Annotated in this window: 48 protein-coding genes, 1 tRNA gene and 1 pseudogene (1 of these 50 only partly in view); 31 read left to right on the top strand and 19 right to left on the bottom strand. The window is 60.8% G+C overall.

The window, feature by feature from the left end; genetic code table 11:
* Positions 1–148 precede the first annotated feature (148 nt).
* Positions 149–514 (bottom strand): GIY-YIG nuclease family protein, encoded by a 366-nt coding sequence (locus HKD24_RS15530; protein WP_322783278.1) that lies wholly within the window; start codon positions 512–514, stop codon positions 149–151.
* Between the two features lie 170 nt (positions 515–684).
* On the opposite strand from HKD24_RS15530, the gene HKD24_RS05090 reads away from it, so the two are divergent.
* Both HKD24_RS05090 and fliP read left to right on the top strand, forming a co-directional pair.
* On the top strand, positions 685–990 hold the full coding sequence (locus tag HKD24_RS05090) for a flagellar biosynthetic protein FliO (RefSeq protein WP_194259293.1): 306 nt from the start codon (positions 685–687) through the stop codon (positions 988–990).
* A gap of 5 nt (positions 991–995) precedes the next feature.
* Entirely contained in the window at positions 996–1,754 is a 759-nt protein-coding gene (gene fliP, locus HKD24_RS05085; RefSeq protein ID WP_194259292.1) for a flagellar type III secretion system pore protein FliP, read from the top strand.
* Positions 1,755–1,809: 55 nt separating this feature from the next.
* Here the strand turns inward: fliP and HKD24_RS05080 are convergent, their stop codons facing one another.
* A complete protein-coding gene (locus HKD24_RS05080) occupies positions 1,810–3,228 on the bottom strand; it encodes a gamma-glutamyltransferase (RefSeq protein WP_194259291.1) in 1,419 nt (472 codons plus the stop codon).
* A 232-nt stretch (positions 3,229–3,460) separates the two neighbouring features.
* On the opposite strand from HKD24_RS05080, the gene HKD24_RS05075 reads away from it, so the two are divergent.
* Positions 3,461–4,219 carry a DsbA family protein gene (locus HKD24_RS05075; protein WP_194259290.1) on the top strand — a complete coding sequence of 253 codons (759 nt, stop codon included), beginning with the start codon at positions 3,461–3,463 and terminating at the stop codon, positions 4,217–4,219.
* Between the two features lie 20 nt (positions 4,220–4,239).
* On the opposite strand, the gene HKD24_RS05070 is transcribed toward HKD24_RS05075, so the two are convergent.
* Positions 4,240–4,590, bottom strand: a complete 351-nt coding sequence (locus HKD24_RS05070; protein WP_194259289.1) for a hypothetical protein — start codon at positions 4,588–4,590, stop codon at positions 4,240–4,242.
* Positions 4,591–4,952: 362 nt separating this feature from the next.
* Here HKD24_RS05070 and HKD24_RS15525 point away from each other — a divergent pair, with 362 nt between their 5' ends.
* Genes HKD24_RS15525 through folE form a run of 4 tightly spaced genes read left to right on the top strand, consistent with a single transcriptional unit; the run spans position 4,953 to position 9,743 of the window.
* Positions 4,953–7,352, top strand: a complete 2,400-nt coding sequence (locus HKD24_RS15525) for an EAL domain-containing protein (RefSeq protein WP_194259288.1) — start codon at positions 4,953–4,955, stop codon at positions 7,350–7,352.
* Positions 7,353–7,411: 59 nt separating this feature from the next.
* Positions 7,412–8,176, top strand: a complete 765-nt coding sequence (gene folP / locus HKD24_RS05060) for a dihydropteroate synthase (protein WP_228124183.1) — start codon at positions 7,412–7,414, stop codon at positions 8,174–8,176.
* Positions 8,173–9,072, top strand: a complete 900-nt coding sequence (gene folK, locus HKD24_RS05055) for a 2-amino-4-hydroxy-6-hydroxymethyldihydropteridine diphosphokinase (protein ID WP_194259286.1) — start codon at positions 8,173–8,175, stop codon at positions 9,070–9,072. The genes folP and folK overlap by 4 nt, the downstream gene beginning before the upstream one ends.
* Complete coding sequence (folE, locus tag HKD24_RS05050) at positions 9,069–9,743, top strand: GTP cyclohydrolase I FolE (RefSeq protein ID WP_194259285.1); 675 nt, start codon at positions 9,069–9,071, stop codon at positions 9,741–9,743. Before folK ends, folE begins: the two co-directional genes overlap by 4 nt.
* Before the next feature lie 16 nt (positions 9,744–9,759).
* Here the strand turns inward: folE and HKD24_RS05045 are convergent, their stop codons facing one another.
* On the bottom strand, positions 9,760–10,602 hold the full coding sequence (locus HKD24_RS05045) for an SDR family oxidoreductase (protein ID WP_194259284.1): 843 nt from the start codon (positions 10,600–10,602) through the stop codon (positions 9,760–9,762).
* A 125-nt stretch (positions 10,603–10,727) separates the two neighbouring features.
* Here HKD24_RS05045 and HKD24_RS05040 point away from each other — a divergent pair, with 125 nt between their 5' ends.
* Entirely contained in the window at positions 10,728–11,333 is a 606-nt protein-coding gene (locus tag HKD24_RS05040; RefSeq protein WP_194259283.1) for a CatB-related O-acetyltransferase, read from the top strand.
* A 155-nt stretch (positions 11,334–11,488) separates the two neighbouring features.
* Positions 11,489–12,388 carry a fructose bisphosphate aldolase gene (locus tag HKD24_RS05035; protein ID WP_194259282.1) on the top strand — a complete coding sequence of 300 codons (900 nt, stop codon included), beginning with the start codon at positions 11,489–11,491 and terminating at the stop codon, positions 12,386–12,388.
* Between the two features lie 20 nt (positions 12,389–12,408).
* On the opposite strand, the gene HKD24_RS05030 is transcribed toward HKD24_RS05035, so the two are convergent.
* The 3 genes from HKD24_RS05030 to queE are packed head-to-tail and all read right to left on the bottom strand — an operon-like array spanning position 12,409 to position 14,302.
* The gene (locus HKD24_RS05030) at positions 12,409–12,936 is read right to left on the bottom strand and encodes a 6-carboxytetrahydropterin synthase (RefSeq protein WP_194259281.1); all 528 of its coding nucleotides are present in this window, start codon (positions 12,934–12,936) and stop codon (positions 12,409–12,411) included.
* The gene (gene queC, locus HKD24_RS05025) at positions 12,933–13,658 is read right to left on the bottom strand and encodes a 7-cyano-7-deazaguanine synthase QueC (RefSeq protein ID WP_194259280.1); all 726 of its coding nucleotides are present in this window, start codon (positions 13,656–13,658) and stop codon (positions 12,933–12,935) included. The genes HKD24_RS05030 and queC overlap by 4 nt, the downstream gene beginning before the upstream one ends.
* A 2-nt stretch (positions 13,659–13,660) precedes the next feature.
* Positions 13,661–14,302, bottom strand: a complete 642-nt coding sequence (gene queE / locus HKD24_RS05020; RefSeq protein ID WP_194259279.1) for a 7-carboxy-7-deazaguanine synthase — start codon at positions 14,300–14,302, stop codon at positions 13,661–13,663.
* Positions 14,303–14,434: 132 nt separating this feature from the next.
* Between queE and HKD24_RS05015 the strand changes: the two genes are divergently transcribed.
* Positions 14,435–15,274: an ABC transporter permease gene (locus tag HKD24_RS05015; RefSeq protein WP_194259278.1), complete on the top strand. Its 840-nt coding sequence runs from the start codon at positions 14,435–14,437 to the stop codon at positions 15,272–15,274.
* A 4-nt stretch (positions 15,275–15,278) separates the two neighbouring features.
* Complete coding sequence (locus tag HKD24_RS05010) at positions 15,279–16,049, top strand: ABC transporter ATP-binding protein (RefSeq protein WP_194259277.1); 771 nt, start codon at positions 15,279–15,281, stop codon at positions 16,047–16,049.
* A gap of 10 nt (positions 16,050–16,059) precedes the next feature.
* Here the strand turns inward: HKD24_RS05010 and HKD24_RS05005 are convergent, their stop codons facing one another.
* Complete coding sequence (locus HKD24_RS05005) at positions 16,060–16,410, bottom strand: DUF3147 family protein (RefSeq protein WP_194259276.1); 351 nt, start codon at positions 16,408–16,410, stop codon at positions 16,060–16,062.
* 73 nt (positions 16,411–16,483) lie between these two features.
* Positions 16,484–16,560: transfer RNA gene (locus tag HKD24_RS05000), tRNA-Asp, on the bottom strand.
* Between the two features lie 198 nt (positions 16,561–16,758).
* Here HKD24_RS05000 and HKD24_RS04995 point away from each other — a divergent pair.
* The 11 genes and pseudogenes from HKD24_RS04995 (at position 16,759) to HKD24_RS04950 (ending at position 25,010) form a co-directional block, all read left to right on the top strand.
* Positions 16,759–17,688 carry a retroviral-like aspartic protease family protein gene (locus HKD24_RS04995; RefSeq protein WP_194259275.1) on the top strand — a complete coding sequence of 310 codons (930 nt, stop codon included), beginning with the start codon at positions 16,759–16,761 and terminating at the stop codon, positions 17,686–17,688.
* A 116-nt stretch (positions 17,689–17,804) separates the two neighbouring features.
* Positions 17,805–19,280: a methyl-accepting chemotaxis protein gene (locus HKD24_RS04990; RefSeq protein WP_194259274.1), complete on the top strand. Its 1,476-nt coding sequence runs from the start codon at positions 17,805–17,807 to the stop codon at positions 19,278–19,280.
* Positions 19,280–19,549: an STAS domain-containing protein gene (locus tag HKD24_RS04985; RefSeq protein WP_194259273.1), complete on the top strand. Its 270-nt coding sequence runs from the start codon at positions 19,280–19,282 to the stop codon at positions 19,547–19,549. The genes HKD24_RS04990 and HKD24_RS04985 overlap by 1 nt, the downstream gene beginning before the upstream one ends.
* Positions 19,546–19,905, top strand: a complete 360-nt coding sequence (locus tag HKD24_RS04980; protein WP_194259272.1) for a response regulator — start codon at positions 19,546–19,548, stop codon at positions 19,903–19,905. Before HKD24_RS04985 ends, HKD24_RS04980 begins: the two co-directional genes overlap by 4 nt.
* On the top strand, positions 19,902–21,953 hold the full coding sequence (locus HKD24_RS04975) for a chemotaxis protein CheA (protein ID WP_194259271.1): 2,052 nt from the start codon (positions 19,902–19,904) through the stop codon (positions 21,951–21,953). Before HKD24_RS04980 ends, HKD24_RS04975 begins: the two co-directional genes overlap by 4 nt.
* Before the next feature lie 2 nt (positions 21,954–21,955).
* A complete protein-coding gene (locus tag HKD24_RS04970; protein ID WP_194259270.1) occupies positions 21,956–22,378 on the top strand; it encodes a chemotaxis protein CheW in 423 nt (140 codons plus the stop codon).
* Positions 22,375–22,560, top strand: a pseudogene (locus HKD24_RS15555) (CheR family methyltransferase); the annotation flags it as partial. The gene HKD24_RS04970 and the pseudogene HKD24_RS15555, both read left to right, overlap by 4 nt.
* A gap of 3 nt (positions 22,561–22,563) precedes the next feature.
* Positions 22,564–23,232: a CheR family methyltransferase gene (locus HKD24_RS04965; RefSeq protein WP_322783277.1), complete on the top strand. Its 669-nt coding sequence runs from the start codon at positions 22,564–22,566 to the stop codon at positions 23,230–23,232.
* A gap of 5 nt (positions 23,233–23,237) precedes the next feature.
* Positions 23,238–24,287, top strand: a complete 1,050-nt coding sequence (locus HKD24_RS04960; protein ID WP_194259309.1) for a protein-glutamate methylesterase/protein-glutamine glutaminase — start codon at positions 23,238–23,240, stop codon at positions 24,285–24,287.
* Complete coding sequence (locus tag HKD24_RS04955) at positions 24,284–24,679, top strand: response regulator (RefSeq protein ID WP_194259268.1); 396 nt, start codon at positions 24,284–24,286, stop codon at positions 24,677–24,679. The genes HKD24_RS04960 and HKD24_RS04955 overlap by 4 nt, the downstream gene beginning before the upstream one ends.
* 40 nt (positions 24,680–24,719) lie before the next feature.
* Positions 24,720–25,010, top strand: coding sequence for a hypothetical protein (locus HKD24_RS04950; RefSeq protein ID WP_194259267.1), 291 nt, complete (start codon positions 24,720–24,722; stop codon positions 25,008–25,010).
* Positions 25,011–25,028: 18 nt separating this feature from the next.
* Here HKD24_RS04950 and HKD24_RS04945 read toward each other — a convergent pair whose 3' ends face one another.
* The 3 genes from HKD24_RS04945 to HKD24_RS04935 are packed head-to-tail and all read right to left on the bottom strand — an operon-like array spanning position 25,029 to position 28,173.
* Positions 25,029–25,409, bottom strand: coding sequence for a hypothetical protein (locus HKD24_RS04945; protein WP_194259308.1), 381 nt, complete (start codon positions 25,407–25,409; stop codon positions 25,029–25,031).
* Positions 25,410–25,447: 38 nt separating this feature from the next.
* A complete protein-coding gene (locus HKD24_RS04940) occupies positions 25,448–26,383 on the bottom strand; it encodes a 4-(cytidine 5'-diphospho)-2-C-methyl-D-erythritol kinase (protein ID WP_407646351.1) in 936 nt (311 codons plus the stop codon).
* Between the two features lie 14 nt (positions 26,384–26,397).
* Positions 26,398–28,173 carry a tetratricopeptide repeat protein gene (locus tag HKD24_RS04935; RefSeq protein WP_194259265.1) on the bottom strand — a complete coding sequence of 592 codons (1,776 nt, stop codon included), beginning with the start codon at positions 28,171–28,173 and terminating at the stop codon, positions 26,398–26,400.
* Positions 28,174–28,272: 99 nt separating this feature from the next.
* Here HKD24_RS04935 and HKD24_RS04930 point away from each other — a divergent pair, with 99 nt between their 5' ends.
* Positions 28,273–29,115, top strand: a complete 843-nt coding sequence (locus HKD24_RS04930; RefSeq protein WP_194259264.1) for a uracil-DNA glycosylase — start codon at positions 28,273–28,275, stop codon at positions 29,113–29,115.
* 181 nt (positions 29,116–29,296) lie between these two features.
* Complete coding sequence (locus HKD24_RS04925; protein ID WP_194259263.1) at positions 29,297–31,261, top strand: transglycosylase SLT domain-containing protein; 1,965 nt, start codon at positions 29,297–29,299, stop codon at positions 31,259–31,261.
* Positions 31,262–31,329: 68 nt separating this feature from the next.
* On the opposite strand, the gene HKD24_RS04920 is transcribed toward HKD24_RS04925, so the two are convergent.
* Positions 31,330–31,908: a YqaA family protein gene (locus HKD24_RS04920; RefSeq protein ID WP_194259262.1), complete on the bottom strand. Its 579-nt coding sequence runs from the start codon at positions 31,906–31,908 to the stop codon at positions 31,330–31,332.
* A gap of 144 nt (positions 31,909–32,052) precedes the next feature.
* Between HKD24_RS04920 and HKD24_RS04915 the strand changes: the two genes are divergently transcribed.
* Positions 32,053–32,601, top strand: a complete 549-nt coding sequence (locus HKD24_RS04915; protein ID WP_194259261.1) for a cytochrome b — start codon at positions 32,053–32,055, stop codon at positions 32,599–32,601.
* A gap of 352 nt (positions 32,602–32,953) precedes the next feature.
* On the opposite strand, the gene HKD24_RS04910 is transcribed toward HKD24_RS04915, so the two are convergent.
* The 3 genes from HKD24_RS04910 to ccmA all read right to left on the bottom strand — a co-directional run bounded on the left by HKD24_RS04910 (position 32,954) and on the right by ccmA (position 37,675).
* Positions 32,954–36,274: a S41 family peptidase gene (locus tag HKD24_RS04910; protein WP_228124169.1), complete on the bottom strand. Its 3,321-nt coding sequence runs from the start codon at positions 36,272–36,274 to the stop codon at positions 32,954–32,956.
* Positions 36,275–36,377: 103 nt separating this feature from the next.
* Positions 36,378–37,043, bottom strand: coding sequence for a heme exporter protein CcmB (gene ccmB / locus HKD24_RS04905; protein WP_011253095.1), 666 nt, complete (start codon positions 37,041–37,043; stop codon positions 36,378–36,380).
* Positions 37,040–37,675, bottom strand: coding sequence for a heme ABC exporter ATP-binding protein CcmA (ccmA, locus tag HKD24_RS04900; RefSeq protein ID WP_062269228.1), 636 nt, complete (start codon positions 37,673–37,675; stop codon positions 37,040–37,042). The genes ccmB and ccmA overlap by 4 nt, the downstream gene beginning before the upstream one ends.
* 189 nt (positions 37,676–37,864) lie before the next feature.
* On the opposite strand from ccmA, the gene HKD24_RS04895 reads away from it, so the two are divergent.
* A complete protein-coding gene (locus HKD24_RS04895) occupies positions 37,865–38,659 on the top strand; it encodes an amino acid ABC transporter ATP-binding protein (protein ID WP_407646350.1) in 795 nt (264 codons plus the stop codon).
* Positions 38,659–40,185 (top strand): ABC transporter substrate-binding protein/permease, encoded by a 1,527-nt coding sequence (locus HKD24_RS04890; RefSeq protein WP_194259260.1) that lies wholly within the window; start codon positions 38,659–38,661, stop codon positions 40,183–40,185. The genes HKD24_RS04895 and HKD24_RS04890 overlap by 1 nt, the downstream gene beginning before the upstream one ends.
* Positions 40,186–40,204: 19 nt before the next feature.
* Here the strand turns inward: HKD24_RS04890 and HKD24_RS04885 are convergent, their stop codons facing one another.
* Genes HKD24_RS04885 through HKD24_RS04875 form a run of 3 tightly spaced genes read right to left on the bottom strand, consistent with a single transcriptional unit; the run spans position 40,205 to position 43,036 of the window.
* Entirely contained in the window at positions 40,205–41,134 is a 930-nt protein-coding gene (locus tag HKD24_RS04885; protein ID WP_194259259.1) for a hypothetical protein, read from the bottom strand.
* A 3-nt stretch (positions 41,135–41,137) separates the two neighbouring features.
* Complete coding sequence (locus HKD24_RS04880; RefSeq protein WP_194259305.1) at positions 41,138–42,391, bottom strand: AAA family ATPase; 1,254 nt, start codon at positions 42,389–42,391, stop codon at positions 41,138–41,140.
* Between the two features lie 33 nt (positions 42,392–42,424).
* On the bottom strand, positions 42,425–43,036 hold the full coding sequence (locus HKD24_RS04875) for a hypothetical protein (protein ID WP_194259258.1): 612 nt from the start codon (positions 43,034–43,036) through the stop codon (positions 42,425–42,427).
* 216 nt (positions 43,037–43,252) lie between these two features.
* On the opposite strand from HKD24_RS04875, the gene rimP reads away from it, so the two are divergent.
* The 4 genes in view from rimP to infB are tightly spaced (at most 34 nt apart) and all read left to right on the top strand, a layout consistent with a single transcriptional unit that may run on beyond the window.
* Positions 43,253–43,864 (top strand): ribosome maturation factor RimP, encoded by a 612-nt coding sequence (rimP, locus tag HKD24_RS04870; RefSeq protein WP_194259257.1) that lies wholly within the window; start codon positions 43,253–43,255, stop codon positions 43,862–43,864.
* Between the two features lie 34 nt (positions 43,865–43,898).
* The gene (gene nusA / locus HKD24_RS04865; RefSeq protein WP_194259256.1) at positions 43,899–45,452 is read left to right on the top strand and encodes a transcription termination factor NusA; all 1,554 of its coding nucleotides are present in this window, start codon (positions 43,899–43,901) and stop codon (positions 45,450–45,452) included.
* Positions 45,391–46,104, top strand: coding sequence for an RNA-binding protein (locus HKD24_RS04860; protein WP_407646352.1), 714 nt, complete (start codon positions 45,391–45,393; stop codon positions 46,102–46,104). The genes nusA and HKD24_RS04860 overlap by 62 nt, the downstream gene beginning before the upstream one ends.
* Positions 46,101–48,673: the 5' portion of a translation initiation factor IF-2 gene (gene infB, locus HKD24_RS04855; protein ID WP_194259255.1), read on the top strand. Its footprint extends 184 nt past the window's final position; only the first 2,573 of its 2,757 coding nucleotides appear in the window; its start codon is at positions 46,101–46,103; its stop codon lies off the right edge, out of view. Before HKD24_RS04860 ends, infB begins: the two co-directional genes overlap by 4 nt.

Genomic DNA, 48,673 nt, shown 5'->3' with positions numbered 1-48,673 from the left:
TCGCTGCTATCGTGCGCCGCAGATCATGGGGCGGCGTCTTGCCTCGTGGGCGAACCGCTTCAATCAGAGGCTCCCAGATCGCCCATGTCTCGTCCGTAAAGGTGCCTGTTCCGTCTCCTTCTTCCATCCCTATAATATGGGAAGTGTTTCAAGTGCTAACAGGCCCTAGCCATTCCAGATAGTGCGCGTGTGTGACGGTCAGGCTTTGGGTGAGCGAGAAGGCGACGACGGCCCGGTTCCACCAGAGGCCTTTTTTCTCGTTGTGCTGCTTCAGGCGGTTTCCGAAATTTCCGGTCTGTCCGACATAGGCTTTCGGCCGTTCCGTTTCGTCGTTTTCACCGAACAGGATGTAGATGCCGACCGAACTGGCTTCAGGCCGTTCCAGAAATTCCTCCAGTCGCAGGCGGGGGATTTCGACAACCTGCACGATCCGGGTGGTGATGGAGGCGATCCGGATTCCCTGTGGATCGCCGGAGGGAAGGAAAATCTGGATCGTCTGGGGGTGGGCGTTCACGACGTCTGGTCCTGCGCAGAAACATTGAGAAAAATATCTGTGACAGGGACAGGGCGCTCAGGACAGGGGGTTTCTGCTTTTTGAGCGACATCTTTGGCAAAACTGATGGGCAATTAAGCGGTCATTAACCGGTCTTAGGCATCATGCCGGGGAATGAGGATGACTGACCTATGACCCTGCATGAGTGCGTGAATGCGATTGCCGCTCTGATTTTCATTATCGTGCTGATTTTCTGTGCGCGGCCACTCCTCCGTTTGCTGGAGCAGAAAAAGAGTGGGACGTGGGACGGACAGGCGGGGCTGTCGCTGGTGGGACAGATGGCTCTGGACCGGACGCGGCGTCTTTCAGTCGTGCGGTATGGTGCGCGGGAAGTGCTGGTTCTGACGGGCGGCAATCAGGACATCCTGATGGACTGGACGGAGCGCGAGACGTTTGCTTCGGCTCTGGATGCGTCGGACGCGGAGGACGTGGCGTGAGGAAGATGGCCTGCGTTCTTCGGATTCTGCTGCCGGTTCTGGTTCTGCTGGCGTGTCTGGGGATGCCGCATCTGGCGTATGCCCAGGCTGTGAGCATTGATCTGGGGCAGAATGGTGCTTCCGGTGGTGCGGGGACGACCAGTCGGCTGGTGCAGCTGACGGCTCTGATCACTGTTCTGTCGCTGGCGCCGAGCCTGCTGGTGATGATTACGGCGTTTACGCGGATCGTAATTGTGCTGTCGCTGCTGCGCAGTGCGCTGGGCGCGCAGGGGACGCCGCCCAATACGGTTCTGATCGGGCTGGCGCTGTTTCTGACGCTGTTTGTGATGCAGCCGACGCTTCAGAAATCCTGGGATGCCGGGATCGAGCCGATGATGGCGGGGCGTGTCGGGGAAATGGAAGGTCTGACGGCCGCGGCCCAGCCGTTTCATGGTTTCATGGCTGTGACGGCGCGGCCTGCGGATGTGGCGACGTTCCTGAACATTGCGCATGAAAAGCCGCCCGCGAAGGTCAGTGATACGCCCTGGCGGGTGCTGGTGCCTGCGTTCATGATTGGCGAACTTCGCCGCGGGTTCGAGATGGGATTTCTGCTTTATCTGCCGTTTCTGGTCATCGATCTGGTGGTGTCCAGCGTGCTGATGAGCCTTGGCATGATGATGCTGCCGCCGAGTACGGTGTCCCTGCCGTTCAAGCTGATCTTTTTCGTCGTGGTCGACGGGTGGTCGCTTGTAGCGGGAAGTCTGGTGCGAAGTTTTACCGGGTAAGAACCCGAATCAGGGGAAAGCCCCGCCAGTCCGTAAGGCTGGCGGGGCTTTTTTGTCAGTTCCGGCTGTCGTTCGTGGTGCCTGCGGCGAGGCCGGCGGCGCGGGGGTCTGTGGAACCGCGGCACGAATCGTTGCCATGGCAGAGGATGGCGTTGATGCGGCCTGCGCCTTCATGCGGGATCGGGGTTTCATGCGCGGCGGCGCGGGCAGCGTCTCCAACGGCATCGGCGGCTTCGTTCTGGCCGGAGGCTGCAATGACGGCGCGCAGGTTGCGCTGGTCACGCAGGACAGCGGCGGAAAGCAGGGGCTGCGGTGTGCGGGCGGGGGACGCGCCGAGGACAACGCCTGTGCTGCCAGCGATGCGGCCTGTTCCGAACAGGTTGTTTTCGCTCAGGGCGCAGGCGACGGCCATGCCGGAATGATCCGTCACGACGAAGGACGTCGAGGCCGGAAGAGCCGGGAGGGTGCCGTTGCCGGAATGGCCGCTGTCGAGGGCGGCCTGTGCGGCGGCCAGTGTGGTGTTGCCGGAGGCGCGCCAAGCGGCGACAGCCCCCTGGGCTGAAGCGCCGGTCGTGTAGCGCAGGGCCGCGCCGAGACCGCCATCGGCGGGCGGCGCCAGGAAGGAGGCGTCCACATCGCCCTGACGGGTTGTGAGGGCAGCCGTCTGGACCGGCAGGGTCTGGCGCATGTCTTCGTCGTTCAGGCCGCCGCCGGCCTTCTGGGCAGCGGTGACGTAAACATCGGCGAGGGCACCGTTATAGAGATCGCCGACACCTGCGACGCGGATGCGTTCGAGGAAGCCCGCGAGACGGGGCTGGGCCAGACTGTCACCTGCGGCCACGGTCGTGGTCTCGCCACGTCCGAAGATGGTACGGGCGTTGTCGTCGGCCAGAAGTGCCGGGCGGACGGCGGCCAGATCGGCTGCGAGCGTGCGGCTGACGGTGATGCCGGTGCTGGCGAGGTTCAGGGCCGGGGCGATCAGGTCGTTGAAATCGACGGTGCCGTAATGGAGCTGCATCAGGTACAGGCCGCGGAACTCGGCGGCTGTTCCGGCCGGCCGGTCACCGCCTTTGCTGGTGCCGGGGCGGGGCAGGAAGGTGATGGCCTGGGCAGGTTCGCCGGGGCGGCTGACCAGACAGGCGCCACCGCCGCCGAAAGAGGCACGGGACGGTAGGGTCACGCCGAGGGCAAGGGCCGTGGCGGTTGCGGCGTCGGCGGCATTGCCACCGCGGGCGAGGACGTCATGACCGACAAGCGCAGCCTGTGGCTCGTCTGCGACCACCGTCCCGATGCTGCCACCGGCGGGAGCGGAGGTTTCGTTGTTGCTGATGAGCTGGACGCCGGGCATCCATGAGCAGGCGCCCAGCAGGAGGCCCGAGGCAGCCGTGGCCATCAGCGCGGCCGGAAAGCGGGAAGACACGCGACGGCCCTGTGGGGCGTCCGGGGTGGAAATCTGGTGCTGACGATGCGCCACCTGGCGTTTCTCCGTTGTCTGGTCACGACTGTCCGGCCTCGTGGCCTTTGCGGGTGACGGGCGCGGGCAGACGGGTCTGCGCCGTGGGTCCGGTCCGGCTGTTGTTCCCTCATAACGGTAATCTGTAGTTTGTGGGAGGGGCGAGTTGGTGTCTTCTCTTTGCCTCGTGCGTTCTTTATGGCGTATGGACCTGAAGTCGTCTTTTCCACCCAGCTGAACCGGAGCGTCCTCCTTGAGACACCATCTTCTTGCCACGGCCTGCGCCGTTGTTGCCGGAATGGCCTTTTTCGTGGGCGGTCAGGCTCTGGCGGCGCCGGCAGAATCCTTCACGCCAGCCCAGCGGGCGGAGATCGTCGGCATCATGCGTGAGGCCCTGCAGAACGACCCGACCATTCTCACGGATGCCATCCGTTCGATCCGTGAAAAGGCCGAAGAACAGAAGCAGGATTCGACGCTTGCAGCCGTGCGGGCGCATCAGAGCGAGTTGCAGAGCGCACCGGCTTTTGCGATCCGGGGCAATCCGCATGGCAAGATCACGGTTGTGGAATTCTATGATCCGCGCTGCTCGTATTGCCGGTCCATGATGGGTGAGGTGGATAGCTTCCTTAACCGTCACCCGGATGTGCGGCTGGTCGAGAAGGTCGTGCCGGTTCTGGGTAACAACAGTGTGCTGGATACGCGGGCCATTTTCGCGGCCAGCATGCAGGGCAAGTATGAAGCCATGCGCAAGGCGCTGATGGAAGATACCACCAAGCCGAGCATGGAGCGGATTACCGAACTGGCCCAGGCCAATGGCATTGATGCAAAGAAGCTGGCGGCTGACATGAACTCGCCGCAGACGATCACGCTGATCAACACCAACCTGGATCAGGGGCGGTCTGTCGGTCTGGACGGAACGCCGACCTTCATTTTCGGTACGGCCGCTGTGGCGCCCGGTGCGCTTGAGCCGGACCAGATGGACGCGTTTCTGGATCGCGCCCGGAAGGCCTGAGGCCTGCGGACGCGGCGGTTTCAGCGCTTTTCGCTGTCTGCGCCTGAGCCGTCCATATCCCCGTTGCCGTCAACGATTCCGGCACGGGACGGCGCATCAGCGCCCGGCTGAACCGTGCGGGTGATGGCTGCGACTTCTTCATCCGATGCCGGCGGAGGCGGTCTGTGGCCGCGCCCTGCCGGACTGTCACTGTCGCGCTGCAGGACATTGGCGAGGGCTTCAGGGTCTGTCCGTTCGGCTTCGTCCAGCAGGCGCTCGGCCAGAGCATTATCTCCGCTATCGCGGGCACGAAGGGCGGCTTCCGCCTGTTCCGTGGCGACGCGGTATTTGCGGTCTTCGCCTTCAAAGGCTGTGTCATCAATGCGGGACATGGGTCTCTCTTTTTTCTGGGACGGGGACCGTCTCTGATCTGAAAACACGGGGATGCTGCAGGGGTTCCCGGTGATCGTTCCGGCAGTGGGCAGGCTACTGGAAATTCCATTCTCCGGATTTTGGGAACAGGCTCTTTGCGGGTATGGTTCCCGACTTTCGAAGGGATGGTTTTCCGGTCCGGGAAAGCCGTTTCAGGCTTCGACGTGCTCCACTGGTATGACGGTGTATGACAGACGACAGATGTTCTGGTGCAGGGAGCAGCGCCGGGGAAAGGAAAGAACCGGAAGATCCGGCTGCGGATGGTCCGGGGGCAGGAGGTGGTTTCAGAACCTCAAGGCGGCGGTGCCTGCTGCTGCGATGGGTGGCCTTCCGGTTCCGTTATGGCAGGCACAGTGGAGCGCTGACGCCACAGGTTCCGGCGCATCTGCAGAGCACCTTCAGGTGGCGCCAGTTACGAACGCTCAAGCTGCTTCTTCCGGTGCATCTTCTGGCTCAGGCTGTCAGTGCGCCAGTGGTGGCGCTGGGCATGTGGTCTTTGGATCGCCGGCTGGCTGTCGTGCCGCTTCTGGGTGTCTGGGGGGCGTTGCTGGTCTGGATTCTTGCCATTCAGCCCAGAATCCAGAAGCTGCGGGACTATTCGTGGGCAGATGACCACTCGGTCCGGCAGGGTCTCCGATACCTGAATGGTGTTCTGGGGACTGTCTGGTTCGTCTTCATCATCCTGGCATTCCGGCTGCATGGGGAAGACGTTCATGTGCTGACGATCGGGGTGTGTGCCGGTCTCATGGCACCATTGCTGCTCTGTGCTCCCGTGACGGGTGCGGTCGAGGCCATGATGATCCCGATCGTGGCAGGCATGTATGGCGCGCTGCTGGAAGGATGCCTGCACCGTTCCGTGCTGTTTACAGCGTCTTTTATTCTTGAAGTGACGGTTTGCGGATTGTTTGTCGCCGGGGTCAGCCGACTGGTGAACGTCCTGCTGTGGCGCATGCAGATGACGCGGCTGAAAGAGCGGGAACAGGCGGAGATCCTGTCACTTCTTATGCCACGGTCAGTTTCGCAGGGCGGTGGCTGGCTGTGGGAGACGGATGAGGCGGGCAGGCTGCGCAATCCGTCTGCGGGATTGTGCCGGACGCTGGAACGGGGTGAGGCTGACATTGCGGGACAGAGCCTGCAGGGTGCTCTGGGTGTTCCGGGTACCGTTTCGGAGCCGCCGGTCCTGAGGGCAGATCTGTCTGGAGCGATGTCGCCGGAACTGCATCTGGCGCATTGTCTGAACAACCGGCTTGCATTCCGGGAGCTGGCGGTCCGGTCTGTGCCTGAGGGCAGATGGTGGATGCTCACGGGGCAGCCGGTGTTCCGGGCCGGGGTATTTCAGGGCTATCGGGGCGTGGGGACGGATGTCACGACCATGCAGGCGATGCGGGATCGGCACTTTCATCGGGTTCGGGTTGACGGGCTGACGGGGTTGCCGAACCGGCTGTCCTGTCTGGAGCACGTCCAGAGACGCCTGCTCGAAACGACCCGTGGGAAGCAGGACTTTGTCTTGGCACTGGTGTCGCTGGATGTTTCAGAGCCGAAAGGTCGGCATGACGTTAATGCCGAAGAGACGGCATATGTCCTGCAGGTTAGTGCATCGCGGCTCGGAGGTCTGTTGGAGAAATATCGTTCCAAAGATCGGAATGGTGCTGGAAACCGTTTTGTAGCGCGGCATGGCGCGATGGATCTGGCAATCGTGACGGATATGCCTGTCGAGGAAAAACATCGTTTTCCGGAAGCCCTTGCTCTGGAAATGCTGTCAGTTTTGGACGGTGGGGTGACGGTTCCCGGTGCAGGTGCCATTGAACTGGAACCGGCGATCGGGATGGCCGTCTCGGGCGTGGGGAACGGGGATGCGCTTGTGGAGGCCGCGGAAACGGCGCTGAAGGATGCACGGCGCGAGCGGGTCGGGCGCTACAGTATATTCGATCCGTGCGATGATCTGGCTGATAGTCGTCAGAAGAACATGTTTCAGGATGTGCATCAGGCGCTTCGGATGAAGGCGTTCGCACTCGTTTATCAGCCGATTGCCAGTGCCCGGACCGGTCAGACGGTTGGTTTTGAGGCGCTGTGCCGGTGGAAAGGCTCGGCGCATGGCCATCTGTCGATCGAGAAGGTCATCGACATGATCATCGAAGCCGGGAACGGGCTGGAGTTCGATTTCTGGGTTCTGGAGACGGCGTGTCGGGCGGCGCGGCGATGGCCTGTGTCCCTGTGGGTCTCGGTCAACATGACGGCGACGCATTTTTCGCTTCCTGACATTGCGGACCGCATTTTCAGTGTTCTGGAAAGGACCGGGCTGGCGCCGCAGCGCTTGCAGGTCGAAGTAACGGAAACCCGGGCGCTTGAGGCCGGGCCGCTTGCCTATCATGCGTTCCGGGAACTGGAGCACAGAGGGGTGCGGATTGCGCTGGATGATTTCGGCAAGGGCTTCTCGGCGCTGATGTATCTGCGGCAGTTTTCGTTTTCCAAGATCAAGCTGGATGCGGTTTTTATCCAGGACATGCTTCAGGATGCGCGCAGTGCGGCAGTGGTGCGCAACGTGATCGGGCTCGCGACGGATCTGGGGATTGCGGTGACGGCGGAGGGCGTGTCTTCACCGGAGCATTACCGTCATCTGCAGGAGCATGGCTGTACGGAAGTGCAGGGGTTCTTTCTGGGGCCGCCAGTGCCGGAAGAGGATGTTCCGCTGTGCCGGAGACGGAAGGTGGAGGGTCTGTGAAAGGGGTGGCAATGGGGAAGCATTGGAAGATCCCGTCTGGAAACGGGTCTGTGGCGGTGATGGGGATTGTAAACGTCACGCCGGATTCGTTTTCCGACGGGGGGCAGTTTCTGCGGCCCGAGGCTGCGCTTGAGCATGGGCGCGCCCTGCTGGCGGACGGGGCAGATCTGCTGGATCTGGGAGCGGAGTCCACGCGACCGGGTTTTGAACCGGTGACGGCAGAAGAGGAATGGGCGCGGCTTTCGCCTGTTGTGGGAACGCTGGTGGCGGAAGGGGCCGTCGTTTCGGTGGATACGACCAAGGCATTCGTCGCAAAGCGGGCGCTGGAGGCTGGGGCAGCGGTTATCAACGATGTTTGGGGGTTTCAGGCCGATCCTGAGATGGCATCCGTGGTGGCGGATTCGGATGCCGTGGCTGTGCTGATGCATAACCGGCATGAGGTGGATGCGGCGCTTGACCTGCGGGCGGACTGGCGGCGGTTTTTTGACTGCTCGCTGGAACTGGCGGAACGGGCCGGTCTGGAGCAAGAGCGGATCGTGCTCGATCCCGGTGTCGGGTTTGGCAAGACACAGGCGCAGAATGTCGAGGCCGTAGCGCGGCTTGGGGAGTTGCGGGCCGAATATGGACTGCCGGTTCTGCTGGGGGTGTCGCGCAAGTCGATGTTCGGGCATTTTCTGGGGCGCGCGGCGTCCGAGCGGTTGGCGGGAACGCTGGCGACCAATCTCTATGGAGTGGAGCAGGGGGCTGTGATCCTGCGGGTGCATGATGTGCGCGAGCATGTGGATGCGCTGAAAATGCGCCAGATTCTGAAGGATGTCCGATGATCGTTCCTGCCCTGACTTCCGTTTTCGTGCGGGATCTGTGCCTGTTTGGCTATCACGGCGTGCTGCCGGAAGAGACGCGGATCGGGCAGCGCTTTGTTGTCGATATCGAGATCCGCGCGGATCTGTCAGGCGCGATTGCGGGCGATGATTACGAGCAGGCCGTCTGTTACGGGACGCTTTGCGATATCGCTTCGGCCATTGTGACAGGGCCGCCCCTTCGGCTCATCGAGACGGTAGCGGGCCGCATCACCGAGGCCGTGCTGACGAAACTGGAGCGCGTGGAATGGGTGCGGGTCGAAGTACGCAAGCCCTCTGCGCCGGTGCCTTATGCGGTTTCAGGGACGGCGGTGTCCGTTGAGCAGGCCCGGGTGCATGAGGTTGCGTTTTCGCTGGGGAGTAATCTGGGGGAGCGCGAGGCTGTTCTGGCGGCGGCGGTGGATCGGCTGTCGCTTGTGGACGGGCTTGAGATCGCGGATGTGTCGTCATTGTATGACAGCGCGCCCTGGGGTGGCGTGGAGCAGCCGACGTTTGTGAATATCTGCGCTACCGGGCGGACAACGCTGGAGCCTCACGCGCTTCTGCGGGTCTGCAAGGCGATCGAGGCCGATCTGGGGCGTGTGCCGGGTGTGCGCTGGGGCGCGCGGGCTGTTGATATCGACATTCTTTATTATGGAGCGCGGAACATCCGGGATCGGGTGCTGACGCTGCCGCATGCCTGTCTGTTCGAGCGTGCTTTTGTGCTCGAGCCTCTTGCAGAAATTGATCCAGATCACGTCATTGGTGGACGTCGCGTGCGGGACGCGCTAGCAGTCCTGCCGCGGAGCCCGGGGGATGTGACCCGGCGCGCGCCTGACGGCACCGGCCGTTGGGGCATCAAGGAGCCTGAACCCGCATGACCAACCTGAACGCCACGATCATGACCGCCGCCTCGGCACGTCTGTCGGACAGTCAGGACAGCCTTTCTTCCGAAGAACTGCGCCCCATGGGAGCCTTGCCGCTGCCTGCGGATGCGGAAGTGCGGATTGCAGGCGCCGTGCGGGAGATCCTTGAGGCGCTGGGTGAAAACCCGGAGCGCGAAGGTCTGCTCGATACGCCGCAGCGCGTGGCGAAGATGTATCTTGAAGTGTTCAGCGGTCTGCATCAGGACCCGCGGGATCATCTGAAGACGCAGTTCTCGGCGGACCGGCATCATGGTGCGGTGATCGTCAAGGACATCCGCTTCCATTCGATGTGTGAGCATCATCTGCTGCCGGTTTATGGCAAGGCACATGTCGCCTATCTGCCTGCGGGTGGCCGTCTGACGGGGCTGAGCAAGATTGCGCGGCTGGTGGAGGGCTTTGCCCGCCGTCCGCAGCTTCAGGAACGTCTGACGGACCAGATTGCGCAGGGCATGGAAGATGTGCTTGCGCCAGAAGCCGTGCTGGTTGTGATCGAAGCCGAGCATATGTGCATGAGTATGCGCGGCGTGCGCTCGCCCGGCTCCACGACCGTGACCTCCATTGCGCGCGGCACCTGGCTGCGGGATAGCGCAGCCAGAATGGAAATCATGTCGCTTCTGCGGAGCTGAGACAGCTCTTCCGGCTTCAGACCGGCGTGGCAGGCTTGATGTCGTAAGCTTTCTGGACCAGTTCGGGGCGCTTGCCGAGGCCGTCCGTCACCTTCTGGCTCCAGACGGCATCCAGCTGTTCACGCTGCTGGGGGATGATCTCTTTCGGTTCCACGTTCCGGTAGGTGTCGATGGTACCGGTCAGGACGCCAATGGTTGTTTCAAAGACGGGTTCCGGATCGTACTGTTCGTGCGGGAAGGCAATCTTGCTGTAATCGAACAGGCGCCGGGCGGGATCATCCTGCCAGCTCTTCCAGGTTTCGAACATGCGGTCGTTGAAGCCGGTGAGGAACGGCCCCGGATTGACGGTGGCGACCTCGATTCCGAATTCCTTCACTTCCTGGCTCAGTGCGGAGGCGATGGCTTCCAGGGCGTGTTTGGACGATGAATAGGCTCCGGCGAACGGGTCCGTGGTCAGACCGGCGACGGAAGACATGAAGACAACCCGGCCTTTCTTCTTCGCGACCATTTTGCGCAGTACAAGCTGCGTGAGCATGACGGGGCCGATGATGTTGACTTCATACTGACGGCGGAGGTTTTCGGCTGGAATATCGGCGACGGAACCGCCTTCGGAAATGCCGGCATTGTTGAGCAGGATGTCCACATCCCAGTCTGCGGCTTTCTGACGATCGCCCTCGCAGGTGACGTCGAGCTTCTCGACGCGCAGGGAGACGCCGCGCTTTTTTGCGTCTTCGGTGACGGCATGGACCTGTGCGGCAATTTCCACGCCTGCGATGACGTCAAAGCCTTTTGCAGCCAGTCGCAGCGCGACTTCATGCCCGAATCCGGTACCTGCGCCTGTGATGAGGATGGTTTTCATGCTGTTCTTTCCCGACCTGAGGAGGTTACCCTCATCCCAACGCGCCGGTCAGTTCCGTCGTTCCGTTCCTTCTGCCCTGGCTGGCAGGTCCGGATGTCCGGCATCAGAATAAAGGAGTGATGCCCGTGTCCTTTGGAAACAACGTCTTCCAAGCTCTGACGCGTTATGCACTGGCGGCCCAGATTGATGAATGGGGCTGGGACATTGGTCCGCATACCTATGGTGCGCCTACGGTTCTGGAAGTGGGGGAGGCCGGGCTCAGGATGGGCGACTATTGTTCGATCGGGCCGAATGTTACGATTATTCTGGGCAACCATCGCGCCGATCTGGTCAGCACCTATCCGTTCAGGACGCTTTCAAATTTCTGGCCGCCAGCTGCGGAAGGGCAGGAGGATCATTCGTCGAAAGGCGATGTGGTCATTGGCAATGATGTCTGGCTGGGCGCGCATGCCACGATCATGTCAGGGGTGACGATCGGGGACGGGGCTGTCATTGCCGCGCAGGCGCTCGTCACGAAACCGGTGCCGCCTTATGCGATTGTCGGTGGGAATCCTGCAAAAGTGATCCGCTACCGGTTTTCTGAATCCGTTATCTCGCGACTGCTGGCGCTGGCCTGGTGGGAGTGGCCGGAAGAGGTCGTGAAAGAGCGGTCTGCGGGGTTGATGAGCGACGATATCGAGGCGTTTCTGGACCTGTATGAGACCCCGCGGGAGGACGAGGCAGAGCCCTGAGGGGCTTTGCCGTACGGTTTTTTGAAGCGGGGGCGCAGGAACCATTCCGAGTGCTGGTGCGATTGGCCCCTGTCGGGAAACGTGCCGCGACATGGGGCGATCGGTCTGGTCCTTCGGAAGTGGTGACGGTTTTCCCTGTATCGAAGGGGATCTTGATGAGCACCGCGGAAACGATGATGTCGCAGATGGCGGAAAAAGGGGGCTTCATTGCTGCTCTGGACCAGAGCGGGGGCTCCACGCCCGGTGCGTTGAAGCAGTATGGCATTCCGGAAAGCGAGTATTCCGGCGAGAGCGAAATGTTTGCGCTCATGCATGAGATGCGGGTGCGGATCATCACGGCGCCTGCGTTTACCGGAGACAAGGTGATCGGGGCCATCCTGTTTGAGCGCACGATGGATGGCGACGTGAACGGCGAGCCTGTCCCGGCCTATCTGTGGCGGGAGCGGGGTGTTGTTCCGTTCGTGAAGATTGACAAGGGACTGGAAGCAGAGGCGGACGGTGTCCAGCTGATGAAGCCGATGCCGGGGCTGGATGATCTGCTGGAGCGGGCGGTAAAGCTGGGCGTCTACGGCACAAAGGAGCGGTCCACGATCCGTCTGCCGTCCGAAAGCGGAATCCGGGCCGTTGTGCAGCAGCAGTTTGCTGTGGCGGAGCAGGTTCGCAAACATGGGTTGGTGCCCATCCTTGAACCGGAAGTGCTGATAAAGAGCCCGGACAAGAAGGCCTGCGAGCAGCTTCTGCATGACTACGTTCTGGAAGAGCTTCAGAAGCTTCCCGAAGATGCGCGGATCATGCTGAAGGTGACGATTCCGGAAGTTGCGGATCTGTATGACGATATTGCCCGTGATCCGCGCATGGTCCGGGTTGTGGCGTTGTCCGGTGGGTATCCGCTGGATCAGGCCTGCGAGAAGCTGCGGCACAATCACCGGATGATTGCGAGCTTCTCCCGTGCGTTGATTGGCGATCTGCGGCACCAGATGGATGATGCGCAGTTCGATACGACGCTCGCAGAGGCGATTGACGAAATCTACGAGGCGTCGGTCAACAAGGTCTGAGCCAGACCTTTGGCCGGATGTCAGGAAATGCTGACGTCCGGCCGGTTCCACCAGCACTGTTCTGGCGCGCGGGACACGGAGGGCAGATAATGCTGCGGGTTGCCGCCGAGGCGCACAGTGTTGGTGGGCGTTTCTTCCAGTTCGATCTCGTGCACGCGCAGAATGTCGCCCTGATCCGTAAGGATGGCGGTCAGCTTGGCGAGCATGAGGGCGGCCATAAGCTCGGTTGTCGGATCACCGGGCGTGACGACGATCCGGCTAGCGCGTTCGGGTTCATTGGCGCGGAACCATGCAAGCAGCGGATCGGTTTCCGAGAGCTGGAGCGCGTGATCGAGGCTGTTATCCACGAAATGGTGCCAGCGCGTCTTGGCTTCGGCAAAGGGCAGGATCATGTTCGCATGGCCGTCCAGCCGGGCCTGTTTGGCCGGACGAAGGGTTACGCGGACATATTCATTATGGCCGTGCGGGATGGCGCAGCGTTCGCTGGCACCCGTAATGAGTCTGTGACCCATGCAGAAGCGACGGGTGAAGACGAGTTCGGCGGTCATGCGGCGCCTCCCTCAGAGCGGCTCTGCTGATAACGGCGCCAGCCCTCGGCACGCAGATTGCAGGCCGGACAGGTGCCGCAGCCATAGCCCCAGTCATGCCGGTGCGTGCGATCGCCCATATAGCAGGAATGACTGTCGCGGTTGATGACGTCCACGAGCTTCTGGCCGCCGAGGTCTTCGGTCAGATCCCATGTCTGGGCCTTGTCGATCCACATCAGGGGTGTGTGCAGGACGAAGCGCTGGTCCATGCCGAGATTCAGGGCGACCTGAAGCGCCTTGATCGTGTCGTCCCGGCAGTCGGGATAGCCGGAATAATCGGTTTCGCAGACGCCGGTGACGATGTGCCGCGCATTGCGGCGGACGGCGAGGGCGGCTGCGAAGGTCAGGAAGATGATGTTGCGGCCCGGCACGAAAGTGTTGGGCAGACCGTTTTCGCTCAGACCGATCTCGGCTTCGCGGGTCAGGGCCGTTTCGGACAGGGCGCCGAGGGAGGCGAGATCGATCGTATGATCCTCGCCAAGACGTGCTTTCCAGTCCGGTGAAAAGGCGGCCATCTCGTTCCGCAAAGTCTCGCGGCATTCGAGTTCGATGGCGTGGCGCTGTCCATAGGCGTAGCCAACAGTCTCGACGCGATCGAAGCGGGAGAGGGCCCAGGCGAGGCAGGTCGCGGAATCCTGACCGCCGGAGAACAGGACAAGAGCAGTGTTGCTGCTGATGGTCATGGTCAGGGGATTCCGATCAGCTTGTGGGTCTGGAGCGACAGGCGCCAGCGCGGATGGCGCAGGCAGTAGGCCACGGCGGCCTGTGTGTTGGCGATGCGGTCAGGGCCGTCCATCGGCTGGAGCCAGAAATGGCGGAACGCGAACTGCTCGAAGAGTTCGGGCGGCAGTTCGGGCTGGGGATAGACCAGCTTGAGTTCCGCGCCTTCGGTCTGGACGAGTGCGCCGCCCGGCTTGGGGCTGACACAGATCCAGTCGATTCCCGCGGGGGCCGCGATGGTGCCGTTGGTTTCCACCGCAATCTCGAAGCCGCGGGCCTTTACAGCAGTGATCAGGGCGTCATCGAGCTGGAGCAGGGGTTCGCCGCCGGTGAAGACGACATAGCGCCGGCCGCTGTCATCGGCCGTACCGGTCCAGCAGGCCTCGATGGTGGAGGCCAGAGCATCGGCCGTCTCGAAACGGCCGCCACCTTCGCCGTCCGTGCCGATGAAATCGGTATCACAGAACGTGCAGGCGGCCGTGGCACGATCCTGCTCGCGGCCCGACCACAGGTTGCAGCCGGCAAAGCGGCAGAACACCGACGCGCGGCCTGTCTGTGCACCCTCGCCCTGGAGGGTCACGAACATTTCCTTCACAGCATATGACATGACCGCAGCATGTCGGCGAGGTTGGCGCCGGATGCAAGGGAAATCATCAACCCGGCTCGATGCAACACTGCAAGAGGGATGTTTCGGCGGCGGGGGGATGGGCAGGACGCGCTTTCATGGTAGGGAGAGCGCATGGAAGACATGAATGCCCGTTCTCCTGTTCTGACGCTTGAGCCCCTTCGGGGCTGGGGGCTTGTCCGCGCCGCCTGGAGTGATCTGAAGGCGGGTCTGCAACTGCTGCCGCTTGCCGTGACGCTCGGCTGGCTGGACATCAAGATGCGGTATCGCGGCTCCATTCTGGGGCCGCTGTGGCTGACGCTGTCCACGGCCGTGATGATTGGTGCGATGGGCGTGGTTTATGGCTATCTGTTTCATACGGATCTGAAAGCCTATCTGCCTTTCCTGTCGCTCTCTCTCGTGCTGTGGGGATATGGCGGGACGGTCGTCAATGATGCCGGAACGGTTTTTACGCAGAATACGTCCCTGTTTCATTCAATGCGGATTCCCGTCAGCCTGCCCGTGATGCAGGTGATCGTCAGGAATCTGCTGGTCCTGCTTCACAACATGGTCGTTGTCGTTGTGGTGTTTGCGATTTTCCGCGTCTTGCCGCATGGAATCTGGAGCCTGCTGTTCAGCCTGCCAGTCTGGATCGTGGACAGTTTCTGCGTCATCCTGCTGATCGGGATGCTGGGGGCACGCTTTCGGGACATTGCTCCAATCGTGGCGTCCCTGATGCAGATCTTCTTCTTTGTTACGCCGATCATCTGGAAGCCGGAACTGATCACGACCGGGCGGAAATATCTGCTGCTCGATCCGTTCTATCCGCTTCTCGAAATCGTCCGCGCGCCTCTTCTGGGGCAGACGGTGGACCCGGTGATCTGGGAGGCCGCTCTCGGGCACAGTGCGCTTCTGTGGCTTCTGGCGGCCATCCTGTTCTGCCGGATGCGTTCGCGTATTCCTTACTGGATCTGACGTCATGCCCGGTATTGTTGTTGACCGTCTCTGTATTGATTTTCCGCTGTATCATGGCCAGAGCCGCTCCCTGAAGCGGCAGGTCGGTAAGACGGTGGCCCGGTTTGCACCGTCTTCGCCCTCGGCCCATCTGATGCACGACATGCGGGAGCGCACGATTGTCAGTGTGCTGCGGGAGATCAGTTTCATACTGCATTCGGGCGAACGGCTGGGGCTGATCGGCAGCAATGGTGCCGGCAAGACGACACTTCTGCGGGCGCTGGCGGGAATATATGAGCCTGTCGCCGGGCAGGTCCGGCTCAGGGGAACGATGCGGACCCTGCTGGACAGCAGTCTGGGCATGAACCCGGAACTGACCGGACGTGAGAATATCCGCCTTAAGGGACGGTATGAAGGGCTGTCGCGGCAGCAGATCGACCGGATCGAGCAGGATGTGCAGGATTTTGCCGAGCTTGGGCCGTATATGGACATGCCGGTCAAGGTTTACAGTGCGGGCATGAGCGTGCGTCTGGCGTTCGGACTTGCGACGGCATCCTCTCCGCAGATCCTGCTGATGGATGAGTGGTTTCTGGCGGGCGACGGGGTCTTCATGAACAAGGCCAAGGCGCGGCTGGAGGAACTTGTCGAGCAGGCTGAAATCCTGGTGCTCTCGACTCATCAGCCCAAAATCATGCGTCAGTGGTGTACACGCGTGATCTGGCTTGAGAACGGACAGATCCGGATGGATGGCACACCGGATGAGGTTCTGGACCTCTATCTGGAAGAAGCTGGCTGATTTTCAGGTGTCAGCCGCCTGAACCAAAACGGGTCAGGGCCCAGTTCGTGCAAAGATACAGGATGATCGTCAGGGCACAGCCCGTTGTCAGGGCCAGCCAGAAAGGCAGTCCTGCACGGAGCAGGCGCGGGATCAGCAGAAACATCGGAAGGGATGGAAGCACGTACCAGAAGGTCGCTTCCGCGTGTCGGCTCATGATGAGGCGGTCAGGTTTTTCCATCCAGAGCCAGATCATACCCAGGACCGAGACCAGAGGCAGGGACGCAATCAGGGCCCCGGCTGCGGGATAGCGGCGGGCAACGCCTGAAGCTGCTGCGATCAGAAGTCCGGAAATCAGACATTTCAGAATGAAGAAAACCATATGCTTACCTAGGGTAAGCAGTCGTTTTCGGAAATTGTTTTCTGGGAAAAAGTGGCCAACTCCTCAAGGGGAGTGGCGCGAGTGACGGGGCTCGAACCCGCGACCTCCGGCGTGACAGGCCGGCGCTCTAACCAACTGAGCTACACCCGCAAGGCTGCTTTTCAGCATCCTGGGGCCTTCCGTTCAGAAGCTGTTTGGCTTCCTCTCGGTCGGTGGCGGTGATGTATCAGCCTGCCCGTGGGGTGGCAATAGGGGATTTGGAAAAAAAGCGCTGAAGGTCGAAAAAACTGCCTTGCCGGCTCTCCCGTGACCGTGTCCCTTGTAACAGAACGATACAGGGGATCTGGTATGAGACTGGGACGATTGGGGGCACTGCTGGTCATGGGCGCGCTGCTTGCCGGGTGTGAAAGCGGGCCGCGTCAGTGCAAACTGATCGTAAGTGGCGACATGCCTGTTCTGAATGACTGGGGGAGTCCGATCGTCCGGGCCTCGATCAATGGCCATCCTGTCGCGCTGATCATCGATACGGGCGCATTCTCCACGACAATTGGTCAGAGTTTCATCGAGCCCCTTGGTCTGAATGATACAGGGAGATCCCTGTTCGTGCGCGGTGTGGGAGGCGAGGACTACGGCCGTATCGTAACGATCGACACACTGGATATGGGAAGCTCCAAGGCCCTGAATATCGCTGTGGCAGGGGTTGGAAAGTTTACCGGGCGGATTGCCGGTCTTCCGATCGTGGGGCTGTTCGGACGCGATTTCCTGGGACGTTATGATACGATTGTGGACATGCCGAACCATCGGGTGCGCCTGGTCGAGACGGAAGACTGCGACACGCCGACGCCGGGATGGACAGGGCGTATTCATGCAGTTCCGATTGGCCATCCCTATAATGGAGGTCACAAGACCACCGTGGATATCCGGCTGAACGGGCATGTTACAGAAGCGGATCTGGATACGGGAGCCGCGACTACCCTGATCAGTCGTGATGCAGCCCGGGCTGCGGGCGTGACGCGTGCCATGCTGGAGAAGGATCCGGTGACGATCGGTTATGGGCTGACGCGCGATCCGGTCAAAAATTACAGGCATCCCTTCGAGACCCTTCAGTTGGGCGACATCACTTTTCAGGATGTCGTGCTGAAGGTTGGTGGCGATATTCCTGATACGGATGCCCTGCTGGGAGCGGATGTTCTGAAACACTACCGAATCTGGGTTCCACGCGAAGGCAACCGCATGTTCGTCCAGCATGATGTGGATATTCCCGCATCATCTCCCTGAAACTGTGTGAACGGGCATTAACGGAGTTTCAATCAACTGTTCTCTAGGAAGGAAAGCATCTGGCCGGCCGCATGTGGCTGCCGCGGTGTGATCTGAGTTTCTGGAGGCGGTCTGGCATGTCCGACATACGCTACGTTCCCATGCAGAGGAGTTCCTTTCTGCGCAGGCGGCTGCTGATGGCATTTGCTGTGCCTGTGCTGCTCTGTGTCTGCGGGACAGGGTGGGAACTGGCGGCGAGCGGCGTGCATGTCGAAGGCGTCCGGCATTCGGTTTTTCCTGAAATCGCGATCATGGGCCTGTTTCTTGTCGCTGTGGTCGTCGCCTATTTTCACGTGGTGACCCGTGGGGACGATCTGATCGGCGCTGTAAGGCAACTTGCTGCCGAGGGGACACTGCCGCGCAATGTTCAGGAAGCCGGGCTCATCCGGTTGCAGGTCATGCTGGGCGAAGCGCGTACGAATTCCGAGCGGAGTGAAGTGTTGGCGTCCCAGGCACAGTCTGCTCTGGCAGCCGCCCGGATCGAGGCTGAGGAAGCCCGGCAGTCGGCGCAGGATGAAGCTGCCGAGCATGAACGGGTGATTGGTGTTCTGGGAAACGCCATGACCAGTCTTCGCGATGGCGAACTGGGTTTTCGTCTCGAAGAGGCTCTCCCGGCTCGGTATGAGCGGCTGCGGGAAGATTTCAATGACACGGCCTCAACGCTGCAGAAGGTCATGGTCTCGCTGAATGACAGCATTTCGACCATTTCTTCCGGATCTGCCGAAATTGCATCTGCCGCAGATGATCTGGCGCGCCGGACGGAACTTCAGGTCGCCCGGCTCGAAGAAACCACAGTCTCGGTCGGGAATGTCACGGAGACTGTTCGCAAGACTGCAGCGGCCTCCGTTCATGCGAGCGAAGTAGCAAGCCAGACGCGCGATCGGGCCGAGCGTTCAGGGGAAGTCATGATGGCTGCCACAGCAGCCATGCAGGATATCCAGCAGTCTTCGATACATATCGCGCAGATTCTGGGACTGATCGACGATATCGCATTCCAGACCAATCTCCTCGCGCTGAATGCGGGTGTAGAGGCCGCCCGGGCGGGGGATGCAGGCAAGGGATTTGCTGTCGTGGCCGCCGAAGTCCGCGCTCTTGCCCAGCGCTCGGCGGATGCTGCCAAGGAGATCAAAGGACTGATCACCTCAAGCACGCAGCAGGTCAGCCGTGGCAGTTCCCTGGTCGAAGAGACGGGGGTGGCGATGAAATCCATTGTGGAAAACGTCAGTGAAATCAGCGTTCTGATCGGCGAAATTGCGACGGCGGCGCGCAGTCAGGCCAATGATCTGTCGGAAATCAGTGTTGCGGTCAGTCAGATGGACCAGAACACCCAGCAGAATGCGGCAATGGTGGAGGAGGCGACGGCGGCCAGTCATAATCTGAGCGCTGAAGCCAGAGAACTCGTGGGCAGCCTGCAGTGGTTCCATCTGCAGGGAAGCCAGCATGAAAGTGAGCTGTCTTTCGACAGCGAATCATCAGAGGCAGAGCCTCCGTCTTCGCAATGGGGAGACAGTTCCTTTCAGACTTCGGATGAAGGATGGGAGGAGTTTCGCTGATGAGCGTTCTGAGTTTGCCTGAAATGCTGGATACCAGTTACGCCAACACTTTTGCTGAGCTCCTCAGGAATGAGGAGAAAGATTTCTGCCTCGATGGAAGTCGTGTGGTTCGGGTGGGCGGTCTCTGCTTCCAGCTCCTGATTTCGGCCTACCGTACGGCACAACAGCAGGACGCCTGTTTTGAAATCAGAAATGTTTCCGATGCGATGAGAGAGAGTCTTCGGGTCATGGGAGGAGATTTTTTCCTGAGTGCAGGAGAAAAAGCATGAATATTCTGGTTGTTGATGATTCCCGAACCATGCGGGATCTCGTCAGTCGGGAGCTTCGCAGGGACGGTTATGACGTAGAAACGTCAGAGGACGGCATTGATGCTCTCGAAAAGATCAGCGGTTTTTTGCCGGCTGTCATCATAACAGATCTGAACATGCCGCGTATGGACGGACTGGAGCTGACAAAGGCCCTGCGTGCGCGACCAGAAACAAAATACGTTCCAATTATTTTCCTGACGACCGAATCAGGGGAACAGCTTCGTCGGGCCGCACGGGAAGCCGGCGCGACTGGATGGATTGTAAAGCCATTTGATGGCCCCAAGCTTCTTGCCGCGGTGAGGCGCGTCAGTTCATGAGCGCAGATTTCACCGATGACATGGATGCGATCCGGCAGATCTTTTTCGATGAATGTGATGAGCAGCTTGCCCTTCTCGAAGAAGAACTGACGACGCTTGGGGACGAACCGGAGAATGGAGAGAAGATCAATACGATCTTCCGATGTGTTCATTCCATCAAAGGCGGCGCCGCAGCCTTTGGAATGGAAGATCTGGTCAAATTTTCCCACCTTTTCGAAAGCGTGCTCGACCGGTTCAGATCTGGCGCATGTTCTGTCAATGCGGACAGCGTCACGACCTTCCTTAAATGCAAGGATGTGCTGTTCGATATTGTGGCCGCATTCAAAAACGGTGCTTGCAGCTACGACGTTGACCCCGAGACGACTGCCGAACTTGAGCAGTATCTTCATTCGGAAGCGCCCGTTATCCAGCCGAAATCCGAAGATGTCGAAATGGACGATATTTTCGGATTGTCATTCGCTCCGGTCAAAATCGAGATTGATGAGCCGAAAGAATGTCAATATTCGATCGTCATGACCGTATCGCCGCAGCTTTATGAGCGCGGCGATGATATCCGGAATATCCTGATCGCTCTGGAAGGGATGGGGCAAAGCCAGGTTACGGTTGATATCGACAATGTCCCTGTCATCAATGATATTTCACCCTGTCAGAGCTATCTGACATGGCAGATTCTGCTTGTAACCGCAGAACCGCGCGCGAATCTCGAAGAGATCTTTGAGTGGTCTGGTGATGATATTCATGCGGTTATTACCTCGCTGCCCGATCATGCCGAGACCGAAGTTATTGCGACGCCGTGTCCTGTGCCGGTTGAAGAGAAACCAGCCCCGCAAGTAAAAAATCCCGTTGAACGCAGGGACTCTGCAACCGTCCGGGTTGATATTCGGCGGATCGACAAACTGGTCGACCTGATTGGAGAGCTGGTAATTAACCAGGGTGCCATTCAGTCACAGATGCGGCGCAATAAAATCCTAGGCGATTCAATTCTGGGAAATGTGGTGACGGCACAGGAGCAGCTCATTCATGAACTGCAGGAAAATGTCATCACGATGCGGGCCTATCCAATCAAGACGGTATTCCAGAAGCTTGGCCGGGTCGTGCGGGAGACAGCCAGACTGACGGGAAAGCAGGTTCGGCTTGTACTGGAAGGTGAAGACACTGAAGTTGATCGCTCCATTCTCGAAAAGCTGTCTGATCCTCTGACCCATATGGTTCGTAATGCCATTGACCATGGCATCGAGAACGCAGAGATCAGGTCCCAGGCCGGAAAGGACCAGGAAGGCCTGCTGAGACTTCGGGCTTTTCAGCGTTCAGGACGGATTATTGTAGAAATCCAGGACGATGGTGCCGGTCTGGACCCTGACAGGATTTATGAAAAAGCTGTTGAAAAGAAAATCATTGAAAAAGGTCAGAGGCTGGATCGCGAGGAGATCTATTCCCTGATTTTCGAACCTGGTTTTTCGACTGTTGCGGAAGTTACGGACGTCTCGGGCCGGGGCGTGGGGATGGATGTCGTCAAACAGAGTCTCCAGCAGATCAATGGACGCGTTTTCATTATTTCCTCAAAAGGTAAAGGAACAACTTTTTCGATTTCCCTGCCTTTTACGCTATCCGTCATTGAAGGAATTATTTTCAAAGCAGAGGGGCAGGACTTTGTTGTTCCAGTAAATAATGTTTCGGAAACCATAATTTACGATACCAGGAAAGCTTTCCATATCGGAGAAGGCAAGTACGGATATCCTTATCGGGATGGCTATCTGTCCGTCATTTATGCCGCGGAAATTCTTGGTTCGGTTCCTGACGGGAAAAGTCAGAAAATTTGCTTCGTTATCGAGAACGAAAACGACGAAAAAATGGCCTTTATTGTCGACAAGATCATAGATCATTCAAGATTTGTCGTTAAAAATCTTGAAGAGAACTACAGAAAGATTGCCTGTTTTTCGACGGCAACAATTCTTGGGGACGGGAATGTGGCGTTTATTCTCGATGTCGAATTTCTCTTTGGCGAGCTTCTGAAGAAAAGAGAAAGTTTGTTGGAGGAGAAAGTATAATCATGGAAAAGGCTCTGGTTTTTTCTTTGGGTGATCAGGAATTTTCCGTTCAGATTTCTGCTGTGAAAGAAATCAAGGAATGGGCGAAGGCTACGCCTTTTCCAGCGGCGCCGTCATTTGTCGAAGGCGTGGTCAATGTCCGGGGGGCGGTGATTCCACTTGTAGACATGGCACAGATGATGGGTGTTGCTGAAGAGGCGCGCGAGAAGAAAGCCATTATCTTTCTGAAAAACGAAACCAAGATTATTGGATTTTCAGTTACGAATGTAACGGATATCTCCGATGTTGATGAGGCAGAGTTTAAATCTTTGCCAGAACTATCCAGTGACAATCTGAAATACTTTTCAAACGGAATACAGTCTCTGGGCGATCGCATGATTTTTTCCGTAAACGTCTCTTCGCTGTTTGAAGGAAGCCTGCAGTGACGGTGATCAGTGCACCGGAGGCAGATGCGATTTCAGATGAAAACTTCCAGATCATTGTAGGAATTGCGAAGAGCTACGCCGGAATTGCCCTGTCAGAAAAGAAAAAGAGCCTGGTTTACTCTCGGATTTCCCGTCGGGTCCGACAGGAGGGATTTGGCTCTTTTGACGCGTATTGTGCTTTTTTGGTGAGTGATGCGGGCGTCGATGAACGTCAGCATCTGGTTTCGGCACTGACGACGAATGTCACCAGTTTTTATCGCGAAAAACATCATTTTGCGTATCTGGAGCATCTGCTCCGTCAGAAATTCTATCGTCGCATTGAACGTGGCGAAGAACTCAGGATCTGGTCGGCAGCGTGCTCGAGTGGGGAAGAAGCCTATTCGATCGCCATGACCGTCATGAAATGTCTGTCCATTATCCCAGATCTGCGGGCGAAGATTCTGGCGACGGATATTGATGCCGATATACTGAATCAGGCCAGAGCGGGTCAGTATGCTTCCGTAGAAGCCGAGGCTCTGTTTGAGGAAGGGGGGCAGGCATTCTGTCGGCTTGAGGGAGACCGGGTCGTTATGTCTGAAAAACTTCGGAACATGATCCGTTTCCGACGGCTCAATCTGGTTGAGCCCTGGCCGTTTTCCTCCCGTTTCCATGCCATTTTCTGTCGGAACGTCGCAATCTATTTTGATCGCGAAACGCAGGACAGACTCTGGCGCAATCTTGCCGAACGGATTTTCCCAGGCGGAGAGCTTTATCTGGGGCATTCAGAGCGTATCGCGCATCCCGAGCGGTTCGGGCTGGAAAGCATCGGCTACAATGCCTATCGCAAGGCCTCGTTCGGGGAGGCTGTGTCTTGAGCGAAATGACGCCTTTTACTGTCGTTGTGGTTGATGACTCGCTGACCACACGAGCCCTGATTACGGCTGCACTCAAGCGCGATGGCAGGCTCAAGGTCGTGGGAACGGCCAGTACGCCTTTTGAGGCGCGGGATCTCATCGTACGGCTGAACCCGGATGTGCTCACGCTCGATTTCGAAATGCCATCCATGAACGGGCTTCAGTTTCTTGAGAAGATCATGAGGCTTCGTCCAATGCCGGTAGTGATGGTGTCGGGGCATCTGGCCAGCCACAAGGGGCTGGTTGAGCAGGCGCTCCGCATGGGAGCGGCCGAATGGTATTCGAAAGCGGCGCCTGAGGGTGGGGCGGATCCGTTTGCCGGACTGGGCGATGCGATCGTCCGGGCCGCAGAGACGAAAACGCTGCCTCCGGCATCAACAGTAAGCTCGGCGGATAAGACTATCGCAGCTCCGAAAACGGGTGTTGTTGTCGGGATTGGGGCGTCGACCGGAGGGGTGGAGGCTCTGACGGAGGTGCTCGAGCATTTTCCCACAGACTGCCCGGCGACGGTCATCGTGCAACATATGCCCAAACAGTTCTCGGAGAGCTTTGCCCGTCGTCTGAACCGGATCGTAAAGCCCGAAGTCAGGCTGGCTGAAGACGGTGATGTTCTGAAGCCGGGTACGGTTTATGTCGCATCAGGCGGAGAACGCCATCTGCGTGTCAGGGCTGATGCCCGGCGCGGAGAGTATGTCTGCCAGCTGATTGCCGGGCCTCCCGTCAATGGCCATCGGCCCTCAGTAGACGAACTGTTTTATTCTCTGGCCAAGACGGTCGGAAAGAATGCTGTGGGAGTGATCCTGACGGGGATGGAATGTGATGGCGCGCAGGGGCTTCTGGCCATGCGACATGCCGGTGCGTCCACGATCGGTCAGGACCGGGCCAGTTCGGTTATCTACGGCATGCCACGCGCTGCGTTCGAACTGGGTGCGGTAGAGACGCAGCTTCCCCTTTCCGCCATTGGCCAGGCCATTCTCAATCGTTGTGAACGCCGTTCTCTGGAGACGTATCCATGATTTCCGCATCTTCCATGTCTGTCCTTCTTGTCGATGATCAGACATCCATTCGCTCGATCCTGCGGAATACACTTGTCCAGATTGGCTTTGCCCAGATTGCCGGGGTCCGGAACGGGGTCGAGGCTCTGGAGCATCTCAAGAGCAACTCGGTGCATCTGATCATTTCCGATTTCAACATGCCGGATATGGATGGGCTTGAACTGCTCAAGGCGGTCAGGGGCAATCCGCGCACTGCAAAAACGGGTTTCATCATGCTGACCGGGCAGGCTAGCAAGGATCTGGTGCAGCAGGCGATCGCGGAAGGGGTAAACAATTTCCTTGCCAAGCCTTTCACGGCCAGCTCGCTCAAATCCCGCATTGAAGCCGTTTTCGGGCCTATCTGCAGTGCATGATGGATCAGACACTGTTTCTTTGCATCAGGTTCTGGACGGGATGGGTACGCAGCTTGCTGTGAGTCTTCAGGACCTGCGTCGGCTTGAGGTGGCCTGTCTGGAGGCGTTGCCGGCTGAGGGCGTATCGGATCTTCAGGATTTTGACAGGATCACGCAGGTTCTGGAGCAGCTTGCGCAGTGCTGCGAGAGATTAAGTCTCGAAAACAGCCTGAAAGATGTGCAGATTGGGCGGAGTATCGTGGAGCGACTGGTGCTGGGAGATGTGCGTGAGCGCCTGCTGGCTCAGGCCTCCCGATCCTGTATTGAACCGGGAGATATTGAGCTGTTCTGATGGGACAGAGCAGCACCGTCAGCTTGGCTGGCTGGCGTCGTGGGGATTGGAGCGGATCATGGTGCGCTGTTTCTGCAGGCCGCGAATGATCTGCTCGACATCTTGCGGGCCGAACACGACGCCGACCGGTCCATAGGCCGGATGCTGGAAGGCCAGCATGGAGCCTTCGGTCAGGGCATCGATCTGCAGGGCCCAGTTCGTCGTATAGACAGGGGTGAAGCGTGCGCCCTCAATCGGTGGAGGCGGACGCTTTTCGACGAGGCTGGCATGGGCCAGGCCGAGACTGGTGATCAGCTGGGACAGTTGGGCTTCATCAAGCGAAATGCTGCCCGAGACGCCACTGCCTTCGAGAAAGGTCAGGGCAACTGTCTTTCCGTCTTCTGCGCGTGTGACCTGCATGCGTGGAGCTGCCATGGTGTTTGACTCCCTGCGGCGTTTCATTGTGACCAGGTGGAAGATCCAGTGTGGTAGAAACCGCCCGCCCATGTCCACCAACCCAGACGTGCGCTCTGGTCGTTCAGGATATGGGCAGCGTTAACGGCGCTTTCCGGGTTCGGGTAGATGCCGAAGCACGTAGCGCCAGAACCGCTCATGCGGCTGAGCAGACAGTCGGGCAGGCTTGCGATCGAAGCCAGGACCGTGCCGATCACGGGGCACTGGGATAACGCCGGAGCCTGCAGATCGTTCGTGGTGGCGTTCAGATCGGCGACCATGTCCTGCGCGGTGGTCCAGCGTTCCGGCAGGAACGCCTCGGGACGTTCGACAATGCCGCCGCCTGCGGCAAAGGCCCGGAAGACATCCGGGGTCGAGACGCCGATGCCGGGATTGACCAGCAGCAGACCAGCATCGGGCAGGATCGGGGCAGGGGCGAGGATTTCGCCGATACCCTGCATGCGGGTTGCGTGTTGGGCGACGCAGACGGGAACGTCGGCCCCCAGCTTTTCAGCAATCGGAAAAAGTGTCGCCTGATCGACATTCCATTCCCGGGCCAGCAGACGCAGCGTCGCAGCAGCATCGGCCGAGCCGCCGCCGATCCCGGAAGAAACAGGAAGGTTTTTCTCCAGTTCCAGCCGGAAGTTTTCCGTCAGTCCATTGAACGATGTGCCAGCCTGGGCCTGAAGGGCGCGGGCGGCGCGGAGAACGAGGTTCTGGTCGTCTGCTTCCAGACCCTGTCCGAATGGTCCGTTGATCGTAAGCGACATCGTGTCGCTGGGGCCGGCCAGCGTGACGCGGTCGGCTGCGCCTGCGAAGACGGCAAGACTGTCGAGCAGATGGTAACCGTCGTCACGGCGGCCGGTGATGTGCAGGAACAGATTGATCTTGGCGTGGGCTGTGGCCTGTGCCGTGGTCTGGGTGGAAGCAGTGCTGGGCATCGTCTCTGAAAAGGTCATTGTTTCTGTTCGAAAGCTGCGAGATGGGGGCCGCCGTTCTGGAGCGCCTGCATCAGGAGGGCACGGTCCTGCGGCTGGGGACTGTCGTCGAGAGCCTGGTTCCACTGGTCCTGTGCTTCGGTATGCCGCCCGAGATACCAGTAGGCAACGCCAAGATGGTAGCCGATCTCGGCGTCGGTAGGGGCGTGTTCGGCAGCCTGCACAAGGATGGGCAGTGCGGTCTTGAGGTCTGCGCGGTATTTCAGCAGAGCCCAGGCGTAGCTGTCCTGAATTGAGGCGTCAGCGGGCTGGAGATCGACGGCCTTCTTGAGCATGGCGAGGGCGTTCGCCTGATCGGCGTCATGCTCGATATTGGCATAGCCGACGAAATTGAGAACTTCGGGCTGGTCCGGGGCAAGCTCGAGCGCATGCTTCATGTCATCCTGTACCATCGCCCAGTTGCCGCTCTCTTCCGCAGCCATCGCACGGCCCAGCAGGATGGGCCACAGGACTTCCTTGCGGGGCGGGGAGGCCTTGAGCGCGCGGGTATAGAGGTCGATGGCCTCGGCATGTCTGCCGCGCTGGTCTTCGACCTCGGCGAGCTGGATCAGGAACTCGGGATTGTCCGGGCGCAGGGTCAGGGCGCGGTGCAGGGCGTCGGCTTCCCGCTCCAGATCGCCTGAGCGCAGGGCAAGGTTGACCCGTTCCTGCGCGGCCAGGGCAGCGAGGGGGTCGGAAGCCGTGATGCCGTCCAGTTCCTTGAGGCCGCTGTTGATCTGGTTGGCTTCGCGGAAGGTGTCGGCCAGGAAGATGCGCGCGATTGTCAGGCCGGGGTCAAGAAAAATGGCCTGTTGCAGGGCGATGATGGCCGGGTCCCGGGGGATGCCGTTCTGCTGGATGGCGTCGGTGACCATCAGGGCGATCTGCAGGTTGAGAATGGCGCCGCCAAGGGCCGGGGTGGGAGCCTTGAAGTGTGGCAGGGCCTGCTGGAGCGGACCGATGACGAGGGATGCCAGCGGCGACGTCACGCCAAGAGCGGCGATGGTGTCACTGGCCTCCTTGTGGTGGCCGTGTCGCTCAAGCCAGCCTCCATAGAGCTGCGCGTACAGGATCTGGAGCGTCAGTGGGTCGCCGGACGCGTTTCCCGTGCGGTGATAGAGCTGCCCCGCGAGGCGGGGCGTGGGGAGATGCTCGGCGACCATGGCGGCGTGCAGAAGATAGAGTCTGCGGGTCGCGGGCTGGGCGGCGGCCTGCGCAAGCAGGTTCAGAGCCTTGTCGGTATGCCCTTCGGCCGCGAGGCTCCAGGCCATGAGAGCAGGGGCCGAGATCGCGACGAGGGGACCGTGATGGGGGCTGCGGGTCAGGATGCGGCGCATCTCGGCCCAGTCCTGCCGGGAGAAGGCGTCCTGCGCGAGAATGAGCGTGCCGATGTCACTGCCGGAGTCGTGGTCCGGGAGTGCGTTGGCCAGTTTGACGGCTTCGGTCTGCTGGCCGGCCATCGCGGCGTAACGCAATGCGTCCTGCTGCAACCGAAGATTGTGCGGGGCGAGCGGCAGGGCGTGGGAGAGGGCCAGATTGGCGGCCGGGATGTCGCCGCGCTCCATCATGACGGTGGCGGCCATCATCCAGCCGGTCAGGGAGTGTTCCGGATTGACGGCTGGCAGCAGGGCAGGCGGAACGGCGGCCATCGCGGTCCCCGTCAGGCAGCTGCCCAGCGCAAGAGCGGGAAGCGCCAGACGGAGCGGACGGGAAAAATCCTCGAATGATCTGGGCCAGCCGCGTGTGATCTGCATAATGGAGGAAACTCTAGCCCTCTTGGCCCCCCACGCCAACCGGCATCCCGTTCGGGGTCCTGTGGTAGAGGGGCGGGAGGCAACCAGAACGGATAGACCATGACGCCCCAGCCAGTCGTGAGCCGGGCCGAACTGCTGGCCGCGCTCCAGCTACAGTATGAATGGGGAGCCGACGAGGCTCTGTGCGAACTGCCGGTGGACCGCCTTTCCGAGGCGCCGCCGCAATTGCCTCCACGTATGGGCAGTGCACAGGAAGCGTCGGCCCGGGGCGCGCAGGATGTGTCTGCGGGGCAGGGTGCCGGGCGTGCGGCCGTGGCGAGAACGGGAGGCGCATCGACATCGGTGGCCAGTCTGCGTGCGGTGGAGGAAGCGCCTGATCTGCCGACGCTGATGCGACTGACCGCGGCACCTGACGATCTGTTTCTGGCCCGGACCGCGACGCATCGGCTGGAGCCGGTTTTTGTGGAGAACGCGCCTTTCATGCTGATCGGGGAGGCTCCGGATGCGGACGAAGACCGTTCGGGGACGCTTTTTGCCGGTGAAGCGGGCACGCTGCTGGAGAAGATGCTGCGTTCGGTCGGGATGGAGCGGGAGGAGATTTCGATGGCGCCAGCCCTGCCATGGCGTCCTCCAGGGGGGCGCACGCCAAGTGATGCGGAGATGCAGGCCTGTCATCCGCTCCTGCTGCGGACAATTGCCCTGTGTCGGCCGCGCTATCTGGTGACGATGGGGGTGACGCCGCTGAAGATGCTGCTGGGGCCCGATGCGGCTGTCGGACGGCTGCGGGGGAAGTGGACGGAGGTTCCGGTTCCCGGGCTTGCGACTCCGGTACCGCTCCTGCCGATGCGGCATCCGCTTCAGCTGCGCGCAAGTGCGGCTGCACGGCGGAATGCCTGGCAGGATCTCCTGATTTTGATGGAGAAACTGCATCCGGGAGAATGAGGACCAGACGGGTACAAATCCTGGCGTTAAAAAACTTCGAGAAAACGTAAAAAACGCGCGAAGACAGGTGTTTGCCACTGGATTGTTTTGGGGTTGGGTTATATCATTGCCCAGTCCAAGGATGTGGGGAACTTAACAAGTTCTTGCCAACGGCAGGCAAAGCGGGTAGCAACCCGCTGCTATGCGAAGGATATCCCCTTTCATTTCAGGCAGTACCGCACGGGCTCTGCTCGTCAGTGTGCTGATTCTGGCCGGTGGCTCGCTGTCTCCGGCGCGTGCGGAAAGCACACGAAACCTCCCTCCCCAGCCGGAGCGGGTGGGGGATGAAACCGCTTTTGCCGAAGCCCGTCCCGCCCTTGGTGGCGATGGCGTCGTCTCGCTGCCCCATCCGCTCACTGCGGCCATGGCCAGCCGCTACCGGCTGATCTTCCAGGCCCAGCGGGAAGGTAATGCCCGTATTGTTCAGGACCAGATGCGTCTGGTGACGGATCATGTCCTGCTGCCGGATGTGCTGGCCGAGCGTTATCTGGCGCCGGGTGCCCATCCGGCAGCAGAACAGCTCCGCGAATGGCTTCATGATTATGCTTCGCAGCCTGACGCTGCGAACATTCAGGCACTGCTTCTGAAGGTTGCGCTTCCCGGGACCGTACAGCCGCAGTCCTTCATTCACCCGCTCGCACCCGATGCGCGTGCTGATGATGTGAAGGGAACGTCTGCACCGGCCGATCCGCTGATGCATGCCTTTGCACGCAATCCGCTGCTGGACCGGACGGTTCAGGAGCGGGTGCTGACAGGTGTGCGCGGTGCGGAAAGTGCGCTGCATCTCGTGGACATTACGCCAGGAATGACAGCGCCTTATGCGGCCCAGCTTTACGGTGAGGTCGCGCTGGGCCTGCTATCACAGGGGGAGACCCTCCTGGCTCTGCGACAGGGCAGTGCGGGATTTGGCCGTGGCAAGAGCCAGGTCGGGCTTCCGGCTTACGTGGCCGGGCTTGCGGCCTGGCGTGAAGGCCATATCGAAGCGGCCTATGATCTGTTCCAGTCTGCGGCGAATGCCCCTATTACGGTGGTTGAGGTCCGTGCCGCGGCTGCGTTCTGGGCGGCGCGTGCCGAAGGTCGGCGTCATGACATGACGGGCTATGTGAAGTGGCTGCATCGCGCGGCCATTCATCACGAGACATTCTACGGCATTCTGGCATCCCAGACGCTTGAACTTGGACGGCACGGTCATGCGCGTCTGCCGGACGGGGGCGTGGAAGTCACGCTGCACGATCCGGTGCCCGTTCTTGCGGAAATCGATGTCGAGGCTGTGAGCGCCCTTCCGCAGGGCCGTCAGCTTTTTGCACTGCTGCAGGTCGGTGAGCGGATGCGGGCCGAAAACCTGATCCGGCGCATGTGGATGGATGTTGCAGCGGATAGTGCACAGTCGCGTTCGCTGCAGCTTGTGGCGCAGGCAGCGGGTTATGAGGATCTGTCCGAACAACTCGCCTCTCTCATCATGCATCAGGAAGCGCAGGTGACGAAGCCGTCGCCGCTTCCCCTGCCGTCCCTGAAGCCCAGCCATGGCTTCCGGATGAATCCGGCGCTGGTCTATGCCCTGACGCGGGTTGAATCCAATTTCGACCCGTCGGCGACGTCAGGTGCGGGGGCGCATGGTCTCATGCAGATCCGTCCTGTCACGGCCAGCTTCGTGACCACGTCGCACATGACCTATGACGCGCATGGTGTGGCGGTAATCCCTGTTGCGCCGGATATGGTCAGCCGGCTGCACAATCCGTCCTCCAATCTGGAGATCGGACAGCTTTACGTGCTGTATCTGGCGAACCAGTCGAGCCGGGTTGCGACGGTTGCCCCACCCGAAGGCGGAGATCTGGTTCGGGTTCTGGCGTCCTATAATGCCGGCCCGGGCGCGATTGCGCGTTGGGAAGGCGCGCAGAAAGCGGACATGCATGATCCGCTGTTCTTCATGGAAACGCTCCCTAGTGGTGAGACGCGCGATTATGTCCATCGTGCCCTGACCTACACCTGGCTTTATGCGCATCGCATGGGTCTGCCTTCGCCGTCGCTGAAGGCGCTGACACGCTCCGAATGGCCGTCTTTTGGAGAAGAGCAGGCCATGGCGCATGAGCGGATGGCACTGAACTGAGTCTTTCGACCTGATTGCATAAAAAAAGCCCGGCACTCACGCCGGGCTTTTTTTTATGTGCTGGCCTCTCAGAGAAACTCGATCAGGGCGATGCCGCCTGCGATCAGGAGGAGAGCGCCCAGAAGGACCAGAGCCAGACGCTTCTCGATGAAATCGCGGATGGGTTCACCGAACGTGCGGAGCAGGGCGGCTTCGAGAAAGAAGCGGGCGCCGCGGGTGACGATACTGGCCGCGATGAAGGGCAGCAGCGAGAAATGGGCGGCCCCGGCAGCCAAGGTGACGAACTTATAGGGGAGCGGGGTCAGGCCCTTGGCGAGGATGATCCACACGCCGTAATGGCGGAACATGGCCTCAAGGTTCAGGATGCGCTGATCAGCATGATAGAAATGCGCGATCGGCATGCCGATATGCTCCATGAGGAACGCGCCAAGAATCCAACCGATCAACCCGCCCGCGACACTGGCCAGCGTACACACGAAAGCCAGAAACCAGGCCCGTTCACGGTTGGCGAGCAGCATGGGGACGAGCATCAGGTCCACTGGCAGCGGAAAGACCGAGGCCTCTGCCATCGCGACAATGACCAGCCACCAGACGGCGCGCGGAGACGCGGCGAGTTCGGTAATGCGCGTGTACAGCAGTGTCAGCATGGCGGTCGGGTGTCCTGTGAGGGCGTACAGGCTGTCCTAGCCGTCCTGCTCACGCTTGAAAATCCGTAACCCTGCGCAACGTGTGTTCGGGCCAGGGAACGGGTTATAGAAAGCGGAACCGTTCTTCCGGAGTGCTGCCGTTTCATGGACAAGATCCTTCCGCCGTTCCAGCGTTATTCCCTTGTGGCCAGGATGTTTCACTGGAGCATGGCGGCGATCATCATTCCGCTGTGGCTTCTCGGGTTTTATGTGGGACGGATCATGCCGCATGCGGCGACGCCGCAGAAGGCGTTCCTGCTGCTGATCCACAAGGAAATCGGACCTTTCATCATCGTCCTCACCGTCCTACGGCTTGTCTGGCGGGCGACGTATCGCCCCCCTGTTATGTCGGCGGAGATCCCTGAAGAAGAGCGTCTGGCGGTTCAGGTTGGGCATTTCGGACTGTATGCGATGATGCTGGTCGTGCCGTTAACAGGATGGGTGCGGAGTTCAGTTCATGGTCTGCCGATCCCGATGATGTGGGTCGTCAATCTGCCGCCTCTGGCGCATAAGGCACCGGTTTTCGTGCCGCTGGTGAATGTGCTGCACCAGTTCTCGTCATGGGTTCTGGGGGTGCTGATCGCCGGGCATGTGATTGCCGCGCTGCTTCATCGCTATGGTCGCAAGGACAGCATCATGGACCGGATGCTCTGAATCCTGATCCATAGAGTGTGCTGTAATTTGATCGTGTTCTATTGGATTATGAAAATGAGCAGGCAAATTATATAAAAAGCATAAAATATGATTAGAAATAGAATAATTATAAATAATAACAGGATTATATTCCCTGATATGTGTTTATAAATGAAAATATTTCTATGATTAAATATGATATAAACAAATAGAAGAACTGAAACCGCAGCCAGAACCGCCAACGAAAATTCCATCATCGGGTTTGACCTGATTTTGTTGGGTCATCGACAGATCTGGTGACCTCTTTAACAGCTCGCATGTCTTCGTATCCTGATGGATCAGCACTCTGCCGATCCATCAGAACTTTTCAGAATTAGCGAGGGGCAGCAGGCTTCTGCACCGGAAAGGCCTCCGGCTTGAGGTCCATGCGCGGATGGTCGGCCATGTCCTTGCGGAGCCAGGCGATGGCGGCGTCGAGCTGCTGATCCTGTCCGTTGAAGGTGGCGACCGGCATGTTCTCGACCTCGATATCCGGAGAAACGCCTCTGTTCTCGACCAGCCAGTGTCCGTTCAGGTCGAAATACGGGTTTTCGGCCGTACGGGCATTGCCGTTGTCAATCAGACGGTCTCCGTCAGACAGCCAGACGCCGGCACCCGCCGTGCGCTCGCCAAGCAGCGGGGCGATGTGCAGGGACTTGATGCCCTGCGAGAAAGTCTCGCCGTCCGAATAGGTCATCTCATCGGAGAGGACGATCAGGCGGCCCTGAAAGGACTGCTGCATGTCCACCGAAGGCGCATTGCCGTAGCGGCCCCAGAACATCCACGGGCGACGCATGAGCTGGGTGAGGACCCAGCTGTCGATATTGCCGCCCGTATTGCCGCGGACGTCCACGATCAGGCCATCCTTGTCGATATTGGCATAGAACTCGCGGGCGAAGGCTTCCATGTCGTCCCCGACCATGGACTGCAGATGCAGATAGCCGATGCGGCCATGGCTGGCCCGATCGACGACATCCGCCCGCCCGACTTCCCAGTCCCGCGCACGCAGGTCACGCTCTTTCATATAAGGAACAGGGGTTACGATGACCTTGTGTTCCTTTCCGGCGCGCGAGAGCGTCAGGAGAACCTGCTTTCCGGCCTGATCGGCAAGGAGCGAACCCAGATCGGGCTGTCCGGCCGTGGGCTGTCCGTTGACGGCGACGATCAGGTCTCCATCACGGGCGTCCACGCCGGGGGCGGCGAGTGGGGACTGCTGGTCCGGGAGGTCGCGGTCGCCCTGATAGATGTGGTCGATGCGAAAGCCGTTATCCTCATGCGTCAGATGCGCGCCAAGACCCGCGATGAGGCTGGAGGCTGGTTGATCGACGGTCGTGGGCGCGTGGAGCTGCGAGTGCATGGCGCCGATTTCCGCCACCATCTGGCCGAGCAGATCGTCGAGATCCGCACGGTCCCCGAGACGATCCACGAAGGGCGCGAAATGGGCGCGCACGGCTTTCCAGTCCACGCCGTGCAGGTCGCGGTCATAGTAATGATCGCGGTGCAGACGCCAGGCATCCACGAATTCGTCCGACCACTCCTGTCCGGGGTCGATCCGCAGGCGCAGATGGTCGAGTTCGATCTTCTTGCCGGCCAGTTCCTTGGGCTGCTTTTCGCCTGCCGGCGTCAGGAGCAGGTCAGGAGCGTTCTTTCCCTTGCGGCTGAGGGTCAACAGGGTCTTGCCGTCGGGCGTGATGTCGAAATCCGATATCTTCGCGGCGTAGGTTTCGATCTTGTGTTCGTTATTGTCGATATGGATCGACTTCAGATCGCCCGGACCATCGCCTGAACCGGAGCTGTCGATGGTGAACAGATAGTCGTCAGAGACGCCAAGACCACTATAGTCCCCGGCCGGAACCGGAGCCTGATACAGACGCATTGTAAGGCCAGCCCATTCGATGGCGGGAAGGGGCTTCTTTTTGTCTGTATCCTTCTTCTTGGCATCCTTTTTGTCGGCGTCAGGCTTTTTGTCCGCCGTGTCCAGCTCGGTGGCGGGCTGGAACGGGAAGCGTTCGCCAGCCTGAAGGGCCAGGGCATAAATGCCGGTCCGTTTCGGGAAGGCCGGGCCGATATTGCGGTCACCCCAGGGTGAACCATTGGACAGCGAGAAGGTGCGGTCTGAAAGGAACCACAGCCATTTCCCGTCCGGAGAGAAGCTCGGCGTATAGGATTCGTAGCGCCCGTCCGTGACCCAGTTCGTCTGGCCGGTGGCGGGAACGTAGAGTGCGATCTGACGACGCAGGTTTGCACCACGGGTGCGCACGAAAGCCAGAACATGGCCGTCCGAGGACCATGACAGGGAGTCGAAGACGTTGGTGCCGTCTTGTGTGGCGTTATCGACGAGCTTGTCGGCCTTCGTGGAGAGGTCCGTCAGCCACAGCCGGCCCAGAAGATCGGTATGGGCTGCGTATTTTCCGTCCGGCGAAAGCGAAAGGATCACGGGTTCAGTCGGTGACGGCTGGCTGATGGCTTCGCCCTTGCCACTGCCATCCGCTGCAAAGTGCCACAGGGCGGAATCGCCGTTGACGTCGCTGAAGGCGATGACGGATTTGCCGTCCGGCGTGATCTGGGCGAGGCGCAGGCGCACATTGTCCGGGGTAGCGAGGACGACGACGCGGCGCGGCGAAGCGCCTGCGACAACGACATGTCCGCGCATGGTGAAGGCTGCGGTCTCACCTTTGGGGGAAATGGCCGAGGCCGTCAGGAAGCGCGTGGGCTTTTCCAGCCAGTACGGGCTGCGGGGCAGGTTGTCGGAGGTCAGGTCCACTTTGATGGGGGTGGTCGCGCCGCTCGCCAGATTGAAATCGAACAGGTCCGCGCCCTTGCGCATCACGATATGGTCGCCGGAAATGGAGGCTTCGAGGACGCTGTAATCCGTGAAATGGGTAAGCTGCTTTGCGTCCGTGCCGTCCGTGGCGAGGCTCCACAGATTGTAACGGCCGTTCTCGTCGGAAATGACAATCAGCCGGTCGCGCCAGGGCATCGGGCGGATGAGGTTGGCGTCATGCGTGCCGATGCGCTCGGCTTCCTTGCCGTTCTGAAGATCGAAACGCCAGAGCTGGGACAGGGCGCCACCGCGATAGGCGCGCATGTGATCGCCGGTCGTGGCGAGGCCGAAGCGGACCGCATAGAGCCAGCGTCCGTCCGGGCTGAGGGCAGTATCATTGACGCCGGAGAGCGGAAAGACGTGCTTTGCGCTGGTCTTCGGATCAATGGCGGTGACGGTCTGGGTGTAATATGGCCCCGTGGCGGCGGGGGCAGCATAGAGGATGCCGGCATGGGCGTCCCAGCCGATGATCTTCAGGCGGGCAACGTTCTCGAATGTCAGGCGCCGGGGTGTGCCGCCACTGCGGGGCATGACATAGATTTCGGTCGGACCGTCGAAATTGGCGGCAAATGCGGTCTGGGTGCCGTCCGGGGAAATGACGGGGTGCGGATCAATGGCATTGGCCCCCTGCGGGACGGTTGTCAGGCGCTGGGCCTGCCCGCCCGCGAGGGGGACGCTCCAGACGGACTGTTCGGCATTGAACAGGACGGTCTGGCCGGAAATCGAGGGTTCACGCAGATAGCCCGGCTCGGCCTGAGCAATGCCGAGACTGAAGCCCATCAGGGCTGCGCAGGACAAAAGGGAGCTTCTGAGCGACGGGCGTTGGGGCATGGTGATGATCTCGATGTGAAACGAATATGGTCCAGTCGTTTCACAAAGGAGTCATGTCGTCAAAGGCCTGCGGATGACAACCTGTTAAGGTATGACACGTCCTTCAGCCCACGGCAGCCTTAAGGCCCTGTCCGGCAGCAAGAGGGCACAGCGGCAGGCAGGCGAAGAGGCACGCTCCCAGCAGATCCAGACTGGCAGCAGGTGATGTTGCAAGCTGTCCGGCATAGGACGAGGCCGCGCCGAAGATCAGCACAGGCGTTGCAAGCGGCAGGACCAGAAGTGGCAGCAGCACGCCGCCACGCCGCGCGCCAAGCACGATCGAGGCTGCCATGCCGCCCAGAAGCGAAAGGGACATCGTGCCCATCGCAAGGCCGAGCAGCAGGAGCGGAAGTTCCGAGCCTTTGACACCGAGCATGATGCCGAGCGGGATGCTGGCGATCAGCAGCGGCAGGCCGGTCGTCAGCCAGTGTGCCGCCATCTTGGCAAAGGCCACGGCGGCCGGGGCCGGGCCGGTCAGCATCAGCAGGTCGAGGGAGCCGTCCTCAAGTTCCGCTCCGAACAACCGGTCCAGCGGGAGCAGGCAGGCAAGCAGGGCACAGACCCAGATGATACCTGGCCCCATGTGTCGCAGCAGGTCCGGCGAAGGGCCAAGTGCCAGCGGGAACAGGCTGCCACATAAGATAAAGAACAGCAGAGAGGCCAGCGTGTCGGCGCCGAAGCGGAATGCCAGACGGAGGTCACGGTCGATCAGGGCAAGAAAAGCAGTCATGACAGCCAGAAGGACTCTACATGCGCGAGCGAGGGCAGCTCGTGCGAGCGGGTGTTGTCTAGGGGAAGCGGGACATGCGTCGTGACGATCATGGCACCACCCTTGGCGCGATGGGCTGCCATGACGGCACCGAGACGTTCAATGCTGGCGACATCCAGCCCGACGGTCGGTTCGTCGAGCAGCCAGAGCGGCGCGCCCGAGAGCATGACGCGGGCGAAAGCGGCGCGGCGCTTCTGCCCGGAAGACAGGAGGCGTGCCGGAAGATCGGTCAGATGGGTGAGGTCCAGCGCTTCAAGTGCGTCAGACAGACTGTTCGTGCCGAGCTTTTCAGCCAGAGCCAGGTTCTGCGCCAGTGTCAGTCCGGGCTTGAGCGCATCCTGATGGCCGAGCCACGCCAGGTCGCCATAGCGGATGACTTCCCCTGAATCGGGGCGACGCAGGCCGGAAATCGTGCGCAGGAGGGTGGATTTTCCGGCCCCGTTCGGGCCTGTCAGGATCATGGCATCCCCGGCATCCAGCGTCAGCGACACGCCATCAAGCACCAGCCGGTCTCCACGGAACACCGTGACGTCCTCGACATCGAGCAATCGTCCGGGAACGGGGGGCGTGGGGAAGTCAGACGGGCTGGTCATCAAAGGGTCTCATGCGCGGGTTCGGCTCTGTCCCGGTGTGTGTCTTTCTGTTTTAGAGACCCTGCGGACGTGCTTCGCAAGGGCCGGGCTCCGGTTGGGCGGAATATGATGATCGTATGAATTGTGGTGCGTGCTGTATTAAGGTCTCGATACACTGGCGCAGGTCCGTTATGAGGGCTGCGCGGTCATGTGATCGTGCGTCTCTTTTTTCGAGGGTTTCCGGAACTGGCTGATCTGGTGCTGCAGGCGAGTGGTATCGCCAAGTCCTTTGGTGGGAACGAGGTTCTGAAGGGCCTGTCGCTCGACGTGGAGCGCGGCGAACTGATCTCGATGATCGGGCCTTCGGGATGTGGCAAGTCCACGTTTCTGCGCTGCCTCAATTTTCTGGAACATCCGGATGCGGGCTCTGTCCGGATCGAGGATGTGACGGTCGCGTGCACGGGGAAGCACTGGAGCCGCGCCAACGAGGCCGAGGCCCATAAGCTGCGGTCGCATGTCGGCATGGTGTTTCAGGCCTTCAACCTGTTCCCCCATCGCACGGTGCTGGACAACGTCATGATGGCGCCGATCCAGGTCAAGAAAATGTCGCGTGACGAGGCTCAGTCCATTGCCTGCGAACTTCTGGCGAAGGTCGGGCTTGCAGGTGTGAAGGACCGGTATCCGGACAGTCTTTCGGGCGGTCAAAAACAGCGCGCCGCCATTGCGCGCGCTCTGGCGATGAAGCCGTCCGTGATGCTGTATGATGAACCGACATCCGCGCTGGACCCCGAACTCTCCGAGGAAGTGCTGTCCGTCATGCGTGCGCTGGATGATGAGGGCATGACGCAGTTAGTCGTGACGCATGACATGCGTTTCGCGCGCGCGGCCTCGGATCGTGTTCTGTTTGTCGAGGGCGGGGAAATCGTTGAGAGCGGTGATCCGGACCTGATGTTCGCCAACCCCCAGGAGGGACGGACGCGCCGGTTCCTGCGGACGCTGCTGTGATGAAAAAACTTTTCGTACTTCTGCTAGCGCTTGCCATCAGCCCCGTTTCCATCGCGCTGGCAGACGCGCCCGCTGCATCGCAGGAGCTGCTCTGGGCGTCGGACGGTGAGGCGAATGTGCCTTACGTCTTCCACGACCCGGCCCATGAATCCCAAATGACCGGCTTCGAGTACGAACTGGTCAACGAGATCGCCGCACGGATGCACCGGAAGGCGAAGTTCATCCAGAATGACTGGGACGGCCTGATCCCCGGCCTGTCACGCGGACTGTACGGGATGGTGCTGGACGGCATCGAGATGACGCCGGAGCACAAGGCCGCCGTGCTGTTCTCGCGCCCCTATTATGTGACGAGCGAGCGCATCATCGTCCGGCATGACCAGAGCGGTCTGGATACGATGGACGCCCTCAAGGGGCATACGGTCGGGACGATCAAGGACACCACGGCCGAGCGGATGCTGCGCAGGCAGGGCGGCTCTAACGTGCGCTCTTATGAAGAAGAGACGAATGCGTTCTCGGATCTGCGGAACGGGCGGCTGGATGCGATCCTGCTCGATGCGCCGATTGCCCTGTATTATGGCAGCATCTCGCCGGACATGAAGCTCGTGGGCGAGCCGATCGGCAGCATGGAATACGGGATCGCGTTCTCACCGGAGAACCGTGCGCTGCGTGATCAGGTAGATGCGGCGCTGGGCGAAATCATTCAGGACGGGACATTGCACCGCATTCTGGCGCGCTGGAACCTGTGGACGCCCCTGATGGCGAACTACACGGGCGACAACAGCCAGCCGGATATCGCGCCGACGGAATGGGACCATTACCGGCAGGCCATGGCGAACACGACCGGCAGCGGCTGGCATGTTCTGGTCCGGCGCTATGTGAGTTTCCTGCCGCTGATTGGGCAGGCGGCGCTCATGACGCTGGCGGTGTCGGCGCTGGCTATGGTTCTGGCCGTGGCACTCGGGCTTTTGCTGGCGCTGGCCCGGCATTACGGCGCAGCGCCGCTGCGTTTCGTGGCGGGCGTGTATGTCGAAGTGGTGCGCGGTACACCGCTGCTGATTCAGGTGCTGTTTATCTTCTATGGACTGCCGGCTTTCGGCATCCGTCTGTCGCCGTTCATGGCGGGTGTGCTGTCGCTGGGCCTGAATTACGCGGCCTATGAGGCGGAAAACTACCGCGCCGGCCTGCTCTCCGTGCCACGGGGGCAGATGGAAGCGGCGATTGCGCTGAACATGACGCACTGGCAGGCGCTGCGGCTGGTGATCGTGCCACAGGCGTTCCGGACGGTTGTGCCGGTCATGACCAATGACTTTATTTCGCTGCTCAAGGACAGTTCGCTCGTCTCCGTCATTACACTGACGGAGCTGAGCCAGACCTATGTGCGGCTGTCGTCTACATATTACGATTATTTCGGAACGGGGATCATGGTCGGTCTGGCCTATCTGCTGCTCGGGCTGCCGTTTGTGCGGTTGGCGCGGATGGCGGAGCGGCGGCTGGGCCGTGGGTTTTCAGGAACCGGGCATCACTGAATAGGGTGCTCGGCCATGTTCAGGCCGGACGGGGAGCGGAGGGGTCGTTGATCAGGGGCGGGACGAGCGTTGCCGTGTCCAGCGTGCCGTCAAATCCCTGACGCAGGACGCGGGACCAGCCGATCATCCAGCGGTCAAGCGTGTCGATGAACTGGGCGGCGTCCGGGTTCTTGTGAACCGAAGCCTTGTTCCAGTATTGCGGCGGGGCGAGCAACTGGCGTGAGCCATGTTCGATCGGGGCGACGAGCGTTTCCACCGTTTCGATATGGGCGGTGTTCTTGCCGGCCACGGCCGCATGATACCACCCAACATTGATCATTAGGCTCGGGATCGGGAAGCCGAGCGTGCGCATCCGGGAAAATGCGGCCGTGATGAACGGATCGGTGCTGACGCTCTGGTTTTCGAGGACGGCATTGCTGGTGTAGCTGCATTCCTGCGAAACCCCGGGCTGTTCGGAAATATGAGCCGCATAGTCGCGGTCGTCATGGCACGGTGTTTCGAGCTGTTCGGCGAGTTCGGCCGGGACGGGCTGCTGCGTGGCACGCACCACGATGACGCCGGAGACGACGCCACGATCGGTGCGGGCCAGAATCTGCTGGGACAGTTCACCATGAGCGCCGCTCCGGGCAGTCAGGATCGGGTGCCAGTCACCGGCCGGAAGCGGGAGGGTGCGTCCGGCGATCATGATGCTTCCGTGCTGCGCGATGCCGGGATCAGGGACGCCGATCTGGTCTCCTGCTCCGGGTGCGCCGCCGGGTCCGGCAGCAGTCTGGTCGGCCTGCTGTCCGGCTGCTGGCGCTGCGCCGGGCAGGTGCCCCGGCAGCCATGGCATGGCTTTCTTGAGTGCCGGAGTGGGATAGAAGGCGGCCATGCCCAGCGCGCCTACCGTTACGATCACGCTTGTGCGCCACAGGGGCGCGCGCCGCCAGAGCCGTCCGAATGCCGTCATGGGTCAGTGGCTCATCCGGCCGAGCTGGGTTTCGGTGTCGTTTGCGATTTCGGTGATAACGGTGCCGTCCTCCTGCGTAACGAGCCGGACGCGCTTGGCACCCTGCTGACGGGCCACGATGAGGCTTTCGCTGACCATGTCCTCAATGGAGCGGACAAGATCACGCGCGCTGGCCCCGGTACCGAGGTTCTTCTGTTTGACCATGACCTGAAACAGGACACCGGCATCGATACCGCCTGTTTCCACATGCAGGCCGTAGCCTTCGATCATGGCTTCGATTTCGAGAGCTGCAACGCGGGCGAGGTCCAGTCCACGCAGGGGGCGGAAGATGAAAATGCGGTCCAGACGGTTGAGAACTTCGGGCGCGAAGCCGGACTTGCGCAGGGCTTCGACCGACTCGGCGCGCATCTTTTCGGGCTCGTTGACGAGGCGGTCGGCGATTTCGGTCAGGGCTTCGGTCGCGACATTGGACGTCAGCATGAAGATCGCGCGGGTCGTGGAGACCTGTTCCCCCGTGGAGGCTTCGGTGACGTGACCGTCGTTCCAAGCGGTGAGGAACTTCTTGAAGACGTCTGGATGGGCCTTTTCGATTTCATCGAGCAGGACCACGGCATCCGGCTTGTCCTTGAGGCCACCTGTCAGTTTGCCGAAGGTATCGGACCCCACATAACCCTTGGGGGAGCCGAAAAGCTGGGTCGCGGCATGAGCGCTGGACATCTGTGTCATGTCGAAATGCAGCAGCGGGCGTTCCATCTGCTTGGCCATCTGCTTGGCCAGATAGGTCTTGCCGGTGCCCGGAGGGCCGGCGAGCAGGAAGATGCCGACAGGCTTGCCGCGGACCTGCAGGGCCAGGCGACGGCGCATCTGCTGGGCGATGTCCTCGCAAACCTGGTCCTGTCCGATGACGCGGGCGCGGAGGGAAGCGGCCAGTTCGTCGGCGTCGATGACGGTTTCACGCTGTTCGCGGGCCATGAGCTCTTCAAGGGCTCCGCGGTTTGTCAGACGGCTGAGAACATCCATGATGAGACCTTTCCTGCGGCGCAGTCCGCGACGCGCCAGTTTTTCGGCTGACGTTTCATACGCCAGTCCCGTGACTGCCAGAAGGGCGCTGATGCCTGCCAGCGGAAGATAGAAACGCCGTCCCCATTCGATGGCGGCCCACAGCCCGTTCAGCGACAGGTGTAGCATGACCGCAACCTGAATCACTGCCAGAATGAGGAAGGCCGCCATCATCAGCGGCATGGCCCGGTTGAGCATGGGAACGAGGGACTTGAACACCGGGGCGGTTCCTTACTGGACGATCACGTTAAGCAGGACGCGCTGGTCAAGCGTCGTCAGGGCGGGCAGGGCCTGCGGACCAAGTGCCGTCAGCGCGCCGATGGTCAGGGCCGGTGCATGGGGCATACTGACGGGAGCAATCAGGATCTGTCCGGCTTCAACAATGGGAATAACCAGATGCTGGAACTTGCCCGTCAGGATGACACGCTGCGTCAGGCCCGAGACCGTGACATCGATCGTCTGCCCCACAGCGCCGGAAGCGTCCAGAACCGGCATTTCCACCAGGCGCATCTTGCCATCTTTGATCGCCGCAAGGATGCGGGCGCGGTCGGCCGGGCTGAAGCCGCTTTTGGCAAGGGCGGAAGGGGCCTTCGCGGGAGAGAGCATGGACAGCTGGACGGCGGCGGTCTGCGCGGCAGGAACGGCCGGGGTGTTCTGGGCCGGAGGGGCAATTGCCGGGGCAGGTGGTGTGGTCGTGTTATGGGTATAGAAAAAGGCACCGGCCCCGACCGTCAGGGCCGCGATCAGCCCGCCTCCGCCCCACAGCGCCCGGCTTCTGGACGCGGGTTCAGATGGCAGGGGCTGCGGGCTCGGTTCTGGACGGGGCTCTGGCTGGACAGTCATTTCGAAACCATCTCACTCCCGACGGCGTCCAAAGACAAGGGCTTTCGCGGCATAGGAATGTAAACAAATCTTTCGACTCGCCCAATGAATAAGAGCTTCCGGATCAAAGGGATTTGCGTTCCTCTTGCGTCTGGTGGGGAGGTGACTTACATAGGGCATATTCCATTCATCTTCCGCTCATTTGGGGGGTGGCCCTGACGGGCCGCCTTTTTTGTCTTGTCTCAGCAGAACGCCTCTTCCGACATCGAACTGCCCCATCTCACGGGGCTGGAAGCCCGCATTGCGGAGCGGATTGCGCCGACGCTTGCCGATCTGGGCTATGAGCTCGTGCGTCTGTCCGTGCTGGGACGCGATACCCCGACGATCCAGATCATGGCGGACCGTGCGAACGGCTCCCTGATCTCGGTGGAAGACTGCGAACAGATCAGCCACGCCGTGGGTGCCATTCTGGACGTTGATGATCCGATCCCCGGTGCGTGGATGCTGGAGGTCTCGTCCGCAGGGATCGACCGGCCGCTGACGCGCGCCAAGGACTGGGAACGATTCGCCGGCCATCTGGCAAAAGCCGAGCTGGATGTTCCGCTCAATGGCCGTCGCCGTTTCTCGGGCACCGTTATGGGGGCACGGGATGACAATGCCATCATCCGGCTGGATGATGGAACCGAGGCGGTTCTGCCGCTGGTGGATATCCGCAAGGCACGTCTGGTCCTGACGGATGCGCTGATCGAGGCGAGTGCAGCCCTTGCAGGGCTGGACTCTGAAGGGGAAGATGGCGGGGAAGCGCGCCAGGCGCCCAAACTGAATCCGAAGAAGCCGGGAAAGAAGTGATGACCCGTCTCATGCTGGCTGGAGGTCCGATCTGATGGACACGTCTGTTACACGTCCCGAACTGCTGCTGGTTGCAGATGCAGTTTCCCGCGAGAAGAACATCGACCGCGAGGAAGTGCTCGAAGCCATGGAGCAGGCCATCCAGAAGGCTGGCCGTGCAAAGTACGGGCATGAAAAGGACATCCGCGCGACGATCGACCGCAAGAGCGGCGAAGTCCGTCTGAGCCGCTGGACCGAAGCGGTCGAGCATGTGGAGAACGAGGACACCCAGATCCCGCTGCACATCGCCCGCAAGTTCCAGCCGGAAATCCAGGCCGGCGAGCATCTGGTTGATCCGCTGCCGCCGATCGATTTCGGTCGTATCGCAGCGCAGACGGCCAAGCAGGTCATCGTGCAGCGTGTGCGTGAATATGAGCGCAAGCGCCAGTACAACGAGTTCAAGGACCGCGTGGGCGAGATCGTCAACGGCACGGTCAAGCGCACCGAGTACGGCAACCTCATGGTCGAGATCGGCCATACGGAAGCCCTGCTGCGTCGCGACGAGCTGATCCCCCGCGAGTCCTTCCGCAATTCTGATCGCGTCCGCGCTTACATCTATGATGTGCGTGACGAGCCGCGTGGCCCGCAGATATTCCTGTCCCGTACGCATCCGGCCTTTTTGGCCAAGCTGTTTGCGCAGGAAGTGCCGGAAATCTACGACGGTATCATCGAGATCAAGGCTGTGTCCCGTGATCCGGGATCGCGCGCCAAGATGGCCGTGATTTCCCGCGATGCGGCGATTGATCCGGTTGGTGCCTGCGTTGGTATGCGCGGCTCCCGCGTTCAGGCCGTTGTGGCCGAACTGCAGGGCGAGAAGATCGATATCATCCCCTGGAGTCCGCAGGCTGCGACGTTCGTCGTCAATGCGCTGGCCCCGGCTGAAGTCAGCAAGGTGGTGATGGATGAGGAAGCAGGCCGTGTTGAGGTCGTGGTGCCGGACGAGCAGCTTTCGCTCGCCATCGGTCGCCGTGGTCAGAACGTGCGTCTGGCCAGCCAGCTGACGCGCTGGGACATCGACATTCTGACGGAGGCCGAGGAATCGGAGCGTCGTCAGGAAGAGTTCCGCAAGCGCTCCTCGCAGTTCGTTGAGGCGCTGGACGTCGATGACGTGATCGCGGGCCTGCTGGTGACGGAAGGCTTCCACACGATCGAGGAACTGGCCTACACCGATCCGGGCGAGCTGAACGATATCGAAGGTTTTGACGAGAGCGTGGCTGAAGAGCTCATGCATCGCGCCAACGACTATCTGGCCAGCAAGGAGCAGGCCCTGGACGATCAGCGCAAGGCGCTGGGTGTCACGGATGATGTGGCCGAGCTGGGAACCTTCACGAACCAGATGCTGGTGACGCTGGGTGAGAAGGGCGTGAAGACGCTCGACGATCTGGCGGATCTGGCCGGCGACGAACTGGTGGAGATCCTCGGTGAGGATGCCATCGACGAGGATGCCGCCAACGAGATCATCATGGCAGCCCGTGCGCACTGGTTCGATGGTGAAGAAGCCGACTCGGCAAAGCCCGAAAACGGTGATGAGGAGTCGACCGACGTCTGATATTTCTGATACTGATAATGGTCCCGTTCGTGGTGCTCTAGGGCGTCGCGGCTCGGAGCGGCGATGCATCGTTACACGAGAGCAGAAGCCGCCTGAAGGCATGATCCGTTTCGTGGTCAGCCCGGATAACCGGGTTGTGCCCGACCTCGCCGGAAAACTTCCGGGCCGGGGAATGTGGTTGAGTGCCAGCCGGGATGTGTTAGATAGCGCCCGCACACGACAGGCTTTTGCCAGAGCGGCAAAAGCCCAGGTGATCGTACCGGATGGCCTGGCCGATCTGGTCGAGGCCGCGCTGGTGCAGCGGATGCTGGACGCAGTCAGCCTGGCCCGGAGAGCGGGTCAGACGGTCTGTGGGTTTCAGAAATGCCGGGAGTGGCTCACTTCAGGCAGGGTAGGGGTGGTGATCCGTTCGGAAAGTGCAAGCCCGGACGAGTTCTCCAGACTGGTGTCGGGCCGGCGTTCTCTGCCGGTGGTGACAGTTCCCGATCGGGTCCTGGAATCGGCGTTCAGCCGGGACCGGGCGGTCTATGCGGTGATGGCGCCAGGAGCGCTGGCACAGCGCCTGATCGCCGAACATGAGAGATTTTCGGGAGTGGCAGGACGTCCGCTCCCAGACCCCGCAGGGGTCAGTAAGGAACAGGCGGAACTATGAGCGACGGCAACGAGCGCAACCAGGACGGAAACAACACCCCATCACAGGGCGGCGAACAGACCAGAAGCAGCCGCCTGTCGCTTCGCCCTGCTGGACGTCAGGAGGTCGGGCGTACTGTGGATGCCGGATCCGTACGTCAGAGCTTCAGCCATGGCCGTTCCAAGGTCGTGCAGGTTGAGGTCCGCAAGCCCAAGCGCAATGCGTCCGGCCCGGGTGCCGGTGCGGCGGCCCGTGGTGGCCGTGCGGGTGGACGTGCCCTGACGGCAGCCGAACTGGCAGCCCGCCAGCGCGCCCTTGAGGGGCAGCGCAAGGCGGCTGCTGAAGAGGCTGCGCGGCGCGAGGAAGAAAAGATCCAGATCATGTCGGCTGCCGAGGCTGCGCGTCGCGCTGCCGAGGAAGAGCGTCTGATCAGCGAACAGAAGGCTGCGGAAATCGCCGCCCTGAAGGAAAGCGAGCAGCAGGCTGCCCGTGAACAGGCTGCGGCTGAAGCTGCGGCACGCGCTGCCGAACAGGCTGCTGCTGAAGCAGCAGCACGCGAAGCCGAGGAAGCTGCACGTACGGCTCCGCTCGATCCGCGCAGCCACTCGACCGGCGGTGTTCAGCTGGCGGCTCCGGTACAGCGTCTGCGTCCTCTGGCCGAGCGTGCGATCATGCCGCCTCGTCCGGTTCAGCCGTCGCGTCCGGCAGCGTCTGCGTCTGCACCTGCCCGTAACAACGAAACGCTTCATCTGCGTTCCGGCGCCGCTGGTGGCGATGACGAGCGTCGTCCCGCACCGCGCCGCAGTGGTCCGGGGGCTGCTGCTACACCGCAGCGCCGTCCGTCCGCACCATCCCGCAAGGGTGGCGGCAGCGATCGCCGTGCAGGCCGTATCGACGTCCGTGCTGCAATCGAAGGTGATGACGACAAGACGCGTTCGCTGGCTTCGGTCCGTCGCCAGCGTGACCGCGAGCGTCGTCAGGCCGAGCTGGAGCGTCTGCGTTCCGATCAGGTCCGCGTCGTCCGTGACGTCATTGTTCCGGAAACCATCACGGTCGCCGAACTGGCCAACCGTATGGCCGCCCGTCAGGGTGAAGTCATCAAGGCACTCATGAAGATGGGCGTCATGGCAACGGCCGCGCAGAGCATTGATGGCGATACCGCCGAGCTCGTGGTCGAGGAATTCGGCCATCGCATCAAGCGTGTTTCCGAGAGCGATGTTGAAATCGGTATCGAGGGTGTCGAGGACAGCGAAACCGATCTGAAGCCACGTGCTCCGGTCGTCACGGTCATGGGTCATGTCGATCACGGCAAGACCTCCCTGCTCGATGCGCTTCGCACCACGGATGTGGCTGCAAGTGAAGCCGGTGGCATCACGCAGCATATCGGCGCGTATCAGATCACGGCGCCGTCCGGGAAGAAGATCACCTTCATCGACACGCCGGGTCATGAGGCCTTCACTTCCATGCGTGCCCGCGGTGCATCGGTGACGGATATCGTGGTGCTGGTGGTGGCTGCGGATGACGGCGTGATGCCGCAGACGATCGAAGCCATCAAGCACGCCAAGGCGGCCAATGCTCCGATCATCGTGGCGATCAACAAGATCGACAAGCCGGGTGCCAATCCGAACCGCGTGCGTCAGGAACTGCTGAACCACGAGATTGTGGTCGAGGAAATGGGTGGCGACACCCAGGACGTCGAGGTTTCGGCTCTGAAGCGGATCGGTCTGGACAAGCTCGAAGAGTGCATCCTGCTCCAGTCCGAAATGCTGGATCTGAAGGCCAATCCGGATCGCGTGGCCGAAGGTGTGGTGATCGAAAGCCGTCTGGATCGTGGGCGTGGCCCCGTTGCCGCCGTTCTCGTCCAGAAGGGCACGCTGCGCCGGGGTGACATCGTGGTGGCCGGTGCCGAATGGGGCCGTGTCCGTGCGGTGCTCGATGACCGTGGCCGTCAGGTCAAGGAAGCCGGTCCGTCCATGCCGGTCGAAGTGCTCGGCCTGACGGGTGTGCCGGGTGCGGGTGAGCCGTTCGTCGTTGTCGAAAACGATGCGCGGGCCCGTGAGATCAGCGAGTTCCGTCAGCGGAAGATCAAGGAGAAGGAAGCGGCGTCGCAGGTTGCGGCCCGTGGAACGCTCGATCAGATGCTGGCCCGGATCCAGGCCGGTGTGCAGAAGGAAGTTGCCCTTCTCATCAAGGCTGACGTGCAGGGTTCGGCGGAAGCCATTTCCACGACCGTGCAGAAGCTGGCCCATGAGGAAGTTGCTGTCCGCGTTCTGAACGCCAGTGTCGGTCAGATCACGGAAAGCGACATCCAGCTTGCCAAGGCTTCCGACGCCATCATCGTGGCCTTCAATGTCCGTGCCACCACGCAGGCCCGTGAACTGGCCCAGCGCGAGGGTGTGGACATCCGCTACTACTCCATCATCTACCAGGTGGCGGATGACGTGGAGCAGCTGGTCAAGGGTAAGGTTGCGCCGAAGCATCGCGAGAAGTTCCTCGGCTACGCAGAGGTCCGTCAGGTGTTCAACATCACCAAGACCGGCAAGGTCGCGGGTTGCTATGTCACCGAAGGTCTCGTCAAGCGCGGCTGTGG

Source organism: Gluconobacter vitians, assembly GCF_015244565.1.
GTDB lineage: Bacteria > Pseudomonadota > Alphaproteobacteria > Acetobacterales > Acetobacteraceae > Gluconobacter > Gluconobacter vitians.
Note: the sequence above shows the minus strand (reverse complement) of the source record. Positions and strands in the feature narration are given on the sequence as shown.

Coding starts and splice junctions, on each gene's coding strand:
- HKD24_RS05090 (WP_194259293.1), top strand. CDS start 685: ATGACCCTGCATGAGTGCGTGAATGCGATTGCCGCTCTGATTTTCATT.
- fliP (WP_194259292.1), top strand. CDS start 996: ATGGCCTGCGTTCTTCGGATTCTGCTGCCGGTTCTGGTTCTGCTGGCG.
- HKD24_RS05070 (WP_194259289.1), bottom strand. CDS start 4,590: ATGTCCCGCATTGATGACACAGCCTTTGAAGGCGAAGACCGCAAATAC.
- folP (WP_228124183.1), top strand. CDS start 7,412: ATGGGGATTGTAAACGTCACGCCGGATTCGTTTTCCGACGGGGGGCAG.
- folK (WP_194259286.1), top strand. CDS start 8,173: ATGATCGTTCCTGCCCTGACTTCCGTTTTCGTGCGGGATCTGTGCCTG.
- folE (WP_194259285.1), top strand. CDS start 9,069: ATGACCAACCTGAACGCCACGATCATGACCGCCGCCTCGGCACGTCTG.
- HKD24_RS05045 (WP_194259284.1), bottom strand. CDS start 10,602: ATGAAAACCATCCTCATCACAGGCGCAGGTACCGGATTCGGGCATGAA.
- HKD24_RS05035 (WP_194259282.1), top strand. CDS start 11,489: ATGAGCACCGCGGAAACGATGATGTCGCAGATGGCGGAAAAAGGGGGC.
- HKD24_RS05030 (WP_194259281.1), bottom strand. CDS start 12,936: ATGACCGCCGAACTCGTCTTCACCCGTCGCTTCTGCATGGGTCACAGA.
- queC (WP_194259280.1), bottom strand. CDS start 13,658: ATGACCATCAGCAGCAACACTGCTCTTGTCCTGTTCTCCGGCGGTCAG.
- queE (WP_194259279.1), bottom strand. CDS start 14,302: ATGTCATATGCTGTGAAGGAAATGTTCGTGACCCTCCAGGGCGAGGGT.
- HKD24_RS05015 (WP_194259278.1), top strand. CDS start 14,435: ATGGAAGACATGAATGCCCGTTCTCCTGTTCTGACGCTTGAGCCCCTT.
- HKD24_RS05010 (WP_194259277.1), top strand. CDS start 15,279: ATGCCCGGTATTGTTGTTGACCGTCTCTGTATTGATTTTCCGCTGTAT.
- HKD24_RS05005 (WP_194259276.1), bottom strand. CDS start 16,410: ATGGTTTTCTTCATTCTGAAATGTCTGATTTCCGGACTTCTGATCGCA.
- HKD24_RS04995 (WP_194259275.1), top strand. CDS start 16,759: ATGAGACTGGGACGATTGGGGGCACTGCTGGTCATGGGCGCGCTGCTT.
- HKD24_RS04990 (WP_194259274.1), top strand. CDS start 17,805: ATGTCCGACATACGCTACGTTCCCATGCAGAGGAGTTCCTTTCTGCGC.
- HKD24_RS04985 (WP_194259273.1), top strand. CDS start 19,280: ATGAGCGTTCTGAGTTTGCCTGAAATGCTGGATACCAGTTACGCCAAC.
- HKD24_RS04980 (WP_194259272.1), top strand. CDS start 19,546: ATGAATATTCTGGTTGTTGATGATTCCCGAACCATGCGGGATCTCGTC.
- HKD24_RS04975 (WP_194259271.1), top strand. CDS start 19,902: ATGAGCGCAGATTTCACCGATGACATGGATGCGATCCGGCAGATCTTT.
- HKD24_RS04970 (WP_194259270.1), top strand. CDS start 21,956: ATGGAAAAGGCTCTGGTTTTTTCTTTGGGTGATCAGGAATTTTCCGTT.
- HKD24_RS04960 (WP_194259309.1), top strand. CDS start 23,238: ATGACGCCTTTTACTGTCGTTGTGGTTGATGACTCGCTGACCACACGA.
- HKD24_RS04955 (WP_194259268.1), top strand. CDS start 24,284: ATGATTTCCGCATCTTCCATGTCTGTCCTTCTTGTCGATGATCAGACA.
- HKD24_RS04950 (WP_194259267.1), top strand. CDS start 24,720: ATGGGTACGCAGCTTGCTGTGAGTCTTCAGGACCTGCGTCGGCTTGAG.
- HKD24_RS04945 (WP_194259308.1), bottom strand. CDS start 25,409: ATGCAGGTCACACGCGCAGAAGACGGAAAGACAGTTGCCCTGACCTTT.
- HKD24_RS04940 (WP_407646351.1), bottom strand. CDS start 26,383: ATGCCCAGCACTGCTTCCACCCAGACCACGGCACAGGCCACAGCCCAC.
- HKD24_RS04935 (WP_194259265.1), bottom strand. CDS start 28,173: ATGCAGATCACACGCGGCTGGCCCAGATCATTCGAGGATTTTTCCCGT.
- HKD24_RS04930 (WP_194259264.1), top strand. CDS start 28,273: ATGACGCCCCAGCCAGTCGTGAGCCGGGCCGAACTGCTGGCCGCGCTC.
- HKD24_RS04925 (WP_194259263.1), top strand. CDS start 29,297: ATGCGAAGGATATCCCCTTTCATTTCAGGCAGTACCGCACGGGCTCTG.
- HKD24_RS04920 (WP_194259262.1), bottom strand. CDS start 31,908: ATGCTGACACTGCTGTACACGCGCATTACCGAACTCGCCGCGTCTCCG.
- HKD24_RS04915 (WP_194259261.1), top strand. CDS start 32,053: ATGGACAAGATCCTTCCGCCGTTCCAGCGTTATTCCCTTGTGGCCAGG.
- HKD24_RS04910 (WP_228124169.1), bottom strand. CDS start 36,274: ATGCCCCAACGCCCGTCGCTCAGAAGCTCCCTTTTGTCCTGCGCAGCC.
- ccmB (WP_011253095.1), bottom strand. CDS start 37,043: ATGACTGCTTTTCTTGCCCTGATCGACCGTGACCTCCGTCTGGCATTC.
- ccmA (WP_062269228.1), bottom strand. CDS start 37,675: ATGACCAGCCCGTCTGACTTCCCCACGCCCCCCGTTCCCGGACGATTG.
- HKD24_RS04890 (WP_194259260.1), top strand. CDS start 38,659: ATGAAAAAACTTTTCGTACTTCTGCTAGCGCTTGCCATCAGCCCCGTT.
- HKD24_RS04885 (WP_194259259.1), bottom strand. CDS start 41,134: ATGACGGCATTCGGACGGCTCTGGCGGCGCGCGCCCCTGTGGCGCACA.
- HKD24_RS04880 (WP_194259305.1), bottom strand. CDS start 42,391: ATGCTCAACCGGGCCATGCCGCTGATGATGGCGGCCTTCCTCATTCTG.
- HKD24_RS04875 (WP_194259258.1), bottom strand. CDS start 43,036: ATGACTGTCCAGCCAGAGCCCCGTCCAGAACCGAGCCCGCAGCCCCTG.
- nusA (WP_194259256.1), top strand. CDS start 43,899: ATGGACACGTCTGTTACACGTCCCGAACTGCTGCTGGTTGCAGATGCA.
- HKD24_RS04860 (WP_407646352.1), top strand. CDS start 45,391: ATGGTGAAGAAGCCGACTCGGCAAAGCCCGAAAACGGTGATGAGGAGT.